The sequence below is a fragment of the Enterobacter cloacae complex sp. 382A5 genome, assembly GCF_050031095.1.
GTDB classification, from domain to species: domain Bacteria; phylum Pseudomonadota; class Gammaproteobacteria; order Enterobacterales; family Enterobacteriaceae; genus Enterobacter; species Enterobacter cloacae.
In genome coordinates, this window is the sequence record NZ_JBLGVK010000001.1 from 2,066,555 (window position 1) to 2,124,225 (window position 57,671).

The 57,671-nt window shown below is 56.1% G+C and carries 52 protein-coding genes and 2 pseudogenes (2 of these 54 running past the window's edge); 35 read left to right on the plus strand and 19 right to left on the minus strand.

Features of this window, described 5'->3' with window-relative positions; genetic code table 11:
* Together uca and atzF are read left to right on the plus strand one after the other, a co-directional pair.
* On the plus strand, positions 1–1,216 hold the 3' end of the coding sequence (gene uca, locus ACQG2G_RS09835; protein ID WP_248078872.1) for an urea carboxylase. It extends 2,387 nt beyond the left edge of the window; only the last 1,216 of its 3,603 coding nucleotides appear in the window; the start codon falls outside the window, past its left edge; the stop codon is at positions 1,214–1,216.
* On the plus strand, positions 1,213–3,012 hold the full coding sequence (atzF, locus tag ACQG2G_RS09840) for an allophanate hydrolase (protein ID WP_061771537.1): 1,800 nt from the start codon (positions 1,213–1,215) through the stop codon (positions 3,010–3,012). The genes uca and atzF overlap by 4 nt, the downstream gene beginning before the upstream one ends.
* Before the next feature lie 14 nt (positions 3,013–3,026).
* On the opposite strand, the gene dmsD is transcribed toward atzF, so the two are convergent.
* From dmsD to ACQG2G_RS09865, 5 genes and pseudogenes are all read right to left on the minus strand, one after another.
* Complete coding sequence (dmsD, locus tag ACQG2G_RS09845) at positions 3,027–3,641, minus strand: Tat proofreading chaperone DmsD (protein ID WP_061771536.1); 615 nt, start codon at positions 3,639–3,641, stop codon at positions 3,027–3,029.
* Between the two features lie 42 nt (positions 3,642–3,683).
* Complete coding sequence (locus tag ACQG2G_RS09850) at positions 3,684–4,538, minus strand: dimethyl sulfoxide reductase anchor subunit family protein (RefSeq protein ID WP_061771535.1); 855 nt, start codon at positions 4,536–4,538, stop codon at positions 3,684–3,686.
* Position 4,539: 1 nt separating this feature from the next.
* Positions 4,540–5,157 carry a DMSO/selenate family reductase complex B subunit gene (locus ACQG2G_RS09855; RefSeq protein ID WP_061771534.1) on the minus strand — a complete coding sequence of 206 codons (618 nt, stop codon included), beginning with the start codon at positions 5,155–5,157 and terminating at the stop codon, positions 4,540–4,542.
* Positions 5,158–5,167: 10 nt separating this feature from the next.
* Positions 5,168–7,605 (minus strand): annotated as a pseudogene (ynfE, locus tag ACQG2G_RS09860) (selenate/tellurate reductase subunit YnfE).
* Between the two features lie 146 nt (positions 7,606–7,751).
* The gene (locus ACQG2G_RS09865; RefSeq protein WP_013096796.1) at positions 7,752–8,045 is read right to left on the minus strand and encodes a DUF1161 domain-containing protein; all 294 of its coding nucleotides are present in this window, start codon (positions 8,043–8,045) and stop codon (positions 7,752–7,754) included.
* Between the two features lie 105 nt (positions 8,046–8,150).
* Here ACQG2G_RS09865 and ACQG2G_RS09870 point away from each other — a divergent pair, with 105 nt between their 5' ends.
* Positions 8,151–8,861 carry a YnfC family lipoprotein gene (locus ACQG2G_RS09870; protein WP_014831730.1) on the plus strand — a complete coding sequence of 237 codons (711 nt, stop codon included), beginning with the start codon at positions 8,151–8,153 and terminating at the stop codon, positions 8,859–8,861.
* Positions 8,862–8,878: 17 nt separating this feature from the next.
* On the opposite strand, the gene speG is transcribed toward ACQG2G_RS09870, so the two are convergent.
* Together speG and ACQG2G_RS09880 are read right to left on the minus strand one after the other, a co-directional pair.
* The gene (gene speG / locus ACQG2G_RS09875) at positions 8,879–9,436 is read right to left on the minus strand and encodes a spermidine N1-acetyltransferase (RefSeq protein ID WP_013096794.1); all 558 of its coding nucleotides are present in this window, start codon (positions 9,434–9,436) and stop codon (positions 8,879–8,881) included.
* The gene (locus ACQG2G_RS09880) at positions 9,436–9,774 is read right to left on the minus strand and encodes a DUF1283 family protein (protein WP_061772164.1); all 339 of its coding nucleotides are present in this window, start codon (positions 9,772–9,774) and stop codon (positions 9,436–9,438) included. The genes speG and ACQG2G_RS09880 overlap by 1 nt, the downstream gene beginning before the upstream one ends.
* A 153-nt stretch (positions 9,775–9,927) precedes the next feature.
* Between ACQG2G_RS09880 and ACQG2G_RS09885 the strand changes: the two genes are divergently transcribed.
* The 7 genes from ACQG2G_RS09885 to ACQG2G_RS09915 all read left to right on the plus strand — a co-directional run bounded on the left by ACQG2G_RS09885 (position 9,928) and on the right by ACQG2G_RS09915 (position 18,730).
* Positions 9,928–10,254, plus strand: coding sequence for a YnfA family protein (locus ACQG2G_RS09885; protein WP_013096792.1), 327 nt, complete (start codon positions 9,928–9,930; stop codon positions 10,252–10,254).
* A gap of 111 nt (positions 10,255–10,365) precedes the next feature.
* Positions 10,366–11,580, plus strand: coding sequence for a starvation-sensing protein RspA (gene rspA / locus ACQG2G_RS09890; protein WP_013096791.1), 1,215 nt, complete (start codon positions 10,366–10,368; stop codon positions 11,578–11,580).
* A gap of 14 nt (positions 11,581–11,594) precedes the next feature.
* The gene (locus ACQG2G_RS09895) at positions 11,595–12,614 is read left to right on the plus strand and encodes a Zn-dependent oxidoreductase (protein ID WP_013096790.1); all 1,020 of its coding nucleotides are present in this window, start codon (positions 11,595–11,597) and stop codon (positions 12,612–12,614) included.
* Positions 12,615–12,687: 73 nt separating this feature from the next.
* Positions 12,688–14,073 carry an MFS transporter gene (locus ACQG2G_RS09900; protein ID WP_038419305.1) on the plus strand — a complete coding sequence of 462 codons (1,386 nt, stop codon included), beginning with the start codon at positions 12,688–12,690 and terminating at the stop codon, positions 14,071–14,073.
* On the plus strand, positions 14,070–15,476 hold the full coding sequence (gene uxaC / locus ACQG2G_RS09905) for a glucuronate isomerase (protein WP_061771615.1): 1,407 nt from the start codon (positions 14,070–14,072) through the stop codon (positions 15,474–15,476). Before ACQG2G_RS09900 ends, uxaC begins: the two co-directional genes overlap by 4 nt.
* 27 nt (positions 15,477–15,503) lie before the next feature.
* Entirely contained in the window at positions 15,504–17,042 is a 1,539-nt protein-coding gene (locus ACQG2G_RS09910; RefSeq protein WP_061771616.1) for an MFS transporter, read from the plus strand.
* A gap of 224 nt (positions 17,043–17,266) precedes the next feature.
* On the plus strand, positions 17,267–18,730 hold the full coding sequence (locus ACQG2G_RS09915) for a mannitol dehydrogenase family protein (protein WP_038419308.1): 1,464 nt from the start codon (positions 17,267–17,269) through the stop codon (positions 18,728–18,730).
* A gap of 42 nt (positions 18,731–18,772) precedes the next feature.
* Here the strand turns inward: ACQG2G_RS09915 and ydfZ are convergent, their stop codons facing one another.
* Positions 18,773–18,976 (minus strand): putative selenium delivery protein YdfZ, encoded by a 204-nt coding sequence (gene ydfZ / locus ACQG2G_RS09920; protein WP_014831738.1) that lies wholly within the window; start codon positions 18,974–18,976, stop codon positions 18,773–18,775.
* 289 nt (positions 18,977–19,265) lie between these two features.
* On the opposite strand from ydfZ, the gene ACQG2G_RS09925 reads away from it, so the two are divergent.
* On the plus strand, positions 19,266–19,697 hold the full coding sequence (locus tag ACQG2G_RS09925) for a universal stress protein (RefSeq protein WP_038419309.1): 432 nt from the start codon (positions 19,266–19,268) through the stop codon (positions 19,695–19,697).
* Between the two features lie 32 nt (positions 19,698–19,729).
* On the opposite strand, the gene ACQG2G_RS09930 is transcribed toward ACQG2G_RS09925, so the two are convergent.
* Positions 19,730–20,416 carry a GntR family transcriptional regulator gene (locus ACQG2G_RS09930; RefSeq protein WP_013096780.1) on the minus strand — a complete coding sequence of 229 codons (687 nt, stop codon included), beginning with the start codon at positions 20,414–20,416 and terminating at the stop codon, positions 19,730–19,732.
* 91 nt (positions 20,417–20,507) lie between these two features.
* Positions 20,508–21,254, minus strand: coding sequence for a bifunctional NADP-dependent 3-hydroxy acid dehydrogenase/3-hydroxypropionate dehydrogenase YdfG (ydfG, locus tag ACQG2G_RS09935; protein ID WP_020688209.1), 747 nt, complete (start codon positions 21,252–21,254; stop codon positions 20,508–20,510).
* Between the two features lie 143 nt (positions 21,255–21,397).
* Here ydfG and dcp point away from each other — a divergent pair, with 143 nt between their 5' ends.
* From dcp to ACQG2G_RS09955, 4 genes and pseudogenes are all read left to right on the plus strand, one after another.
* Positions 21,398–23,437: a peptidyl-dipeptidase Dcp gene (dcp, locus tag ACQG2G_RS09940; protein ID WP_061771617.1), complete on the plus strand. Its 2,040-nt coding sequence runs from the start codon at positions 21,398–21,400 to the stop codon at positions 23,435–23,437.
* A gap of 222 nt (positions 23,438–23,659) precedes the next feature.
* Positions 23,660–23,797 (plus strand): annotated as a pseudogene (locus ACQG2G_RS09945) (aspartate-semialdehyde dehydrogenase); the annotation flags it as partial.
* 210 nt (positions 23,798–24,007) lie between these two features.
* Positions 24,008–26,590, plus strand: a complete 2,583-nt coding sequence (locus ACQG2G_RS09950) for a bifunctional diguanylate cyclase/phosphodiesterase (RefSeq protein ID WP_061771618.1) — start codon at positions 24,008–24,010, stop codon at positions 26,588–26,590.
* 200 nt (positions 26,591–26,790) lie between these two features.
* Positions 26,791–27,999, plus strand: coding sequence for an MFS transporter (locus tag ACQG2G_RS09955; RefSeq protein WP_061771619.1), 1,209 nt, complete (start codon positions 26,791–26,793; stop codon positions 27,997–27,999).
* A 39-nt stretch (positions 28,000–28,038) separates the two neighbouring features.
* On the opposite strand, the gene ACQG2G_RS09960 is transcribed toward ACQG2G_RS09955, so the two are convergent.
* Complete coding sequence (locus ACQG2G_RS09960) at positions 28,039–29,028, minus strand: 2-hydroxyacid dehydrogenase (protein WP_013096773.1); 990 nt, start codon at positions 29,026–29,028, stop codon at positions 28,039–28,041.
* A gap of 495 nt (positions 29,029–29,523) precedes the next feature.
* Here ACQG2G_RS09960 and ACQG2G_RS09965 point away from each other — a divergent pair, with 495 nt between their 5' ends.
* From ACQG2G_RS09965 to ACQG2G_RS09985, 5 genes are all read left to right on the plus strand, one after another.
* Positions 29,524–30,279: a DUF4225 domain-containing protein gene (locus ACQG2G_RS09965; RefSeq protein ID WP_061771620.1), complete on the plus strand. Its 756-nt coding sequence runs from the start codon at positions 29,524–29,526 to the stop codon at positions 30,277–30,279.
* Between the two features lie 2 nt (positions 30,280–30,281).
* Entirely contained in the window at positions 30,282–30,605 is a 324-nt protein-coding gene (locus ACQG2G_RS09970) for a hypothetical protein (RefSeq protein ID WP_061771621.1), read from the plus strand.
* Between the two features lie 215 nt (positions 30,606–30,820).
* On the plus strand, positions 30,821–33,460 hold the full coding sequence (locus ACQG2G_RS09975; protein ID WP_020688202.1) for a YdbH family protein: 2,640 nt from the start codon (positions 30,821–30,823) through the stop codon (positions 33,458–33,460).
* The gene (locus tag ACQG2G_RS09980) at positions 33,457–33,648 is read left to right on the plus strand and encodes a YnbE family lipoprotein (RefSeq protein WP_020688201.1); all 192 of its coding nucleotides are present in this window, start codon (positions 33,457–33,459) and stop codon (positions 33,646–33,648) included. The genes ACQG2G_RS09975 and ACQG2G_RS09980 overlap by 4 nt, the downstream gene beginning before the upstream one ends.
* Before the next feature lie 7 nt (positions 33,649–33,655).
* Positions 33,656–33,973, plus strand: a complete 318-nt coding sequence (locus ACQG2G_RS09985) for a YdbL family protein (protein ID WP_028028066.1) — start codon at positions 33,656–33,658, stop codon at positions 33,971–33,973.
* On the opposite strand, the gene feaR is transcribed toward ACQG2G_RS09985, so the two are convergent.
* Positions 33,974–34,882 carry a transcriptional regulator FeaR gene (gene feaR / locus ACQG2G_RS09990; RefSeq protein WP_029882835.1) on the minus strand — a complete coding sequence of 303 codons (909 nt, stop codon included), beginning with the start codon at positions 34,880–34,882 and terminating at the stop codon, positions 33,974–33,976. It abuts the gene before it with no gap.
* A 241-nt stretch (positions 34,883–35,123) separates the two neighbouring features.
* Between feaR and ACQG2G_RS09995 the strand changes: the two genes are divergently transcribed.
* Positions 35,124–36,623 (plus strand): aldehyde dehydrogenase family protein, encoded by a 1,500-nt coding sequence (locus tag ACQG2G_RS09995; RefSeq protein ID WP_013096768.1) that lies wholly within the window; start codon positions 35,124–35,126, stop codon positions 36,621–36,623.
* Positions 36,624–36,722: 99 nt separating this feature from the next.
* Here ACQG2G_RS09995 and ACQG2G_RS10000 read toward each other — a convergent pair whose 3' ends face one another.
* From ACQG2G_RS10000 to paaZ, 7 genes are all read right to left on the minus strand, one after another.
* Entirely contained in the window at positions 36,723–37,829 is a 1,107-nt protein-coding gene (locus ACQG2G_RS10000) for a GGDEF domain-containing protein (RefSeq protein WP_061772032.1), read from the minus strand.
* A 73-nt stretch (positions 37,830–37,902) separates the two neighbouring features.
* On the minus strand, positions 37,903–39,876 hold the full coding sequence (locus tag ACQG2G_RS10005; RefSeq protein ID WP_061772031.1) for an alkyl/aryl-sulfatase: 1,974 nt from the start codon (positions 39,874–39,876) through the stop codon (positions 37,903–37,905).
* Positions 39,877–40,042: 166 nt separating this feature from the next.
* Complete coding sequence (tynA, locus tag ACQG2G_RS10010) at positions 40,043–42,319, minus strand: primary-amine oxidase (protein ID WP_061772030.1); 2,277 nt, start codon at positions 42,317–42,319, stop codon at positions 40,043–40,045.
* Positions 42,320–42,475: 156 nt separating this feature from the next.
* Complete coding sequence (locus ACQG2G_RS10015; RefSeq protein ID WP_040023180.1) at positions 42,476–42,871, minus strand: hypothetical protein; 396 nt, start codon at positions 42,869–42,871, stop codon at positions 42,476–42,478.
* A complete protein-coding gene (locus ACQG2G_RS10020; RefSeq protein WP_236276674.1) occupies positions 42,849–43,253 on the minus strand; it encodes a polymorphic toxin type 44 domain-containing protein in 405 nt (134 codons plus the stop codon). The genes ACQG2G_RS10015 and ACQG2G_RS10020 overlap by 23 nt, the downstream gene beginning before the upstream one ends.
* A gap of 2 nt (positions 43,254–43,255) precedes the next feature.
* Positions 43,256–43,738: an Hcp family type VI secretion system effector gene (locus ACQG2G_RS10025; protein WP_013096763.1), complete on the minus strand. Its 483-nt coding sequence runs from the start codon at positions 43,736–43,738 to the stop codon at positions 43,256–43,258.
* Between the two features lie 211 nt (positions 43,739–43,949).
* The gene (paaZ, locus tag ACQG2G_RS10030) at positions 43,950–45,989 is read right to left on the minus strand and encodes a phenylacetic acid degradation bifunctional protein PaaZ (RefSeq protein ID WP_311379332.1); all 2,040 of its coding nucleotides are present in this window, start codon (positions 45,987–45,989) and stop codon (positions 43,950–43,952) included.
* A 285-nt stretch (positions 45,990–46,274) separates the two neighbouring features.
* Between paaZ and paaA the strand changes: the two genes are divergently transcribed.
* The 14 genes from paaA to ACQG2G_RS10100 form a co-directional block, all read left to right on the plus strand.
* The gene (gene paaA, locus ACQG2G_RS10035) at positions 46,275–47,204 is read left to right on the plus strand and encodes a 1,2-phenylacetyl-CoA epoxidase subunit PaaA (protein ID WP_013096761.1); all 930 of its coding nucleotides are present in this window, start codon (positions 46,275–46,277) and stop codon (positions 47,202–47,204) included.
* 12 nt (positions 47,205–47,216) lie between these two features.
* On the plus strand, positions 47,217–47,504 hold the full coding sequence (paaB, locus tag ACQG2G_RS10040; protein WP_003857353.1) for a 1,2-phenylacetyl-CoA epoxidase subunit PaaB: 288 nt from the start codon (positions 47,217–47,219) through the stop codon (positions 47,502–47,504).
* An 8-nt stretch (positions 47,505–47,512) separates the two neighbouring features.
* Positions 47,513–48,259 carry a 1,2-phenylacetyl-CoA epoxidase subunit PaaC gene (paaC, locus tag ACQG2G_RS10045; RefSeq protein ID WP_058680408.1) on the plus strand — a complete coding sequence of 249 codons (747 nt, stop codon included), beginning with the start codon at positions 47,513–47,515 and terminating at the stop codon, positions 48,257–48,259.
* Between the two features lie 11 nt (positions 48,260–48,270).
* Positions 48,271–48,768: a 1,2-phenylacetyl-CoA epoxidase subunit PaaD gene (gene paaD, locus ACQG2G_RS10050; protein WP_013096759.1), complete on the plus strand. Its 498-nt coding sequence runs from the start codon at positions 48,271–48,273 to the stop codon at positions 48,766–48,768.
* Positions 48,769–48,775: 7 nt separating this feature from the next.
* A complete protein-coding gene (gene paaE / locus ACQG2G_RS10055) occupies positions 48,776–49,846 on the plus strand; it encodes a 1,2-phenylacetyl-CoA epoxidase subunit PaaE (RefSeq protein ID WP_058682549.1) in 1,071 nt (356 codons plus the stop codon).
* Entirely contained in the window at positions 49,843–50,610 is a 768-nt protein-coding gene (paaF, locus tag ACQG2G_RS10060; protein WP_047023964.1) for a 2,3-dehydroadipyl-CoA hydratase PaaF, read from the plus strand. The genes paaE and paaF overlap by 4 nt, the downstream gene beginning before the upstream one ends.
* The gene (paaG, locus tag ACQG2G_RS10065; RefSeq protein WP_248078879.1) at positions 50,610–51,398 is read left to right on the plus strand and encodes a 2-(1,2-epoxy-1,2-dihydrophenyl)acetyl-CoA isomerase PaaG; all 789 of its coding nucleotides are present in this window, start codon (positions 50,610–50,612) and stop codon (positions 51,396–51,398) included. Before paaF ends, paaG begins: the two co-directional genes overlap by 1 nt.
* Position 51,399: 1 nt before the next feature.
* Positions 51,400–52,824 (plus strand): 3-hydroxyacyl-CoA dehydrogenase PaaH, encoded by a 1,425-nt coding sequence (gene paaH / locus ACQG2G_RS10070; protein WP_061771651.1) that lies wholly within the window; start codon positions 51,400–51,402, stop codon positions 52,822–52,824.
* On the plus strand, positions 52,814–53,236 hold the full coding sequence (paaI, locus tag ACQG2G_RS10075) for a hydroxyphenylacetyl-CoA thioesterase PaaI (RefSeq protein ID WP_013096754.1): 423 nt from the start codon (positions 52,814–52,816) through the stop codon (positions 53,234–53,236). Before paaH ends, paaI begins: the two co-directional genes overlap by 11 nt.
* Positions 53,236–54,441 (plus strand): 3-oxoadipyl-CoA thiolase, encoded by a 1,206-nt coding sequence (gene pcaF / locus ACQG2G_RS10080; protein ID WP_426769211.1) that lies wholly within the window; start codon positions 53,236–53,238, stop codon positions 54,439–54,441. Before paaI ends, pcaF begins: the two co-directional genes overlap by 1 nt.
* 26 nt (positions 54,442–54,467) lie before the next feature.
* Positions 54,468–55,784 (plus strand): phenylacetate--CoA ligase PaaK, encoded by a 1,317-nt coding sequence (paaK, locus tag ACQG2G_RS10085; protein ID WP_061771649.1) that lies wholly within the window; start codon positions 54,468–54,470, stop codon positions 55,782–55,784.
* 136 nt (positions 55,785–55,920) lie between these two features.
* Positions 55,921–56,853, plus strand: a complete 933-nt coding sequence (paaX, locus tag ACQG2G_RS10090) for a phenylacetic acid degradation operon negative regulatory protein PaaX (protein ID WP_029883661.1) — start codon at positions 55,921–55,923, stop codon at positions 56,851–56,853.
* A gap of 9 nt (positions 56,854–56,862) precedes the next feature.
* Positions 56,863–57,459, plus strand: coding sequence for a phenylacetic acid degradation protein PaaY (paaY, locus tag ACQG2G_RS10095; RefSeq protein ID WP_029883660.1), 597 nt, complete (start codon positions 56,863–56,865; stop codon positions 57,457–57,459).
* A 37-nt stretch (positions 57,460–57,496) separates the two neighbouring features.
* Positions 57,497–57,671, plus strand: the start of a protein-coding gene (locus ACQG2G_RS10100; RefSeq protein ID WP_061771648.1) for a GNAT family N-acetyltransferase. 338 nt of this gene lie beyond the right edge of the window; 175 of the gene's 513 nt are visible here — the first part of the coding sequence; it begins with the start codon at positions 57,497–57,499; the stop codon falls past the right edge of the window.

Genomic DNA, 57,671 nt, shown 5'->3' on the forward strand with positions numbered 1-57,671 from the left:
ACGGCTGGTGGCGAGGTTATCCGGCGATACCCATCTGCTGCTGGAGATTGGCGAGCCCGAACTGGATCTGGTGTTGCGTTTTCGTGCCCACGCGCTGATGCAGGCGCTGGAAACGCGCGCCCTGACGGGGATTATCGACCTCACGCCGGGGATCCGCTCGCTTCAGGTTCACTATCAGCCGGAAACGCTGAGTCTGGAAGCGCTGCTGGAGACGGTGGCCGGGCTGTGGCGGGACGTATGCGGGCAGGCGTCGCTGGACGTGCCGTCGCGCGTGGTCTGGCTGCCGCTCTCCTGGGACGATCCCGCTTGCCAGAAGGCCATCGACAAATACATGACCACCGTGCGCCGGGATGCGCCATGGTGTCCGAGCAACCTGGAGTTTATCCGTCGTATCAACGATCTGGCGAATATCGATGAGGTCTATAAAACGGTGTTCGATGCTCGCTATCTGGTAATGGGGCTGGGAGATGTCTACCTGGGCGCGCCGGTCGCGACACCGCTCGATCCACGCCATCGTCTGGTAACCACCAAATACAACCCGGCACGGACCTGGACGGCGGAAAACTCGGTGGGTATTGGCGGGGCCTACCTTTGCGTCTACGGCATGGAGGGGCCGGGCGGGTATCAGTTTGTCGGACGCACGCTGCAGATGTGGAATCGCTATCACGCCGTGGAGGATTTTGACGGCAAGCCCTGGCTACTGCGCTTCTTCGACCAGATCCGCTTTTATCCGGTCTCTGCCGAAGAGTTGCTCACCATCCGCCGGGATTTCCCGCTGGGGCGTTATCCGCTGCGCATCGAACACACCACGCTGAAGCTGGCGGAGTATCAACAATTCCTGGCCGACGAGGCGCCGGAGATTGAGGCATTCCGCGCGCATCAGCAGGCCGCGTTTGACGCCGAGCGTGAGCGCTGGGCCGCCAACGGTCAGGCCCATTTTGACAGCAGCGAGGTGCTGGTAACAGACGCCGAAGACGCGCCGCTGGCACCCGGACAGGCCGGGATTGACAGCCCGGTGTCAGGCAACCTGTGGCAGGTAAACGTTGAAGTCGGTAACACCGTGCGCGAAGGCGATGTGCTGGTGGTATTGGAGTCCATGAAGATGGAGATCCCGCTGGTCGCAACCCAGGACGGGGTGGTCAGCCAGGTGCGCGTGCAGCCGGGTTCATCGGTGCGCGCGGGTCAGTGTGTGGTGGTCCTGGAGAAAACAGCATGAAGCACCTTTTTGATTTACGCCTTGATGTTCTGGCGCAGGCATACCGTTCCGGTCAGCTTAATCCGCGCGCGGTGCTTTTCGCCCTGCGTGAGCGCGCGCTGGCGCTGAACCCGGAATTTAACGCCTTTATTTATCTTCTCATGCCCGACGAGCTGGAGCCGTATCTGGCCGCGCTGGACGGCGTGGATCCGGCATCGTTGCCGCTCTATGGCGTGCCGTTTGCTATTAAGGACAATATCGATCTGGCGGGTATTGAGACCACCGCCGCCTGTCCGGCCTTTGCGTACCGGGCAGAGCAGGATGCGACGATAGTGTCGCAGCTGATCGCGCTGGGGGCGGTCCCGCTGGGGAAAACCAATCTCGACCAGTTCGCGACCGGCTTAAACGGCACGCGCTCACCATTTGGTGCGTGTCGCAACAGTGTGCATCCGGAGTATCCGTCCGGTGGCTCAAGCGCGGGCTCGTCGCTGGCTGTGGCGCTGGGGCTGGCGAGCTTTGCCCTGGGCACCGATACCGCCGGGAGCGGGCGCGTTCCGGCCTCTCTCAATAATCTGGTCGGGCTGAAGGTGACCAAAGGGCTGATCTCGACAGCGGGCGTGGTGCCCGCCTGCCGCACGCTGGACTGCGTAACGTTCTTCACCAGCACGGCAGCGGAGGCCAGCCAACTGCTGGCGCTGACGGCGACGAAAGACGCGCATGATGACTACAGCCGTGCTAACCCGTCCTGGAACGGAGCGCAGGCGTTTGGCGTACCGGCAGCCGGTTTTCGCTTTGGCGTGCCGGACACACTGGAGTTTCTCGGCTGCGCAGAGAGCGAGGCGCTGTATCACACCGCAAAGGAGAGGCTGATCGCCCTTGGCGGCGTGCCGGTGACCATCGACTTTTCGCCGTTCCTGGCGGCAGCAAAACTGCTCTATGACGGCCCGTGGGTGGCCGAGCGCTACCACGTGGCGGGCGCGTTGATTGAGCAACAGCCGGACGCGGTGCTGCCGGTGATCCGCAATGTGCTGCAAAAAGCACCTGCCATGAGTGCGGTAGCGGCGTTTGAAGCGCAGTACCAGCTTCAGGCCTATAAAAGCGAGTGCGATGCCATACTGGCGGGGCTTGAGTGCGTGTTAACTCCCACTTATCCGCGCCCGGTGAGTCTGGCCGAGCTGGCGGAGGAACCGGTCAAACGCAACTCTGAGCTTGGGCTTTACACCAACTTTATGAACCTGCTTGATTACGCTGCCGTGGCGGTCCCGGCAGGGTTTATGGCCAACGGCTTGCCTTCCGGCATAACGCTGTTTGGCCGCGCGTTTACCGACCAGTATCTGCTCAGTCTGGCCGATGCGTTACAACGCCACCAAAAATTACCTCTGTCCGGAGAGCGCGAGATACAAGAGGACGCACCCGCTTCAACCGCAACCGATGACCGGATGTATCTGGTGGTGTGCGGGGCGCATCTGGACGGGCTGGCGCTGAATCATCAACTGCGCCAGCGCGGGGCGACGTATGTAGAAGCCACCACCAGCGCCCCGCATTATCGGCTCTTTGCCCTGGCAGACGGCAAACGACCGGGCATGGTGCGGGCGACGGAACAGGGGGCGGCGATAGCCGTCGAAGTTTGGGCACTTCCGCACAGCGAAGTGGGATCGTTTCTGGCCGGGATCCCTGCACCGCTGGGCCTGGGAAAAATCGAACTCCAGGACGGGCGCTGGCTGACCGGGTTTATCTGCGAGGAGGCTGGATTAGAGGGAGCACAGGAGATAACGCGATTCGGTGGCTGGCGAGCCTGGCTTGCTCAGCATCCGTGAGCAAGCCAGCGCGGTTAACGGTAGAGCGGTTTTTCTGCGACCGGGATCAGTAAGGTAGATTGCCAGTCCGCAAGCGTCAGCTGCGCGAGTTTTCCCAGTGCGGTATAGAACGGGTGCCCGGCGTTTTCGACAAACACGGAGAGAAAACGGGTGCTCCACGGCAGCAGGTGCCACGCCAGAAGCTGGTCGCGTTCCGTCTCGCGTCCGTTCTCAGTGAGCCACGCGGCCAGCAGCAGCAACGTACCAAAATGATCTTCCGGTTCGTTCTGCTGCATCTCAAAGGCAATCTGGTTTTCCCGCATCCACTGACGCAGTGCGAGGGTTGAATCCCCAAACAGCACGGATTCACGATCCAGCCATACGGAACCCCACGGCGGTGCGGGCAGCGCATAGGGGCCAATAAACAGCCGTTGCCAGGCGTCGGTGACGGGCTCATCGGCAGATACCGTAAAGGTGTCGGCGATGGGCCGCAGCGCCGCCTGCGGCAGCGGCCAGTCCGTAACCCAGTCGCCAGCGGTCAGGGCGTTGACCAGCGGCGCAACGTGCTCGCTGTCGGGTGAATAATAAAACAGTGCGCCCAGTACCCGGGCGCTGAACGCGAACGCTTCACGCTGTGAGACATCTTTCATTACAACCTTCCTTGCTCGCGCGGGCGAACCCGCGCGCCTGTGTTAACCGGCAATCGCCATACCTACCGTCATGTGCAGACCATAGAACAGACCGCGGCCAATCAGTTCACCCACGACAACCAGCGCCAGGCCTGCAAAGAGCGCAAGGGTTTTCGGCTCCTGGCGCCGGATGAGCGGGCACAGCCAGCAGCCTAATCCGGCTGCGACCAGTATGATACGGCCAACTTGCCATGCGCCATAGTCCGGCAGCAGGGCGCTGGCCTGTTGTACGGAGCTGTGTAGCGTCGCCAGTTCGTTACTCTGCAACACAATCACCGCCACGCTCAGCAGCAGCGCCAGTACGCTCACCGATGCGGCACACGTGCCTCTGAAGGCGGTGCCAGCAGCGCGAAGCAGCAGGGCGGCAAACAGCGGGCCGCCCAGCGCCATCGTCAGGAAAAAGGCCAGCGTGGTGTAGCCGGTGTACCAGGTCGGAACCGTATCGATCTGATACACGCGGGTCATGGCCCAGACAAACACAATCCCCAGGATCTGGCTCACCACCATCCATACTTTACCCAATGCGGGCGGCATTTTACCGATAACCGACACCAGCCACCAGAAGCCACCGACGGCAAAGAAGACCGAGCCTGCCGCGATCTCGTTGCTGAGCGCCGACGCGCCAACACGGTTCAGGGAGTTAAACGCCCTGAGCGGGGAGCCCAGGTGCATCACCGATGCGATAAAGCCAACGCCCATGACCAGCCATAAAAAGAACATGCTGCGCACGATGCGAGCTCTGACCGCCTCGTCACTCTCCCTCATCCATGCCAGACCGCTGACGAGCAACGCCCCGGCCACGCACTGCCCAAAAACGGTGAAGATCACCAGCGGCCATTCATGCCATCCACTTCCCATCTCACACCTCCTTCGGGTTTGCCAGATAGCCGGAGGTATCTCCCGTCGGGCGGCTGTTGGCGTTAGGTTTAATCACAATGCTTGGCTTGGTGAAGTGCGCGGACGGCAGCGGCGCGACGGCCGCAAGCTGGCCGTGTTTTTTACGCAGCTCGTCAACCGGGCCGAAGTCCAGCGCGCGCAGCGGACAGGACTCCACGCAAATCGGCTTTTTACCCTCTGCGACGCGGTCATGGCAGCCGTCGCACTTGGTCATGTGGCCTTTGGCGGCGTTGTACTGCGGCGCACCGTAAGGACAGGCCATATGGCAGTAGCGGCAGCCAATGCAGACGTCTTCATTCACTACCACAAACCTGTCGTCGCGCTTGTGCATCGCCCCGCTCGGGCACACTTTGGTGCAGGCTGGGTCTTCACAGTGGTTACAGGCAATCGACAGGTAATAGGCAAAGACGTTCTGATGCCAGACGCCGTTATCCTCCTGCCAGTCGCCGCCCGCGTATTCGTAGATCCGGCGGAAGCTGACGTCCGGGGTCAGGTCTTTGTAATCCTTGCAGGCCAGCTCGCAGGTTTTGCACCCGGTGCAACGGCTGGAGTCAATAAAAAATCCATACTGAGTTGTCATCGGTTACTCCTTACGCCTTCTCGATCTGCACCAGATTGGTGTGCTGCGGGTTGCCTTTCGCCAGCGGTGACGGGCGATGGGTGGTCAACGTGTTGATACATGAGCCGTGGTCGATCCGATCGCCGTTCATGTTGGCGTCGTGCCAGGCCCCCTGACCCATCGCGCTGACGCCGGGCATGATGCGCGGGGTGACTTTCGCGGCAATGCGCACTTCGCCGCGGTCGTTAAACACGCGCACCATATCGCCGTTTTGAATACCGCGTTGTGCCGCATCAACCGGATTGAGCCACACCTCCTGACGGCAGGCGGCTTTCAGCACATCCACGTTGCCGTAGCTGGAGTGGGTGCGCGCCTTGAAGTGGAAGCCAAACAGCTGCAGCGGGTATGTTTTACGTTCCGGGGCATCCCAGCCGTCAAACGTTGAGGCGTACACCGGCAGCGGGCTGATGGTTTCATCTTTTTCCAGCTCCCAGGTGGCGGCAATCTCTGCCAGCTTGCTGGAGTAGATTTCAATCTTGCCTGACGGGGTTTTGAGCGGATGGGCATCCGGATCATCGCGGAATTTTTTATACGCCACGAAGTGTCCGTTGGGATCTTTGCGCTTATAAATGCCCATTTTTTTCAGTTCGTCATAGGACGGAAGCTGCGGATCTTTCGCCAGCATTTTGGCGTACAAATACTGCAGCCACTGCGACTGTGTCCGGCCTTCGGTGAATTTCTGATGGATATCCGGCCCGAGACGTTTCGCCACTTCGCTCATGATCCAGTAGATGGGCTTACGCTCAAACTTCGGCGCGGTGACGGGCTGCAGGAAAATCAGATAGCCCATGTTGCCCGCATAATCGTTCGGAATGATGTCTTCCTGCTCGACGGTCATGAGGTCCGGCAGCAGGATGTCGGCGTATTTCGCCGAAGAGGTCATAAAGTTGTCGATCACCACGATGGTTTCGCACTTGCTTTCGTCCTGCAGAATATCGTGGGTTTTGTTGATGTCGGAGTGCTGGTTGATGATGGTATTACCGGCATAGTTCCAGATGAACTTGATCGGCACATCCAGCTTATCCTTGCCACGCACGCCGTCGCGCAGGGCGGTCATTTCCGGGCCGCGGGCGATGGCATCCGTCCAGCTAAAGCAGGAGATCTGCGTTTTTACCGGGTTTTCCGGCAGCGGCATCCGTTCGATGGTGATGGTATAGGTCGATTCGCGCGCGCCGCTGTTACCGCCGTTGATACCCACGTTGCCGGTTAAGATCGGCAGCATGGCGATGGCGCGCGACGTCAGTTCACCGTTGGCCTGGCGCTGCGGTCCCCAGCCCTGGCAGATATAGGCGGGTTTTGCCGAGCCAATCTCGCGCGCCAGCTTGACGATGCGATCCGCCGGAATACCGGTAATGCGCGAGGCCCACTCCGGGGTTTTTGGCGTATTATCGTCGCCCTGGCCGAGAATATACGCTTTGTAGTGCCCATTAGCAGGCGCGCCTTCCGGCAGCGTTTTTTCGTCATAGCCAACGCAGTATTTATCGAGGAACGGCTGGTCAACCAGATTTTCGTTGATTAATACCCATGCAAGTCCGGCTACCAGCGCGGCATCGGTACCCGGACGAATCGGGATCCATTCATCTTCACGTCCGGCAGCGGTGTCGGTATAACGCGGGTCGATGACGATCATCCGCGCATTTGAGCGTTCACGCGCCTGTTCGAGGTAGTAGGTAATTCCGCCGCCGCTCATACGCGTTTCCGCCGGATTATTGCCGAACATCACCACCAGTTTAGTGTTTTCAATGTCGGAGGTGCTGTTACCATCGTTGCTGCCGTAGGTGTACGGCATCGCGCAGGAAATTTGCGCGGTACTGTAGGTGCCATAGTGGCTCAGGAAGCCGCCGTAACAGTTCATCAGGCGCGCCACCAGCGAGGCGTAAGGGGAAGAGCGGGTGATATTGCCGCCGACAATGCCGGAGGAGTAGTTAATGTACACCGCTTCGTTGCCGTATTTTTCCACTACATTTTTCAGGCTGCGGGTCAGGGTATCCAGCGCTTCATCCCAGGAGATGCGCTCAAATTTACCTTCACCGCGTTTGCCCACGCGCTTCATCGGGTAGTTAAGGCGGTCAGGGTGATTAATGCGACGGCGGATGGAGCGTCCGCGAAGACAGGCGCGCACCTGATGATTGCCGTAGATATCCTCCCCGGTATTATCCGTTTCCACCCAGTAAACTTCGTCGTCACGGACATGCAGGCGCAGCGCGCAGCGGCTGCCGCAGTTCACCGAGCAGGCTCCCCAGACCACTTTATCTTCAGCAGGCTGTACGGCGTTTTGCACCGCAGCAGCGGCGATTTCAATCCAAACGGCAACGAGATACCACCGGCGGCAAGCGCCAGAGAACCTATCGCGGTGGACTTAACGAGTGTTCGGCGGCTAATTCCACCGTGATGTTCGACATCGGACATGACTCACCCCATCATTTTAATTGACTATTATTTTCGCCCGTGATTACAACCGGGCTAATGATGGGGTGAGTGTTACTTATTTGGAGGTATTAAATATTAATCCTCATCAATTCAAGGGGGATTGGCGCAAGGAAAGTGGTTAAAAATCACTGCGGTTCGCCTTGCGGACTCTCCTGCGCGCCAGCAGCAGCCCCGCTGCCTGTGCGAGTGTACAAAATTTTGAAGGTATCATTGGCACAATGCCCAACAACCTGCGCATCCGGCCGATCGGCCTGATCGTTGGGTACGATGTTCAGCGTAAAGCCAGATTCCGGCACGCCGTTGTTGATGATTTTCTGCTGAATGTCGCTTTTTACACGTTCGCAGGAATCCGGTGCCGCCAGCGCGGCGGTAGAGGCACTCATTAACAGCAGGGCGGTAATCCAGGGTAACCGTTTCATCTGTAGCTCCTTTTCTCTGTGTGTAGATTAATTTTAGCAGGGTTCGTGTAAACAACTGTATTTGCTAATATGATTGGGAATAATCTCCCTGAATCGGTAAATGATGTGAAGAAATACGCAGCGATAACGCTACTGGCCGCGACACTGGTGGGGTGCGACAACAATTCCGCGCCGCTGTCGTTCACGCCTGAGATGGCGAGTTTTTCGAATGAGTTTGATTTTGACCCGCTGCGCGGCCCGGTCAAAGACTTTACCCAGACGCTGTTTAACGACAAGGGCGAGGTCTCCAAACGGGTGACCGGGACGATGTCGACAGAAGGGTGCTTTGATACGCTTGAGCTGCACGATCTTGAAGCGAATACCGGCGTCGCGCTGGTGCTGGATGCCAACTACTACATCGATGCAGAAACCCAGCAGCGAAAAGTGAAACTGCAGGGCAAATGCCAGCTGGCCGAGCTGCCGTCAGCCGGTGTGACGTGGGATACCGATGACAATGGATTTGTGGTCGCGGCGCACGGTAAAGAGATGGAAGTGAAATATCGCTATGACGCGGACGGCTACCCGCTGGGTAAAACCACCGTTTCCGGGGATCAGCACTTATCCGTACAGTCGACACCCTCGAAGGATCTGCGCAAAAGAATGGATTACTCGGCCGTGAGTTTACTGAATGACAAACCGCTGGGGAATGTGAAGCAGAGCTGCGATTACGACCGGCACAATAACCCGGTTAGCTGCGACCTGACCATCACCGACGACAGCGTGAAACCCGCGGTTGAGCGCAAGTACAGCATAAAAAACACCATTGAATACTACTGAGAGTAAAGCCGCGCAGGTTACTGCGCGGTAGGTTTCAGCAGGCTGGCACCAGACGGTTTGTGTCCGGCCAGATGCTGGTGCTGGAAAATGCACATGCGAATGGTGTTGCGGTATTCCCCGTTGATAAAGAACTCGTGGATTAGCTCGCCTTCCACCATAAAGCCCAGCTTACGGTAGATATGGATCGCTTTTTCGTTCTCTTTATCGACGATGAGATAGAGCTTGTACAGATTAAGAACGTTAAATCCGTAGTCCATCGCCAGCTTCGCCGCCCGTGAGGCCAGGCCTTTACCCTGATGCTCCGGGGAGATAATGATCTGGAATTCCGCCCGGCGATGCACGTGGTTGATCTCCACCAGCTCAACCAGCCCGGCTTTTTCGCCTTCACACTCCACCACAAAGCGGCGTTCGCTTTGATCGTGAATGTGTTTATCGTACAGATCGGACAGCTCGACAAACGCCTCGTACGGCTCTTCAAACCAGTAGCGCATCACGCTGGCGTTGTTGTCGAGCTGGTGGACGAAGCGCAAATCTTCGCGCTCCAGCGGACGCAGTTTAACCTCAAGACCCGGCATTACGGTGCTACCGTGCGACCCGTGCGACGATCCAGGCAGCGCAGGGTGTTTGGCTCCCAGTAGGCATTAACGTTCGCGCTTTGCTGACACTTATCACGTGCGTCAAAGGCGACATCTTCTTTGTCCCACTCTTTCTCAGCACGCTTGTTCACCTTCTGACGAAGGCTGCGGGTGTCATTCCATTGTTCTTTGTCCATTGCGGCATTCTGGCGGCTCTGCGCGCTATCGCCAGACTCAATAATGAGTTTGCTGGTTTCGGCGGTAGCCGTTGCAGCGAAGGCGAGCGTTGACAGCGCCAGTGTGGCGGTCAGACAAAGGCGTTTGCTTAATGTACTCATAGCGTTTCCTTTTTGAATCGGTGCAGATAATCACGTTACCCTGTTCAGATTCTACACCAAACAGAAATGACGGCATACCCGCGGCGCGGGTATGGAAAAGTAAACCGTATCATCAGGTATGATGGTTAAATAAATCCTCACCTGAAATGAAATATGATCAAAACAACGCTGTTATTTTTTGCCACCGCGCTCTGTGAAATTATCGGCTGCTTCCTTCCCTGGCTCTGGCTGAAGAGAGGGGCAACCGTGTTACTGCTGATCCCGGCGGGCATCGCGCTGGCGCTGTTTGTCTGGCTGTTAACGCTCCATCCGGCGGCCAGTGGTCGCGTCTATGCCGCCTACGGCGGGGTTTATGTCTGCACCGCGCTGCTATGGTTACGCGTGGTCGATGGGGTAAAACTCAGCGCCTACGACTGGGCCGGGGCCCTGATTGCCCTGTGCGGCATGCTGATCATCGTGGCGGGCTGGGGGCGCGCCTGAGCGCCCTGATTTTGTGATCGCTCGCGGATATTTTGATCATTATACTTGTATGGTAGTAGCTCAGTTGCGTAAATTTCCTGCATCACAACATGCGATGTAAGGAAAGGAATTATGAAGATTGTCGGGGCTGAAGTATTTGTCACCTGCCCGGGGCGTAACTTTGTCACCCTTAAAATTACGACCGATGAAGGCATCGTCGGTCTTGGCGATGCCACACTAAACGGACGCGAACTCTCCGTCGCCTCTTATCTGAAAGACCACCTCTGCCCGCAACTGATTGGCCGCGATGCGCACCGCATCGAAGATATCTGGCAGTTTTTCTATAAAGGCGCGTACTGGCGTCGCGGTCCGGTCACCATGTCGGCAATTTCCGCCGTGGATATGGCGCTATGGGATATCAAAGCCAAAGCCGCCAATATGCCGCTTTACCAGCTGCTGGGGGGCGCTTCCCGTGAAGGCGTAATGGTCTATTGCCACACCACCGGGCATACCATTGACGACGTGCTGGAAGATTACGCCCGTCATAAAGAGATGGGCTTTAAGGCGATCCGCGTCCAGTGCGGCGTGCCGGGAATGAAAACCACCTACGGCATGTCCAAAGGAAAAGGGCTGGCGTATGAGCCTGCCACCAAAGGGGACTGGCCGGAAGAGCAGCTGTGGTCCACCGAGAAATACCTCGACTTCACGCCGAAGCTGTTCGACGCGGTGCGCAGTAAATTTGGCTTCAACGAACATCTGCTGCACGACATGCACCACCGCCTGACGCCGATTGAAGCGGCGCGTTTCGGTAAGAGCATCGAAGAATTCCGCATGTTCTGGATGGAAGATCCTACGCCTGCTGAAAACCAGGCGTGCTTCCGCCTGATCCGCCAGCACACCGTCACGCCGATTGCTGTGGGTGAAGTCTTTAACAGCATCTGGGATTGCAAACAGCTGATTGAAGAGCAGCTTATCGACTACATTCGCGCCACCATTACCCATGCAGGCGGGATCACCGGCATGCGTCGTATTGCAGACTTTGCCTCGCTCTACCAGGTGCGGACCGGGTCACACGGCCCGTCCGATCTGTCGCCGATTTGCCATGCTGCCGCGCTGCACTTCGACCTGTGGGTGCCAAATTTCGGCGTGCAGGAATATATGGGCTATTCCGAACAGATGCTTGAAGTCTTCCCGCACAACTGGCGCTTCGACAACGGCTATATGCACCCGGGCGACAAGCCGGGTCTGGGTATTGAGTTCGACGAAAAGCTGGCCGCGAAATACCCGTACGATCCGGCCTACCTGCCTGTGGCTCGTCTTGAAGACGGCACGCTGTGGAACTGGTAAACGAGGAGCGAACGATGAAAAGCGTAGTGATCCAACAGCCCAACCAGCTGGTGATTGAAGAGCGTCCACTCCCGCAACCGGGGGCAGGGGAAGTGCGCGTCAGCATTAAACTTGCCGGGATCTGCGGCTCCGACAGCCATATCTATCGCGGACATAACCCCTTCGCGAAATATCCGCGCGTTATCGGGCACGAATTTTTTGGTGTGATTGACGCCACGGGCGAGGGCGTTGACCCCGGACGCCTTGGGCAGCGGGTTTCCGTTGATCCGGTGATCAGCTGCGGGCACTGCTATCCGTGCTCGGTGGGTAAACCGAACGTGTGTACCTCCCTGGTCGTGCTCGGCGTGCATCGCGACGGCGGTTTTGCGGAATACGCCGTGGTACCGGCGAAAAATGCGTGGCCCATCCCGGACGCCATTCCCGATAAACACGCCGTGATGGTCGAGCCCTTTACCATTGCCGCCAACGTCACCGGGCAGGCAAAACCGACGGAACAGGATATCGCCCTGGTGTATGGCGCGGGCCCGATGGGGCTGGTTACCGTGCAGGCGCTGAAAGGTGTCTACAACGTCAGGCAGGTGATTGTCGTCGACCGCATTGATGAACGGCTGGCGATGGCGCAACGCAGCGGCGCGGACTGGGTCCTGAACAACGGTAATCTTGATTTGCATAAGGCGCTGGAAGAAAAAGGCATCAAACCGACGTTAATCATTGATGCCGCCTGTCATCCGTCGATTCTGCAGGAAGCGATAACCCTGGCTTCCCCGGCGGCACGTATCGTGCTGATGGGCTTTTCCAGCGATCCGAGCCAGATTGTTCAGCAGGGGATCACCGGCAAAGAGCTGTCGATATTCTCCTCGCGCCTGAATGCCAACAAATTCCCGGTCGTGATCGACTGGCTGGAAAAGGGGCTGATCGATCCTGAAAAACTGATTACCCACACCTTTGACTACCACCACGTGACAGACGCCATCGAACTGTTTGAGAAAGACCAGCGGCAGTGCTGCAAAGTCTTGCTCACCTTCGACCAATAATAATTTACGCGGTTAAGAGCCTGCGCAGACAGGCTCTGAGTGGTACGCATCTTACCTTGCAGAGATAGCCATTATGACTCAAGCACAACCTCAAAGAACGACTTCAGATCTGGTGAAAGCTGCCGTATCCGGCTGGCTGGGTACCGCGCTGGAGTTTATGGATTTTCAGCTCTACTCGCTGGGGGCCGCGCTGGTCTTCCATGAGATCTTTTTCCCGGAACAGTCCGCGGCCATGGCGCTGATCCTGGCGATGGGGACCTACGGCGCAGGCTATATTGCGCGCATTGTCGGCGCCTTTATCTTCGGCAGAATGGGCGACCGGATCGGTCGTAAAAAGGTGCTGTTTATTACCATCACCATGATGGGGATCTGTACCACCCTGATTGGCGTGTTGCCGACCTACGGCCAGATTGGCATTTTTGCGCCGGTTCTGCTGGTGACGCTGCGCATTATTCAGGGGCTGGGTGCCGGGGCAGAAATCTCCGGTGCGGGAACCATGCTGGCCGAGTATGCGCCAAAGGGCAAACGCGGGATCATCTCCTCGCTGGTGGCGATGGGGACCAACTGCGGAACCCTGAGTGCCACGGCGATCTGGGCGGTGATGTTCTTTGCTCTCGATCGTGAAGAACTGGTGGCATGGGGCTGGCGCGTGCCGTTCCTGGCCAGCGTCGTCGTGATGATCTTTGCCATCTGGCTGCGTATGAACCTGAAAGAGAGCCCGGTCTTCGAAAAAGTGAACGACGCTGAAGCTGCCGTACCGGTGGCGAAGCCGGATACCTCCCTTGGGACGATGGTGAAAAGCAAATCCTTCTGGCTGGCCACCGGGCTGCGTTTTGGTCAGGCGGGTAACTCCGGTCTGATCCAGACGTTCCTTGCCGGGTATCTGGTACAGACGTTGCTGTTTGATAAAGCGATCCCCACCGATGCGCTGATGATAAGTTCAATCCTCGGGTTTATCTCTATCCCGCTGCTGGGCTGGCTGTCGGACAAAGTCGGTCGCCGTCTGCCGTATATCCTCCTCAACGTTTCCGCCATCATTCTGGCGTACCCGATGCTGTCGATTATCGTCGATAAAAGCTATGCGCCGGGCGTCATTATGCTCTCGATTATTGTCATTCATAACTTCGCGGTGCTGGGGTTGTTCGCGCTGGAAAACATCACCATGGCGGAGATGTTTGGCTCGCGTAATCGCTTTACCCGCATGGCTATCTCCAAAGAGGCGGGCGGTCTGGTGGCGGTGGGCTTTGGTCCGGTGCTGGCGGGGATCTTCTGCAACATGACCGGCTCCTGGTGGCCGATTGTCGCGATGCTGATTGCCTATTCCGTGATTGGTCTGGTTTCAGCCATTTTCATGCCGGAAGTGCGCGACCGTGATTTGAGCGCGGCACAAGACGCGGCTGAACCACAGGCGCTGAACAATAAGGCTGGTGAGTCACGCAAATATGGAGCGCTGCTATGAGTTTCATTAATGATAACTTTATGATTAGCAACGCCAGGGGCGTTGCGTTATATCGCGACGTCGCGAAAGAATTGCCGATAATTGACTATCACTGTCATCTGGTTGCGAAAGATATTTTCGAAAATAAACCGCTGGAGAATATTACCGAGCTTTGGCTTGCAGGCGATCACTACAAATGGCGCGCTATGCGCGCCAACGGTATAGATGAAAAATACATTACGGGCAGCGCCACCGCGGAAGAAAAATTTGCGGCGTGGGCTGAAACGGTCGACGCCAGTTATGGCAATCCGCTCTATCACTGGACGCATTTAGAACTGCATCACTATTTTTCCTGTGATGAACCGCTGGGCAGCCATAACTGGCGTGAAATAATGGAGCGCTGTAATCGTTTATTACAACAGCCTGATTTTACGCCCCGCGAACTGATTAAACGCTCAAAGGTGGAGGTCATTTGTACCACAGATGCACCGCTGGATGACCTGCGTTACCATCAGTTATTGCGCGATGACGCAACATTCAACGTCAAGGTATTACCGACATTCCGCCCGGATGACGTTTTTACGTCGGATGCGCATCAGTTCGCCGACTTTACCGATCGATTAGCGGAGCTGACGGGACGGTCCATTCACGCCTTTAGCGATTTTGCTGCTGCGCTCGGCGAGCGTATTGCCTGGTTCCACGACATGGGGTGCCGTATTTCGGATCATGGCCCTGTGGAGATCCATTTTCAGGCTGCGGATGACAGTATCGTGGAATCGATATTTGTCCGTAAACGGCAGGGTGAACATCTCAACGCACGGGATAGCGCGATTCTTGACAGTGCTATTTTTATCATGCTGGCGCGTTATTACCGACAGCATGACTGGGCCATGCAGATCCATTTCGGTGCGATACGCAATAATAATACCCGCATGTACCGTGCCCTGGGCATAAATACCGGGTTTGATTCACTGACGGATCAGGTCAATCTTGCTGCGAATATTAATCAGCTGCTGGATGCCATGGCCCTTGCAGACGCGCTGCCGAAAACCATTCTGTATAACCTCAACCCCAGCTACAACGATATTGTCGCGACGACGATCGCCAATTTTCAGAGTGCAGAACTGGGAGTGAAATCACCGATGCAATTCGGCTCCGGCTGGTGGTTTAACGACACTCGTCGCGGGATGGAAAACCAGCTCAACAGCCTGGCAGATCAGGGGCTGTTAATGAATTTTGTCGGCATGCTGACCGACTCCCGCAGCCTGGTCTCCTATACCCGCCACGATTATTTTCGCCGCATTCTGTGCAATATGATCGGCGGTTGGGTGGAGCGGGGAGAAGTTCCGGATAATAACGATATTCTCACGCGGATGATTAAAAATATTTGCCACGACAACGCTAAGAATTATTTCAAATTTTAAATTCGCTTCATCAAGTGGGGATGAAATATGTCTCGTGCGGCTAAAAAAATTACCATTCCGGTTAGTATCGGCTACGGACTAACGGATATTATGGGTGGCGGTGCATTTACCGTGATCGGCGCCTGGCTGTTATTTTTCTATACGACATTCGTTGGGCTATCGCCGGTTGAGGCAGCCTCCATTGTCGCCATCGCGCGTATTGTCGATGCCATTGTCAGTCTGTTTATGGGAAGTTTCACCGATCATTTTTACAAAAATTATTTTGGTAAAAAATTTGGTCGTCGACGCTTCTTTTTGCTGATCGGCGCGCCGTTAATGCTGGTCTATGCGTTACTGTGGCTTGATGGCATGACCTACGGTTTTTACCTCGCGGTCTATCTGGCGTTTGAAATTATCGCCGCGATGGTATTGATCCCCTGGGAAACGCTGCCATCGGAAATGACAAAAGACTTTAACCAGCGCACCAAACTTTCTACCTGTCGCATGTTCCTTTCTGCGTCCGGCACCTTCCTGGCGACGTTCATTCCGGGGCTGCTGATTGGCTATTTTGGGGAAAACAGCGCCCATGCTTATCTGATTAACGGCGTTATTTTTGCTGTCCTGTTTATGGTGTGCGTCTTTATCTCGTGGAAGGTGACCTGGGAACGCGAGTTAACCCCGGAGATGCTGGCCGAGCTTGAAACACGCACGGCGCCCCGAACGCTGACGCAAAAGCTGGCTGCCTTTGGTCGCCTCTTTAAAGAATATGGTTCAACGCTGAAAATCCGGGCCTTCAGAAAACACCTTGCCATCTACCTGCTGTCGTTTACCGGGAAAGATGTCTACAACACCGTGTTTGTCTTCTTCTGTGTTTACTGCCTGAATGTCTCTTCGTCGCTTGCCGGCACACTGCTGTCGATGAGTATCGTCGGCCTGCCTGTCACGCTGATTGCGGGAGTGGGGATCATTAAATTCGGGCCGTCGAAGCTGTATGTGTTTGCCTACTCGCTGATGATGCTCTGCCTGGGCGGCTTTTTCGCTGTGTATCAAATTCCGGCACTTAATACCGTCGCGACGCTGGTTGTTCTGGCCGGGTTATATCAGGTCGGTCGCTGTGTGCTGGAGTTTACGCCATGGAACGTCTTCCCGTTCATCCCCGATATTGACGAGATGGTTAGCCGCCAGCGTCGCGAGGGGTTGTTCGCGGCGGTGATGACCTTCTCCCGCAAAACGACCGTGGCTATCGCCACCTTTATTGTGGGGCTGCTGTTACAGAATGGCGGCTTTGTGAAGGGCAGCCAGACACAGCCGGAGGAGGCCATTCATACCATCGCAATGCTGATGTTCATCGGGACTGCGGGCTTACTCATCCTGGCGTTGTGGCAGGCATTAACGTTCCATCTGAACAAGCGTACGCACAAGATCTTCGTGGATGAACTGGACCGCCTGAAAGCAAACGGTTCTCCCCAGCTGGTGTCCGCCGAAGCACGCCGTGTGGTGGAAGATTTGACGGGGTATTCCTACGACAGGCTGTGCCGTGAGCCCGCTGGCCGTTCAGGCGCAGAACCGGCGCGTAATCTTGTGTGACCTTGGTATATATCTTTTTGAAAGATGTCACACAACTTAATTTTGATATCACACCAGTTGGCGCAAAGTTAATGTAAATCAATGTTCCGCTTAACATAACCCGTATGGTGGTGGGCAAGGCACCAGGGGGTTACTGCCATTCTGGCTGGTGTAGTCAACATGCGCGGCCGCGCGCCAACGTGCGGTCGCAGAACTCAGCTTCCTTAATTAAACGAGTCTCAACCATGGAAAACCGATTATTACAGGCGAAAGCGACGCTGCCTCAGTACGATCGCGGCAGCCTCCAGGCACGCATTGTTCATTTAGGGTTTGGCGCGTTCCACCGTGCACACCAGGCGGTGTACGCCGATATTCTGGCCGCTGAACACGGCAGCGACTGGGGTTACACAGAAGTGAACCTGATTGGTGGCGAACAGCAGATTGCCGATCTGAACGCGCAGGATAACCTCTATACCGTGGCCGAAATGTCGGCGGACGCGTGGACATCACGGGTCGTCGGTGTGGTCAAAAATGCGCTGCACGCGCAGGTTGACGGGCTGGAGGCCGTACTGGCGGCGATGTGTGAGCCGCAGGTGGCGATTGTGTCGCTCACCATCACCGAAAAAGGCTACTACCACTCACCGGCCACGGGCAAACTGATGCTCGATCACTCATTGATTGCGGCCGACCTGCAAAACCCGCATCAGCCTAAATCTGCGCCGGGTGTGGTGGTTGAAGCGCTGGCGCGACGCAAAGCGGCGGGGCTGCCTGCCTTTAGCGTTATGTCCTGTGATAACATGCCGGAGAACGGCCACGTTATGCGCAATGTCACCTGCGCCTATGCCCGCGCGGTCGACGCGGAGCTGGCCGCGTGGATTGAGGCCAACGTCACCTTCCCGTCAACCATGGTGGATCGTATTGTGCCTGCGGTGACGCCGGAAACGCTGGATAAAATCGAGCAGCTGACCGGCGTACGCGATCCGGCGGGCGTGGCCTGCGAGCCGTTCCGTCAGTGGGTGATTGAAGATAACTTTGTCGCCGGACGTCCGCAGTGGGAAAAGGCGGGGGCGGAGCTGGTGGCCGACGTTATTCCGTTTGAAGAGATGAAGCTGCGGATGCTCAACGGCAGCCATTCTTTCCTGGCCTACCTTGGCTATCTGGCGGGTTATCAGCACATTAACGACTGTATGGAAGATGAACACTACCGTCGTGCCGCCCACGCGCTGATGCTGAAAGAGCAGGCGCCGACGCTGAAAGTAAAAGGGGCTGATTTAGGCCACTATGCCGATCTGCTGATAGCGCGCTACAGCAACCCGGCCCTGCGCCACCGGACCTGGCAAATCGCGATGGACGGCAGCCAGAAACTTCCGCAGCGTATGCTCGACTCCGTGCGCTGGCATCTGGTGCATCAGAAACCTTTCCCACTGCTGGCGCTGGGTGTGGCGGGCTGGATGCGCTATGTCGGCGGGGTGGATGAACAGGGGAACGCCATCGACGTGAGCGATCCTCAGCTGGCGGTGATTCAGGCCGCGGTCAACGGGAGCGCGGAAGGGGAAAGTCGGGTGAAAGCCCTGCTGGGCATTGAAGCCATCTTCGGTAAGGAACTGCCGCACGACACGTGCTTTGTGGAGGCGGTCATGACGGCGTATCAGACCCTTCTGCAAAAGGGCGCGAAAGCCACGGTTGCGCAGTACGCGGCACTGCTGTAATGCAGTCATGCCGCCGTTCGCGGCGGCATGATGTCGCACCGGTTAGTGCATACCCAGGCGAATCAGTTCAATCGGTTCGAACTTACCTTCGCATCCTTCCACTTCCACCGTTTTGCTGCGACGTACCTGCGCGGCATCCAGTCCGTCGCTGTGGATCGCTTTAATTACCCCGGTATGCCCGGTGCCGTTAATCATTACGCGGCTGCCGGTGGTAATTGCATTACGGTTACGGTCGTAAGTCATCATGGTATTTTCTCCTCGCTAACACATCCGTTACGGCGCTATTTCAGGTTGTGCCGTCCACGGGGCACTATAAATACGCCTCTCTGGACATCATTTTTTTGTTTTTGATCAAACTCACACTTTTTTCTTCATTTCGGCAGGGCGATGACGGTTCACGACGGTAATTTACAAAGCGGACAGTTATTTTCTTTAATTGATAATTTCAACCAGTGAGCGTTTAAGTCTGGTTTATATTCCTGATGGCACTCTGGATGCAGTAAATAACGTTTCCTGGAAATAAGGAGTCAGGCTTATGTATAAGAAAATCTTGATGCCTGTTGATGTGTTTGAAATGAATTTAAGCGATAAAGCGGTGCGGCACGCGGCTAACCTGGCGAAGGCTGAAGGTGCATCGATAACTCTGGTCAACATTCTGCCCAACAGCAGCCGCTCGTTACTGCGCGGATTCAATGCAGATATCAGGAAGTTTGAAGAGTATATGACCGCGGAATCCAGCAAAAAGATGAAGGAGTTAACGCGTCTCTTCGATCTCTCCCCGGAGGACATTCATTGTGAGGTGCGTTTCGGCAACGTGCGCGATGAAATTATCAGGATGAGCAAAGAAGGGGAATATGACGTGATTGTTATCGGTTCAAAAAACCCGACTATCACCACGCATCTGCTGGGTTCAAATGCGGAATCTATCCTGCGCTACGCCACTATTCCGGTCCTGGTTGTACGCTAATCTCTCCGCCGCGCCGAAAGGGTGCGGCGAATTTAATCTTCGCTAAACCACTCGCTGTTTTCCTGCCGAATAAGCTGCACGGATTCGCTGATCTCCTGCAGATGGACGGTCATCGCTTTTTCCACACCGTCAGGGTCGCGTTTTTCCAGCGCGCTGAAAATATCATAATGCTGTCGAAGCAACATTTCCGGTGGCGAGACGTGATCAAGACTCATATAACGCACACGGTCAATCGTGGCTTTAATGTTTTCAATGGTATCCCAGGCCAGCTGACAATCGGCAATTTGCGCCAGCTTCTGGTGAAACTCATCATCGAGCTGAAAGAAGTCGTTAAGCTGTTTGCGGTCGATGGCAATACGCTGCTGATGCAGGTTTTGCTCCAGCCAGTAACACTGGTTGTCATTCATCAGCGTGGCCGCACGCCGGGCCACCGCGCACTCAATGGCCTGACGGACAAAACAGCCGTTACGGACCTGAGAAAGCGATATTTTATTCACATAGCTGCCGCGCTGCGGGCGGATCTGAATCAGGCCGTTTTCAGCAAGCTTGATAAACGCCTCACGTACGGGCTGACGGGAAACGTCAAAACGCACGGATACCTCTTTTTCTGAAAGCGGGGTACCAGGCGGGATCAGGCAATGCACAATATCACGTCGTAATATGCGATAGATTTGCTGGTTAACGGGCTGGGTGGGATTGAGTTGCGATTCAGCGGCCATGAGTTGTCATTTCTCAGAGAGTTAGCCTGCACATACTACCATTCTTTTATACCCTGATACAGACCCGGCCCGCAGGCCGGGAAGGGCAGAGTCAGCCACGATGAACGTTAAGTCCGGCAAAGCTCTGGCTGACAGGCATCATCTCTACGGTGTTGATATTGACGTGGTTTGGCAACGTCGCGACCCACCAGACCGCTTCAGTGACATCTTCCGGCGTCAGCGCGTTGGCATTTTCGTAGGTTTTATCTGCTTTCGCGTCATCGCCTTTGAAACGCACGTTGGAGAACTCGGTACCGCCCACCAGGCCCGGCTCGATATCCGTGACGCGAATGGCGGTGCCGTGCAGATCGGTACGCAGGTTCAGGCTGAACTGACGCACGAACGCTTTTGTCGCACCATAGACGTTGCCGCCCGCATACGGCCAGCTTCCGGCGGTCGAGCCGATATTGATAATGTGGCCGCGATTGCGCTCCACCATGCCTGGCAGCACTGCGCGGGTCATATACACCAGCCCTTTGTTGTTGGTGTCGATCATGTTTTCCCAGTCTTCCACGCTGGCTTTGTGCGCGGGCTCCATACCCAGCGCCAGACCGGCGTTGTTGACCAGCACGTCAATGGCACGCCACTGCGCGGGGAGGTTGGCAATCATCTCTTCAATGGCGGCGCGGTTGCGCACATCAAGCTGCGCGGTCAGGATATTGTCACCCAACTCTTCTTTCAGCTCCTGCAGACGCTCCTGACGGCGGCCGGTGGCAATCACCTTGTGGCCGTTGGCGACGAAGCGACGCGTGATGCATTCACCAAAACCTGCCGTTGCCCCGGTAACTAAAATAATCATCTCACTGTTCCTCAACGCTTTTTGTGTTGTACTAACATAGCACGCCCTGAGAGGGTGCGTTAAGGCATCATTTGTATGACCGCATTGCGGTCAATGGCGGCCTGGCCTACTCTGGGAAAGTTAACCGTTATCAGGAGTAAAAGATGTCAACCCGTAACCCTTTTTTTGACATTAGCCTGCTGCCTTATCAGGCCCCGCGTTTTGATGAAATCAACGACAGCCACTATCGCCCGGCATTTGATGAGGCCATACGCCAGAAGCGGGCAGATATTGACGCCATCGTCGCGCAAACGGCAGCACCCGATTTCGATAATACGGTACTGGCGCTGGAGAAAAGCGGTGCCATGCTCGCGCGCGTCAGCAGTATTTTCTTTGCCATGACGTCGGCGCACACCAATGCCCGCTTACAGGAGCTGGAAGAACAGCTCTCAACCGAGCTGGCCGCGCTGGCCAATGATATCTGGCTCAACGACACGTTGTTTTCCCGCGTGGAGAGCGTCTGGCAGGATCGTGAGGCGCTGGATGCTGAGTCCCGCCGACTGGTCGAGGTGACGCACCAGCGCTTCGTGCTGGCCGGGGCGCGACTGAACGACGCTGAAAAAGCTGAACTGAAAGACCTGAACACGCAAGTCGCCTCACTGATCAGCCAGTTCAACCAGCGACTGCTGGCCGCAGATAAGGCGGGCGGGCTGGTGGTGGATTATGTTCATCAGCTTGAGGGGTTAAGCGCAGAGGAGATCGCCACGGCTGCTCAGGCCGCCGCCGATAAAGGGCTGAAGGATCGCTGGCTAATCCCCCTCCTGAACACCACCCAACAACCTGCGCTTTCACTGCTTCGCAATCGACAGACCCGTGAAAACCTGTTCAACGCAGGCTGGCTGCGTACGCAGAAAGGCGATGAAAATGATACCCGCGAGTTGATCCTTCGTCTCACGGCATTGCGTGCGCGCCAGGCGCAGCTTTTGGGCTTTGACGACTTTGCGAGCTGGAGCATCGCCGACCAGATGGCAAAAACGCCGGAGGCCGCACTGACCTTTATGCGTGGAATTGTCCCTGCGGCGCGCACCCGTGCGGTGCAGGAACAGGCCGATATCCAGAAAGTCATTGATGATGAGCAGGGCGGCTTCACCGTGCAGGCCTGGGACTGGGCCTTTTATGCCGAGCGTGTGCGTCAGGCGAAATATGCCCTGGATGAGTCGCAAATTAAGCCGTATTTTGCGCTCAATAACGTACTGCATGATGGCGTATTCTGGACGGCCAGCCAGCTGTTTGGCATCCGCTTCGTCGAGCGCTTCGATATTCCGGTGTATCACCCGGACGTCCGCGTGTGGGAAATTTTCGACCACACCGGAGAAGGCATGGCGCTGTTCTACGGCGATTTCTTCGCCCGCGATTCGAAACAGGGCGGAGCGTGGATGGGGAATTTCGTCGAGCAATCATATGAATTTGCCTCCCGTCCGGTTATCTACAACGTGTGTAACTATCAAAAACCCAGCCACGGAGGCGCCGCGCTGCTCTCCTGGGATGATGTAATAACCCTGTTCCACGAATTTGGTCATACGCTGCACGGCCTGTTTGCCAGTCAGCGCTACGCCACGCTGTCCGGGACCAATACCCCGCGTGATTTTGTTGAGTTCCCGTCGCAAATCAATGAGCACTGGGCCAGCCACCCGCAGGTATTTACCCACTATGCCCGCCATTACGAGACCGGCGAACCGATGCCGGACGCGCTGCGCGAAAGCATGCTCAACGCAACGCATTTCAACAAAGGCTATGACATGACGGAAACGCTCAGCGCCGCGCTGCTAGACATGAACTGGCACGGCATTCGTGAGGCCGTTTCGAGCGTAGAGGAATTTGAAAAAGCAGCGTTGGAAAAAGAGGGGCTGGCTCTGCCCGCCGTACCGCCACGTTATCGCAGCAGCTACTTCGCGCATATCTTCGGCGGCGGCTATGCGGCAGGGTATTACGCCTACCTGTGGACGCAGATGCTGGCGGATGATGGCTATCAATGGTTTGTCGAGCAGGGCGGTTTAACCCGTGAGAACGGGCAAAAATTCCGTGAGGCGATTCTGTCGCGCGGGAACAGCACGGATTTAGCTGAACTGTACCGAAACTGGCGCGGGCACGATCCGAAGATTGAGCCGATGCTGGAGAATCGCGGGCTGAGCGATGAGGGGTGATGTTGGCTAACAACAGAACCGGGCGGAAGCCCTGATGGATCCTCACAAAGAAACGCGTGCACCGATGGCCCCCTCTCCTTTTTAGGGGAGAGGGCTGGGGTGAGGGGGAACATACAGCTCTGGTGGTTCTTCCGTTCACTTTACGTTTCTTGCTACTCTGTAACGCAATGCCCCATGAATATGCCAGGGCGGTTCAAACGTCGCGGGCGAATAATATATTCGGTTGGCGTAGGGCGTTATAAAAAAATGGCGCTAAATAATGAACCTGTTTATTCGGTATTGACCGTTGGGGATCAACTATTATGGGGGGCAGCGGAACCATTACGCCGCATGCTTAATATTTTGCTTAACAGAATATAATGGGTTTAGACCTGTTATTCATTATTAGCTGAAAACAGAACCGGGCGGACAGTCCGGTTTTTTATGCGCGTTAATGCGGAATAATTTGATCTGGGTTAAAAAAATAAACAATGTTAAGCTTCAGGAGGCTTCGCTATAAAAATTTGTGTTTTTTTGCCGATAACTGTGGATAGCACAAAAATGACGTAATAGCAGTTAAGAAGGCGAAGAATGACCATACCTCAGAAGACCCCTGGCTTTACGGATAGCGAGCATTCTAAAGGACTGATAAATAAAACGTTTACCTATATTGTTACCTTGTTGATAGGTATTTTTATCGCAGCGATAGTGTCATTGCTGATCATTAAAAACAATGTTAATAAAATCAGCGATAAACATGACGAGTTTTTGTTAAGGCAAGCATTAGACGCCCGCCAGGAAAACATGCGCAGCCATTTGAAAGATAATGCTGAGTGGGGAGATGCTTACAAACATCTTCATCAAAAAACTGACCTGAACTGGGCATGGGATAAGCAGAATCTGGGCAAGTCTCTGTATGATAACTTTGGCTACGAAGGCGTGTTTGTGCTGTCCCCAGAGGGAACCACCCGTTACAGCGTGCTTGACGGGAAACTGAAGCACGAAGAGCTGGAACGCTGGTTAGATCAATCCACCATAGACCATTTACTCAGTGAGACGGGCAGTAAAAATGGACTGCCGGTCTCCATGCTCACGCTTATCCATTCCGTCCCTGCCATAGTTTCTGCGGCATGGATAACGACGGGAGATGATACCAGCGTGCAGCCGTTGCCCGGTAAGCCATCAACCATGTTGTTTATCGACACCTTAACGGCTAAGAAACTGCTTGCGATTGGGCACGATGCAGGGATCGAAAACGTCCGCGCGGTCTCTTCTGACGCCCTTGCTGAGACAGACAGTCTGACAGCATTAACGTTACGTACCCAGAATGGCCCAGTCCACATTATCTGGGACACAGAAAACCCTGGCCAGGCATTGATCATTTATTTTTTACCCTTGCTCATTCTGTCTGTCCTTCTGACCCTCGCGCTGACGGCGATCCTGATGCGTCATATTTTGCATAAGGCAAAAATTCATGACGAAAATATCTTTCTCCTTGAGCAGGCTCGGTTAAATCTGATTACCAGTGAAAAACGCTTCAGGGATGTCAGTGAAACCACCAGTGACTGGTTCTGGGAAACGGATTTATCGTTAACGATCACCTGGCTATCAGGGCGTTTTACGACTGTCACGGGCTATGACGAGAGTCAGTGGCTGGGACGCAAGCTGGATGCGCTTTTTCCTTCGACAAATGGTTTATTAAATACGTGCGTCAGGCGGCGTGAGTTATCGGGGCGCTTTGAATTTAAGAACTGCCCGTACACTAACGCTCAACGGTCAACTTCGTACTGCACACTTCTGGCAAAATTCTCTGCTCAGCCTGATGGCACGGTGGTTTTACGGGGGGCGGCATCGGATGTTTCTCTGGAAGTGGAAGCCACCAAACGTGTTGAGTTTCTGTCACGCCATGACGAATTAACGGGCCTTCCCAACCGGTATCATATTAAGGAGTTCCTCACAGGACAGTTGGCTAAAGAGGATATCCACAATTCCCCCTTTGCCATGATTTGCCTTGATTTGGACAAGTTTAAACCCGTGAATGATATTTTCGGCCACTCAACGGGCGATGCCCTGCTTGGTGAGGTTGCCTTACGGCTTAAACAATGTGTTCGTCGCGGTGATTTTGTCGCACGACAGGGCGGGGACGAATTTATGCTGCTTCTCGACAACACCCGGCACCTGGACCACATAGAAGAGGTGTGTCATCGCATCGTGCAAGAACTCAACCGCCCGTTCACCATTGATGGCAATGATGTGACCATCGGCGTAAGCATGGGCATTGCTCTGGCTCCCCAAGACAGTACCAGTGCAAACGACCTTTTACGCTATGCTGATATTGCGCTTTATCAGGCTAAACAATCCGGTCGAAACCGATGGGTCTATTATCGTCAGGATATGTCGGAAAAGCTGACCGAGCGCAGAAAGCTGGAATTAGCGCTGAAGACCGCAATTCGGGAAGACCAGCTCTATCTGGTTTATCAGCCGCGTTATAACCTCAGACATTCTCGCATCGACGCCGTAGAAGCCCTGGTTCGCTGGCAGCATCCTGAACGCGGAAACATGATGCCCGATCAGTTTATTCCACTCGCTGAAGAAACGGGGCTCATCATCAACCTCAGCAACTGGGTCATTCGTAAGGCCTGTACAGAGACGCATGAAAAACTGCCGGGGCTTTCGGTTTCAGTCAATATTTCAGCCATTGAATTCCAGGCAAGCGATCTCGCCGAAAGAATAAAAGCTATTCTTGATGAAACCGGGCTTGAGCCTACCCGGCTGGAAATAGAGGTGACTGAAAATGTCACGCTCTCTAATCCAGAGAAAACGTTGCAGACCATGATGGCCCTGAAAAAAATGGGGGTGCGTATTCTGATTGATGATTTCGGTACCGGCTATGCCTCTCTGAGCTATCTGCGGAAGTTCCAGTTTGATGGCTTAAAGCTCGATAAAAGCTTTATTTTTTCTTTAGGGGATTCGACACAGAACCAGTCGGTGGTCGAGAAGATCATCGATCTGGGTAAAGCCTATTCCATGGAGGTCACCGCAGAAGGTGTCGAAACCGTAGAACAATTGTCGTTCCTGAAGAAAAATAAGTGTGACGAAGTCCAGGGATATTTACTCGGCAAACCGGCGGCGATTGCAGATTTAAATCTAAAAACCAACCACGTAATTTATTAAGGGTACATGCTGCTTGCCTGGGCCTGCTGATCCGTTAGGCCGGGTAAGCGCAGCGTTACCCGGCGTGCCTGTAATCAAATCGCGTAGTTTTCGCTCTGACGTCTGGCTGATAAACTCGGCTCAACGTTTTGATTTCCGGGCGAACTTGAGATTCAGGCCGCCGCTAACCGAGCCAGCCATCCCGACAAAAGGCAGGAAGTATGTCTCTTCGTTCACTGCGGGCGTTGTGCCTGACGAGTTTTTTTATCGCTGACGTCCGTGACGGTCTCGGTCCTTTTCTCGGTATCTTCCTGACGCAGCGGCACTGGACGCCGGATGACATCGGCTTACTGATGACCGCCGGAGGTCTGGCAGGACTTCTGGCCACGCTGCCGGCGGGGTTCATCACCGACACCACCAAAAACAAACGTTCCGTTCTGGCGCTGCTCTGTTTACTGATCACCCTGAGTACGCTGCTGCTCTGGTTTAGCCATCAGAGTGGCGTTGTCGCGCTCTCGCAAATTGTCACCGGGATCTGCGCGGCGTTCGTGGGGCCGCTTATCACCGGGATCACTCTGGGGCTGACGGGGCAGAGCGGGTTTAGCGCGCAGATGGGCAAAAATGAGGCGTTCAATCACGGTGGAAATTTCCTCACGGCACTGATCGCCGGGGGCATTGCGTGGTACTGGGGCATTGGGGGCATCTTCCTGCTGATGACCTGTACAACGCTGTTAACGCTCTGTTCGCTGCTGGCGATACGCAATAAGGATATCGACAACGAGGCGGCGCGCGGCCTGAACGTGTCAGAACATCAGCCGGTGCCGGGTTTCGCCGTACTGATGAAAAACAGAGCCCTGTTCGTGACCGGGCTGACGCTGCTGCTGTTCCATCTGGCGAATGCGGCCCTGTTGCCGATGCTCAGCATGCGGGTCGCTGCCGCACCGGCCAGCGTTAATCCCGGCGTGTTTGCTGCGGCGACGGTGATTATTTCGCAGGCGGTGATGATCCCGGTGGCTATCCTGGCCTCCAGGCGAATCGAACGCGATGGGTACTGGCGTTTAATTATGCTGGCGCTGTTAATCATGCCGGTACGCGCGGCGCTGGCTGCGTCTACCGATGCACCGTTTATGATGATCCCGGTACAAATTCTTGATGGTCTTGCCGCCGGGATCCTGGGCGTGGTGGTGCCGTCATTTATCGTGGTGCTTTTGCGTGGGAGCGGGCACGTTAATGCCGGGCAGAGCGTGGTCATGCTGATGCAGGGGGTTGGCGCATCGATGAGCCCTGCCTTAACCGGGACGATCGCCGGACACTACTCTTTTGCGACGGCCTTCAGTGTGCTGAGCGCTATTGCCCTGGCGGCGGTCCTGCTCTGGTGGCGCTTCCCGAACCGGACCTGGCAGACCGATAACGCCCCGGACGGGGCGTAGCGTATGTGCCGGGCGCAACCGCCACCCGGCATGTCTGGCTTAGACTATCTCGTTAGGACACGCTTCGCCGTTTTCCAGCTGCTGTAAGTTCCCCAGCGTGGTTTCGGAAATGCTGATCAGCGCCTCTGCGGTCAGGAACGCCTGGTGCCCGGTAAACAGCACGTTATGGCAGGCTGACAGGCGACGGAACACGTCGTCCTGAATGACGTCGTTAGACTTGTCTTCAAAGAACAGATCGCGTTCGTTCTCATACACGTCCATCCCCAGCGCGCCAATTTTCTGGGTTTTCAGTGCTTCAATTGCCGCCTGAGAGTCAATCAGCCCGCCGCGGCTGGTGTTAATGATCATCACGCCGTCTTTCATCTGCTCAAACGCGGTCTGATTCAACAGGTGGTAGTTTTCCGGTGTGAGCGGGCAGTGCAGGGAGATCACGTCAGACTGGGAGAACAGGGTCGGGAGATCGACATATTCCACGCCCAGCTCCAGCGCGGCGGCGCTTGGATACGGGTCAAACGCCAGCAGGCGCATACCAAAGCCTTTCAGAATACGCAGGGCGGCCACGCCGATTTTACCGGTACCGATCACGCCTGCGGTTTTACCGTACATGGTAAAGCCGGTCAGTCCTTCCAGCGAGAAGTTCGCATCTCGGGTACGCTGATAAGCGCGGTGAATACGACGGTTCAGGGACATCATCATACCCACAGCATGTTCCGCGACCGCTTCCGGGGAGTAGGCCGGAACGCGAACCACCTTCAGCCCCAGCTCTTTCGCCGCATCAAGATCGACGTTATTGAAGCCCGCGCAGCGCAGGGCGATATACTTTACGCCGTGCTTTTTCAGCTCTTCCAGTACCGGACGACTACCGTCATCGTTCACGAAGATGCAGACGCCTTCACAGCCGTGCGCCGTTTTAGCGGTTTTTTCGGTCAGCAGAAAGTCGAAAAATTCAAGATCGAACCCGTAAGCCTCGTTAACATGTTGCAGATACTTTTTGTCGTACTGCTTTGTGCTATATACCGCGAGTTTCATAAGACTTTCTCCAGTGATTTTACATCCACGTTAGCATGATTAAAATAATCTTACAATTTCTAAAATATTATTTAAATCAATAAGTTCTATCAATGATTTTAGAACGATTGGTTCCCTAATTCTATGTTAATCAAGTCAGAAGGCTTGATAGACATTTTTGCTGGCACAGTATGTAAGCGACTCCACTAATCTATTTTAAAGTTCATCTCATACTCAGTGGCATTCAAACCCTTTCTTTTGTGTATGCTATTTAAACTGAGGAGATATAGACTCGGCTGTAAATGCGCGTAACGTGTTATGCGAATATGCTTAGATAATAGTGTTGTGGGAGTTGAAGCGGCAGCTTAAGCTGCAGTCGGCATTAATTTGTATATTTATACTGTAAGGTTTTTATCAATATTTGATGGGTTAAGACGGATTTACTGGTGCCCTTTGAATGTACTTACATCGAATGTAGTATTGTTACCATCGCTTCAACAATGACATGGAGGTCGAATGTACAACCATAACCGGGACAAAAGTAATTTCGAACATAAAACGCACGAGATCGAGACCCTTACGCAGCGTATTGCCACAAAACATTTGCTTTATGGCACTTCGGGAATGTTTTTTGAAACACAACAACTTATCGGCCATGTCAGAAGGGAAATCGATTCACATTGTCTTACATGGTCAGGCGGCATTCAGGTGCTTGATGAACAAATACATCATCTTAAGGAACAGGATGATTTACTTACATTCAATAAGGCCAAGTTATACATTGTCGTAGAAAATAATCGGGCAACGACGACGACCTTGGTTCTCAAACAGATCGGCTTCGTTGCAGGTGGGGCACAAGTTTATGGTGGTGCAAGTTTATGCGTTGGTTCGCTGGGACTTGCTTGTGCTGCATACGGCGCACCGATGATAGCTCATGGGCTGAATAATATGTACGAGAATGGGTACTATCTTCTCTATCGTGAGGATCAGTCCGGAACTCTGCGAGATGCTTATCGGTATGCCGCTGCGAAACTTGGTTATGGAAATAATCAGGCTGATTTGGCCTATGGTGTCGTTGATATTTCCTTATCAGCATATGGTGCAGGCAGGAAAGTTCTGGCACCAAGAGAAAAATCATGGAGTTTGTTTCGTAACATCGAATCTGATTATATTAAAGGATGGCAAGAGGCCTCTAAAACAGCCATGGCGCTGGACTTGACCAGTGGTAGTGTGACAGGTTGGCAGATGTATCAGATAGCAGAAGGGAATTGATTATGTCGCAAGAATTTGAGTTGTCATTAACCCCACCCATTTGGCCTGCCTTATGCTATTTCATTGTATCAATAGTCGTTTTCCTGTTGCTGTATGTGGGGAAGCTGAAGGTGAATGGACTTGGTAAATACCCTCTGTTCATTGTTTATACGTTGTTCGTGATCGGCATGGCCGCAGTACAAATAAACATCTTTGCGAATGGTTATGAGTTTGTGCACGGATTTTTACATATCGATTTTGATCCTTATCGGTATGACTCGGTCTACTGGGGTTCGCTGATTTTCTCGCTCCTGTATTTGCTGGCTCTACCACGTAACCGCTACTAACAGGGTTCACTCACTCTGAAATTTTGTCTCGCCTGATGCGTAACCTCTTGAATCTCATTTGACTTCTTCAGGTTGCGCAAAATGAAAAATTTCCCCCAGCGGGGCAGTGCATCTATCCTTATATCGGGCATTTACTTCAACTCACTTGCTAAACATGCGACAATGTTCGGCACTGTCGGCTTAATTCTCTCGCTAAATCAGGATATTAACTGCCCATGAAGGGTAAATACAAAGCCGCGATTGCGCTCTTATTGCTGTTGATTTTATTGCCGCTGACGCTGCTGATGACGCTCGCCCAGTGGGTACCGACCCTCGCCGGTATCTGGTTGCCTGTCGGTACACGTATCGCCTTTGAGGAAAGCCCCAAACTGACCCGTCACGCGCTGGTGATCCCCAATCTGCGCTATCTGGTTGAGGATTGCGAGATTGCCAGGGTTGAAAACGCCACGCTGTCGCACCCCAGCCGCTGGAATCTGGATATTGGTGCGCTTGAACTTAACACAGTGTGCCTCAGTAAAATTCCCCAGTCAGCCCCCTCAACCGTTGCGCCAAAAACCCTGGCACAATGGCAGTCGGTGCTGCCTAATACCTGGCTCACTATCCGCCGTCTTACCCTGTCTCCCTGGCAACAGTGGGAAGGGGAACTGCATGCCTCACTGACGCCTGCGGTACAGGCGGTGACCTATAACGGCGAGCAGGTCAGTTTCAAAGGGCAGTTACGCGGCCAGACTCTCTCGGTCAGTCAGCTTGATGTACAACTCCCCGGCCAGGTGCCGCCCGTAAAACTGGTGGGTGAGTTTACCCTGCCGCTGGTGCCGGATGGCGTGCCGGTGAAAGGCCATGCGGTCGCGACTTTTAACGTGCCACAGCTCACCTCGCTGGTCGATGCCGATCTGGACTGGGAGGAGAATCAGGGGCAACTGCTGGTGATGGCGCGGGACAACCCCGATCCGCTGCTCGATTTACCGTGGCAGATCACGGCACAACAGCTGAATATCAGCGACGGACGCTGGAACTGGAACCTGTCCGGCATGCCGATGAGCGGCCGCGTGGGTCTCCGGGTGGATAACTGGCAGCAGGGGCTGGAAAAAGCCACCTTTACCGGACGCCTCAATGTTCTGACTCAGGGCGATGCCGGGAAGGGTAACGCCGTGCTGAATCTCGGGCCGGGCAGGCTCAGCCTGGAAAATAGCGACATGCCGCTTCACCTGAGCGGCGAGGCCAAACAGGACGATCTGGTGCTTTACGCCAGACTCCCGGCCAGACTGACCGGCAGCCTGAACGATCCGCAGCTTGCCTTTGAGCCGGGTGCGCTGCTGCGTTCGCGCGGACGCATTATTGATTCGCTGGATATCGACGAAATTCGCTGGCCGCTGGCGGGCGTGAAGCTCACGCAAAAGGGCGTGGATGGTCGTCTGCAGGCGATTCTGCGCGCCCATGAGAACGAGATGGGGGATTTTGAACTCCACCTGGACGGCCAGGCCAACGACTTTTTACCCGATAACGGCCTCTGGCAGTGGCGTTACTGGGGCAAAGGTGGCTTTACGCCAATGAACGCGCGCTGGGATGTGGCCGGAAAAGGCGAATGGCGCGACAAACTCATCGAGCTGACCGCGCTCTCAACCGGCTTTGACAAGCTGCAGTACGGCACCATGGAAGTCAGTAAACCGCGTCTGGTGCTGGATAAACCGGTACGCTGGGTTCGTGACCCTGTCACGCCGACATTTAGCGGTGCGCTGTCGCTCAATGCCGGAGAGACCCGTTTTGCGGGCGGCAGCGTGTTGCCCCCGTCGGTGCTGACCTTCAGCGTTGACGGAACAGACCCGACGATATTCCAGTTCAAAGGCGATCTGCATGCCGAGGCCATCGGCCCGGTGCAGGTCAACGGTCGCTGGGACGGGGAACGCCTTCGCGGTCAGGCCTGGTGGCCAAAACAATCCCTTACCGTGTTCCAGCCACTGATCCCGCCAGACTGGAAAATGACGCTGCGCGACGGTGAGCTTTATGCGCAGGTGGCCTTCTCTGCCGCTGCCGATCAGGGCTTTGAAGCTGGCGGCCACGGTGTACTGAAATCCGGTAGCGCCTGGATGCCAGACAACCAGATCAACGGTGTGGATTTTGTGCTGCCGTTCCGTTTTAGCGAGGGCACCTGGTCGCTGGGTACGCGCGGCCCCGTTACGCTGCGTATTGGCGAAGTGGAAAACCTCGTGACCGCGCGCAACATCACCGCAGACCTGCAGGGTGACTATCCGTGGAGCGAGGAAAACCCGCTGCTGCTGACCAACGTCAAGGTGGAGACCCTCGGCGGGAAAATCACCATGCAGCAGCTCAGAATGCCGCAGCATGACCCGGCGCTGCTGCGCGTGGACAACATCTCCTCCAGCGAGCTGATCAGCGCCATTAATCCGAAGCAGTTTGCCCTGTCTGGCCCGGTAAGCGGGGCGCTACCGTTCTGGCTGGACAATGAAAAATGGATCATTAAAGATGGCTGGCTAACCAACCCGGGGCCGATGACGCTGCGTATTGATAAAGACACCGCTGATGCCATCGTCAACGATAATATGGTTGCAGGGGCAGCGATTAACTGGCTCCGCTATATGGAAATTTCACAGTCCTGGACAAGACTCAATTTAGATAATCTGGGTGAATTAACCATGCAGGCGACCCTCAAAGGCACCAGCCGGGTTGATGGCAAAAGCAGCTCCGTGAATCTTAACTACACCCATGACGAGAACGTCTTTACTCTCTGGCGTAGCCTGCGCTTTGGAGACAATCTACAAACCTGGTTTGAGCAACACGCGGCGCTACCTGGTATCCGCAGTTCGACTGGCAAGGAAAGTGAGGAACAACAATGAAAATGAGGGCTGGTGTACTCACCGTCGCCGTTGCCGCGCTCTTGACCGGCTGTACGCCGCGCATTGAAGTCGCTGCGCCGAAGGAGCCGATCACCATCAATATGAACGTCAAAATCGAACATGAGATCCACATTAAAGTCGATAAAGACGTTGAAACCCTGTTGAAATCGCGCAGCGATCTGTTCTGAGGACGCCATGAAACGATTAGCTCTGATGTTACTGGCGCTGGGCATGAACGTGCAGGCGGCAACCCTGACCTTAAACGAGGCCCGGGCGCAGGGGCGGGTCGGGGAAACCCTGAGCGGGTATCTTGCCCCGGTGAAACAAGACCCTGAAACGCTGGCGCTGGTGAGCCGCATCAACGCGGCGCGTACGGAAAGCTACCAGAAGCTGGCGGACAGCAATAACCTGCCGGTTGATGAAGTGGCGAAGATGGCCGGGCAAAAGCTGGTGGCCCGCGCGCAGCCGGGAGAATACGTGAAGGGCATTAACGGAAAATGGCTGAAGAAGTAATCAGCGAAAGCGCTTGCGGTACTCGCCCGGTGAGACGCCAAAACGCTGCTTAAACGCCGTTGAAAAATGGCTATGGTCGGCAAACCCCCAGCTATAGCCAATTCCCGCCAGCTTTTCCTCGTCGCTGGCGGAGCGCAACACCTGCGCACACAGATCCAGCCGACGATTTTTGATGTACTGCGCTACCACCAGCCCCTTATCGGCAAACATGCGGTACAGGCTGCGCACCGACATGCCGCTCTCTGCGGCAATCCATTCCGGACGCAGGGATTCCGACTGAATATGGTCATCAATCAGCGACAGAACGTTCCTGAACTGGCGCTCCTTACGCGGCTGCACCGCATCGCGCTGCTGAAACGCCGGGCGGAGCAGGCAGATCATCGCTTCCAGCGCGGCTTCGCTCTCCCGGTCACTCAGGTTGGCATTTCCCATGCTCTCCAGCAGCAGGCGATGGCTTAGCTGTACGGTTGGCAACGAGCGGGAGAGCGCGAGGGCGCAGCTTACCTCCTGAAAACGACACTGTTGCTCAATAATCTGACGGGGAACCAGCAGGGAAATCTGACGGGATTTTTGCTGCCAGTTGATGGAGCAGGGACGAGCGGCATCAAGAAGCGTAATGTCGCCGGCGTTCAGCACCGCGCGGCGATCGTCCTGCTCAATCTGCGCGCTGCCTTCAAGCTGGAACACGGTATAAAACCAGGCATCATTGCTCTGGGCGATCTCCTGACGGGAGCGGAACAAATTAACCCCGCCTGCGGTGACGGTACTTAACTTCAGGCTTCGGGCGTAGCTGGTTTCCAGCTCGCCGAAGAATTCCCCCTCTAAAGGACGCGCGTTAAAGCGCCCGCAGACATGGTTAATTTGCGCCAGCCACTGCTGATACCGTTCCTGTTCGCTTACACATGCCATCGTTTATCTCGCTGCGCCATCAATGTTTTCGCATTGTTGCATTTGTGTTGCGTTTTGTCAGAATCATGAGGCTGACTATAGGAAAGAACACTCACCGGTAACAGCGTTATAAGGCGGAATTATCACGAATTGCGGCACCTGTCACAGGTGGCAAAGCGAATGTCACACAGACAAAAGCGGGAATGCGAAAGGCCTCTTAGACTGCAGTAACACCCTGCGAATAATAACGAAGGAGTACCCTATGTCTGAATCACAGGTCGCCATCCAGCCAGGCGTACAGCAGTTTCTGGACCGACATCACGGGCTGTGGATTGAGGGGCGGCAGGCCGCGTCGGAGAGTGAAAAACGGTTGAATATTTATAACCCTGCCACCGGGGAGGTTATCGCCTCTACGGCAGATGCCAGCGTCGATGATGTCGACCGCGCGGTGATGTCCGGCTGGCGAGCCTTTGTCGCCCGCAACTGGGCCGGGAAATTACCGGCAGAGCGCGAGCGCATCCTGCTGCGCTTTGCCGACCTGGTGGAGCAGCACAGCGAGGAGCTGGCCCAGCTTGAAACGCTGGAGCAGGGGAAATCCATCAATATTTCCCGTCTCTTTGAAGTGGGTTGCACCCTGAACTGGATGCGCTATACCGCCGGGCTGACCACCAAAATAACCGGCAAAACCCTCGATCTCTCCATTCCCTTGCCGCAAGGTGCACGCTATCAGGCGTGGACGCGTAAAGAGCCGGTGGGCGTGGTGGCCGGGATTGTGCCGTGGAACTTCCCGCTGATGATCGGCATGTGGAAGGTGATGCCTGCGCTGGCAGCGGGTTGCTCTATCGTCATTAAGCCGTCAGAAACCACGCCGTTGACCATGCTGCGGGTGGCGGAACTGGCGAGCGAAGCCGGTATCCCTGACGGTGTGTTTAACGTGGTGACCGGAAGCGGCGCGGTGTGCGGTGCCGCGCTGACCTCGCATCCGCATATTGCCAAAGTGAGCTTCACCGGCTCCACGGCGACGGGGAAACAGATTGCCCGCGCGGCGGCGGACACGCTGACCGGCGTGACGCTGGAGCTGGGCGGCAAAAACCCGGCCATCGTGCTGAAAGACGCCGATCCGGCGTGGGTGATTGAGGGGCTGATGACCGGCAGCTTCCTTAATCAGGGCCAGGTCTGCGCCGCGAGCTCGCGTATCTATATAGAAGCGCCGCTTTTTGACACGCTGGTCAGCGGGTTTGAGCAGGCGGTGAAATCCCTGAGCGTGGGGCCGGGCATGTCGCCGGAGGCGTTTATCAACCCGCTGGTGTCCCGCGCTCACTGCGACAAGGTGCAGACCTTCCTGGATGAAGCAAAATCGCGCAATGCAGAGCTGATCACCGGTAACCGTGGGCCGGACGGAAAAGGGTATTACATCTCGCCGACGCTGGTGGTCAACCCGGATCCGGGACTCCGGCTGACCCGCGAAGAGGTGTTCGGCCCGGTGGTCAACCTGGTACGCGTAGCCGATGGCGAAGAGGCGCTAACCCTTGCCAACGATACCGAATATGGCCTGACCGCCAGCGTCTGGACGCAGAATATCAGTAAGGCGCTGGAGTATACCGACAGATTGCAGGCGGGTACCGTCTGGGTGAACAGCCATACGCTGATTGACGCCAACCTGCCGTTCGGCGGCATGAAGCAGTCCGGCACCGGACGCGACTTCGGCCCGGACTGGCTGGACGGCTGGTGTGAAACCAAATCGGTGTGCGTGCGCTATTAATAAAAGCAAAAGGCAACCGGGAGGTTGCCTTTTTAGTGTTTGTTCCCTCTCCCGTGGGAGAGGGTCAGGGTGAGGGCATCAGGCCCTGGCGGGCTAGTTTTACAGCGACCACCGATCCCGCCCGGCCTCTTTCGCGCGGTACAGCGCCGCATCGGCGCGGGCGATCAGTTCCGGGCCCGCCAGGCCCGGTGCAATTCCTGCAATCCCCATGCTGACGGTCACATGCTCACTGACTTTGGACGCACCGTGCGGTATCGCCGCCGCGCGCAGGCCGTCCTGAATTCGGCGGGCAACCTGCTGTGCAACGTTCTCCGGACAATTAAACAGGATCACCACAAATTCCTCTCCGCCGTAGCGTGACACCACATCGTCCGGGGTGCGCACGGCCTGCTTCAGCACCTGCGCCACGCGTGTCAGACAGTCGTCACCGGCCTGATGTCCGTAGGTATCGTTGTAAAGCTTGAAATAATCGATATCCAGCATGATCAGCGAGAAGGCTTTATTCTGCTCAACGGCATTCTCCAGCACCACTTCCATCATCCGGCGATTGGCGGTTTTGGTGAGGGGATCCTGGTGTGCCAGCGCATCGAGCCTGGAGATTAACAGCTGGTTTTGCTGATTCCGCCGCCAGGCCTCGTCAAACCAGCTTAACAGGATAAACCGCCCGCAAAGCATAATCAGCGTGAATACGATCCAGATGGTGGTAAAGCGAAAATGAAGGCCATCATTCAACACCCAGCTGGCGACCGGCAGGGTGAGCCAGAGCGGGAGCACAAACGAGAGTAATCCCTCCGGGTAAAAATAGAGCGCCGTCAAACCGGAGAGCAATAAAATCACGCAAAGCGGCCAGACGTGGGGAAGGTGCAGGGCGGTAATGAACCAGTAACTGCACATCGACCAGAAGGCACTGCAGACAAACAGCACTACGCTTATCCCGGCGATGCGGCGCCAGGCCATCAGGATTAATGCAGCGGACAGTATAATAATGCCCAGCATTGAGGCATCGACAATCCGGGTCAAGTGTTGTGAACCGGGGTACAGCACCGCGCTGTTTTCCAGCAGGATGTGGCGCAGCAGGATCATCAGGGCAAAGCTGACGTTAACAAAGGCCAGCCAGGGCAGGTTCATCGCCAGCCCGTGATGCACCATGGCCTGACGTGTAGGCCAGGTGGCTCGTTCGGGGGGGAGGTTTTTTCTTTTTTCCATTGATGATGTTTACCCCGTCCAGGGAGAAAGAGAAATAAAAGCGGGCGGGTAAACCGCCCGTAAATCCGCGACGTTACGGCGTCACAATATTAAACCAGAAATCAAACTTATCCATGTAGCCAAGCATGGCATCAATTTTGGTACTGTCACCGCTGATTTTGACATCGCCACTGTCCTGCGCCTGTTTCAGCGTGATCTCTTTGAGGATGATTTTGTTAAGCGTGTCCCGGTTCAGCGTGAGCGTCGCATCGGCGTCTTTCGCTTCGGCATTGGCCGTGTGATTCAACACGCCGTTTTCCAGCTCAAGCTTATATTTACCGCCATCGCTGCCAAGATCGATATTAAATACCGATTTTGCGTCCCCGGCTTTTTGACCATTAATATGCACGGCCAGATAGTCGAAGAACATTTCCGGCGTCATCGCCCGAACGGTATCAGGGCTTGCCGTGTTTGGCGTTGGGCCTTTCACGACGCCGTTACGCAATTCCTGCGCACCGGTGAGGTAGAAGTTACGCCACGGCCCGGATTCAGCCTGATAGCCGAGCTGCTCCAGCGCATCCGCTTCCAGGTTACGCGCGGCCTGGTTGTTCGGATCGGCAAAGACCACTTTACTGACCACCTGTGCCACCCAGCGGTAGTTACCCTGGTCGTAGTCGGTTTTAGCTTTACTCAGAATGGCGTCAGCGCCCCCCATGTACTCCACGAATTTCTTCGCGGCATCAACAGGAGGAAGCTCATCAAGCGTTGCCGGGTTGCCGTCAAACCAGCCCAGATAGAGGACATAGGTGGCTTTTACGTCGTGACTGACTGAACCATAGTAGCCCCGGTTAGCCCAGGTATGGGCCAGCGAGTCAGGAAGGGTGAAATTCGCGGCGATTTCATCGCGCGTCAGACCTTCGTTCGCCATGCGCAGTGTCTGATCGTTAATGTAACGGTAAAGATCGCGCTGACTCTTCAGCAGCCTGACCACATTATCGTTGCCCCAGGTTGGCCAGTGGTGCTGTGCCATGATGATCTCTGCTTTGTCACCCCAGCGGACAATTGCCTGATTGATATACTTCGACCAGGGCAGCGGCTCACGGATTTTTGCGCCGCGCAGCGAATAGGTATTATGCAGCGTGTGAGTGACATCCTCGGCAGATTCAATGACCTTTTTCTCTTCGATATACCAGAGCATCTCTGAAGGCGCTTCTGAGCCCGGTGCCAGCATAAAATCATAGGTCAGCCCGTCGATAACCTCTTTCTGGCCATCTTTCTCAATGATGTTGGTCGGTGCGATCAGGGTAACGGTACCGGCAGAGGTCGTGGTACCCAGCCCTGCACCCACCTGTCCTTTGGCATCGGGTTTCAGCAGGTTGCCATACATGTAACTGGCGCGACGGCTCATGACGTTGCCCGCCATGATATTTTCAGCCACCGCGGCTTCCATAAACCCGGACGGGGCATAGACTTTCACTTTCCCGGATTTCACGTCAGCTTCATCCACCACGCCGCGAACGCCGCCGTAATGATCCACATGGCTGTGGGTATAAATGATGGCGACCACCGGCTTTTTACCCCGGTTTTTGTAATACAGATCCATGCCGACTTTTGCGGTTTCTGCTGATACCAGCGGATCGACCACGGTAATTCCTTCTTTACCTTCGATAATCGTCATATTCGACAGATCGAGGTTGCGGATCTGATATACCCCGTCGGTCACTTCGAACAGACCACTGATATTAATCAGCTGAGATTGACGCCATAAACTGGGATTAACGGAATCCGGTGCTTTATCACCCTCTTTAATAAAGGCGTACTGTTGCGGATCCCAGATAACATTCCCTTGCTCCCCTTTGATAATCTCCTGCGGCAGTGGGGCAATAAACCCTTTATGTGCATTGGTGAAGTCGGTGTTATCGGAGAAAGGGAGTTGGTTGAAAAGGGCATTATTCGCCTGTTGCGTCGCCGCGGTCGCGTCCTTTGGGGCTTCGGCGGAATAAGAGGGACTGACGGAAACGAGAAGCCCAGCCAGAGCAAGACTTCTGACAATCAAATTCAATTTCATCTAAAACCTCTCAGAGAAAGTACTACGTTACGGTGATTAAACGTCGTGTCCTGGCTGAAAATGTTTGAAAAGATGTCATTAGAATGAGTGGTTAAATAACTATAATCAGGCTGAGAGATTCGGCAAATAAATGAATAAAAAACCGGGCATTACGCCCGGTCGGTGATTATTTCTGTTCGTCTTTTTTTCTGCCAAGCGTTGGCGTTTCGTCAAAGAAGTTCCACGGCTTAAGCAATGTATGCACCCATTCCGTTGGCATGATGGGCCACTCTTCCGCGCGGGCAACGTGCGTGGTTCCGGTGGTCATCCAGACCACATCGTCCTGATTAGTGAGTGACTCATTGTCTTTGCTGTACTGACCCAGCCCCGTATCGTGCGTGGAGCGGTTCGGGAATTTCCCTTCCGGGTACATTTCGTCAGGATGGTAACGCGTCACCCACAGCTGTTTATCCATAAAGCTCAGGCGATGGTAGATCCACTCGTCCGGTGCAAACTTCGCGCCCGTGGCTACCGGGTGCGTGCCGCCCGCGTAAGGGATGATCTGGTACGAGACCGGGTTCCCCATACGGTTCTCTTTGCGGGTGTTGCTCAGCAGGCGAATGGTACCCGGATCGAATTTCTGCGCCGCCTGCTGTTCGCTATCGATATCGTACTGATTGACCTGCATGGTACTGGTACGCGGGCCGCCAGCCGTGTTCGGTTTCACCTGCGGATCCATCGCCACCAGTTTATTGTCGATGCCATCCACATCCATATCGAGACGGAAGTTATAGATGTGCTGGTGGGTGGTACCGACGATGTTGTGATCGATTAAGGTGCCGTATCGGGTGTCGTCTTTGGCAGTGGCGTCATGCATCGTTTTGGCCTGCACGCCTTTCACGGCTTCAATCCCGGTGGCTCCGGCATCAATGCCGATGGTGCCGTTTTCGTGGAATACCCAGTCGAAGATGTAATCGTAGTTGCCAACGGTGCTTACCCAGCGCACCACCAGCTCGCGGCGTTCGGTGCTGACGTTTGGCTTGCCCATCTCCTGATGCTTATATTCAGGTCCGGCGTAGCGCTCGAAAATGGCGATGGCACGTGGGATCTCCATCGGCGTACCGGTGTAATCCGGGATGGTTTCATTGAGCATCACGGCGTTGGACGGCACATCTTTGCCGCGCACCAGCGGGGAGGTCAGGGTGCCCATGCCGTAGTCGCCCGAATCGAGATAGGCTTTAAAGTACCAGCCCACATCCGGATCGCCGTAAGGGACGATCATCCCGCCCAGGGAGCCCTGATACATGACCTGGCGTTTCTTACCGTTGTCGTTGTACGTGACGGTCGAGATCATCGGCCCCACGCGGGAGTCCAGGCTCAGGTGGAAATCCCAGTTCTGCCAGTGCACCATGTCTCCGGTAATGGTGTAGTTCTTGCCTTCCGGTTCGATGATCTCAAGCGGTTTTTTCGGCGTTTCGATGCGGTCACGGCCATCATACGGACGCGGAGTCATGGGCACCGGAACAACCGCGCCTTCTTCAATTTTCTGGATCTTCTTCTGTTCGAGATCAACCACCGCCACCAGATTCTCAATCGGGTGTGCCCAGTAGTTACCGTCGCCCACATCCAGATAGCTCACCACTTTCAGCAGACGGTCTTCCTGCTTCAGGCCGTCTTTGCCGTCAAAATAGCCGACGGTCAGCGGGGTCGTGATCACGTTCTTCGTATCGCTGATGCCGCGTTGTTTCAGCACCTCAGCAAATTCCGGGCTCTCGTTGATGATTTGCTGCACGGTGGCGAAATCATCCAGCAGCACCATGCCGTGCGCATCCTTTACGGCCTCCCAGCGCAGGATTTTCTTATCCTTCAGGTCTACACGACTTTCGATGACGTGTTTGCCGTCCAGCATGGTGATATTCGCCTGACGCGGGGCATCCACCGCTGTGCCGTTCAGCACAAAGTCCCACACTTTGGCTTTCTCGGGCTCGGCCAGGGCAATCTGGGTGAAGCGGGTGTTCGGTTTAAACTCCTTTGAGGCTTTGACGATGGCCACGGCTTGCTTAATCTCATCCGCCGTTAATGCATTAAGCGGATGGGGGCGTTTCTCAACCTGGAACGTCTGGTCGAGGCCGGACTGGAAGACGTCGTTGATAAAGGTGTCCGAGATAAAGGCTTTGTTGTCTTTCATCACCACCGGTACCGACAGCGCAAGGGGTTTGCCATTAACGATGGCGGTGTTAGCGCCTGGCTTAACCTTTACGAACGCACCGTCTTTCGCAATGGTGAACATCTGTGCGTAATCATCCCATTGTACCTCTGCGCCAAAATCTGCCAGCGTTTTGTCCATTGGGACCATATGCGCCTCACTGCCGTGAGCGAAAACGGGAGATTGCCAGGCACAGCAGAGCGCAACGGCCAGAGCCAGTGCCGTTCTACGGGCAGAAAATGAAGAATTGCTTCTCATCGTAGACCTCATCTTGTTGTGTTTATTGTGTTGTGAGTCTTATCCTGACAGGCGCGTGAAAAAAGCGTTTGCCTGCATCTGCCAGGTTATTTGTCAGTCTTGCCAGGTTAGAAAAGTGCGGCGATAAATCACATCCCCGGTAAATAGCGTTGATGATCAGTAAGGTGATCTATCGAGATGTATATGTACGTCGTACCCAACCGTGTTGAACGAGTAAACATTGCCACGAACGTGGAGATAAATTTCACCGTCTTTTACGGTCGCGGTGGCTTTATCATCATTGGTGACCATAACAGGCTTAATGTCCTTAATATGAGACATAAACGCTTCGGGGCTTTTTCTCGCATCATAGAGATAAAAGTGAAACGTATCTTTGGATAATGAACTTGCCTCTACCCGCGTGATATACAAATTTAATTGCTCATTAACCCTCATTTTTCCCTGCAGGTTTTCATACACGGTGAAAAGATCGCGAAAAGGGTACAAGATGAAGCCCAGGAGAATGACAACCATCACCCCGACTCGCCAGTTAAAAACCCGACCGTCGCGCATAATCTATTCCTGCTCTTATCCATAATTGGTCAACCGGGTCATCACCATATGCAAAGGCATCCTGATATTTGGCAAATTCTACCGGATCGCTTGTTCCAGCAAGGATCTGCGCAGCACCTGCACCCCGAAGTAACACACCATCAGGGATGCCCGCTGCCGCGCCCACGACACCGAAATGGAAATTTCCAAAGTTGGCATACTGGGCACGGCCTTGCTTAAAATCCCATGGACCATGGTTTCTCACCATTTGATAAAACCATACGTAAGTCATCAATGAGGCCCCGCCATGAAATCGGGCTATTACCATATGGCTTACAACATCAACCCCTGGTGGTGAAAAAGAAGAGATATCGTACGGCGTGGAATATAAAGGAGTACGCATAATTAACGCTCTGCCCAGCTATCTGCGAAACGCAAATTACCGTCGCAATACGTCCAGGTAATCTTGTCGTAGCGCAGCTCCACAACTTCAAGATGATTGTGTTTTTCTTTCGTTTGATCCTTCGTGTCATGCATTAAGGGCGTAACGGAAACGACGCGAATATTATCGAGATGCATATTGTAATATTCCACTTCCTGTCCGGCATCGTTTATGCGATACCATTTGAATTCCGCCGTTTTTAGTGTTTGCCCAGTCGCAACAGCTTTCATCAGATAAGGGGAAGAGGAATCAATCTCCTTTTGAAAAACGATGGGGGCATGGTTACGTTTACCAGTGATTTTTCCCGTTAAAGCATCTGTTGGCAGCCGGAGGTTATGCGTAAAGCCAGTAACTTCTATGCTCCCTTCACGATCATGAACATCTACCGAGCCGGTGATTTTTGCACCGCCGTCGTCAGTTAAGAAAAGATATACAGGAATTGCCATAGTCTACTCATCATCCATGTAATTTAGTTAGGGGAAAATTCCCGCAAGGGATAATAACCATGCTAAGTATATGGTCAATTTTCTTAATGTTTCTGGATGTAAATTAGCCAGGCTATGCGGACTGGATGATGTGTTACCCAAAGCCATCCAGTCCGTGTTTTCCCCTCTTTTTTAGTGTGATTAACTGATTAAACCCGCACGGGTAACAGCCTTAAAAATCACCCTGCTGGCGAGCCACCAGCGTCAGAATGGAGTAGAGCGCCACCGCCTGCTGGTGCTGATTGAAAATCTCAACCGCCCATTCGACCACGCCGGTGGGTTTTTCATCCGCCGTACGCTGTTTCTTCAGGGTTTTACGTTTGCAGGTCAGGCGCACCTGGATGGTATCGCCCGGTTTCACCGGCTCGATAAAGCGCAGGTTTTCCATGCCGTAGTTGGCAATTACCGGCCCCACACCTGCATCAACAAACAGCCCGGCGGCAGCGGAAATCAGGAAGTAACCGTGTACCACCCGCTCGCCAAAGATCGACTCCGCTGCGCCAATCTTGTCCATGTGAGCATAGAAATGATCCCCGCTCAGGCAGGCAAAGTTAACGATATCGGCTTCCGTCAGGGTTCGGCGCAGCGTCAGCAGGCTGTCGCCCGGCTGCAATTCCTCGAAGTATTTGCGGAACGGATGAACGCGATCTTCATGCACCGTCGCGCCACGTACCCACTGTTTGCCGATGGCGGCCAGCATGGTCGGGCTGCCCTGAATGGCGGTGCGCTGCATATAGTGTTTGACCGCACGCAGGCCACCCAGTTCCTCGCCGCCGCCTGCACGTCCGGGACCGCCGTGCACGAGCTGCGGAAGCGGAGAACCGTGGCCGGTAGACTCTTTTGCTGACTCTTCATTGAGGATCTGAATGCGACCGTGTGCCCGCGCTGCACCAGAAATAAACTGGCGGGCGAGCGCGGGATCCGCCGTGACCAGCGTCCCGGCCAGGCTACCGCCGCCCGCGCGGGCAAGCTGCATCGCATGGTCTGCGTGGCGATATGGCATGAGAGTCGCCACCGGCCCGAACGCTTCGGTGGCGTGCACCGCCGGGGTCTCATCCGGCTGCGGGCAAAAGAGCAGGGTTGGCGGGTAAAACGCTCCGGCGGCCTGCAGGTCGGCTTTTCCGCCCAGGCGAACCTGGCAGCCTGCGGCCACAAGCTGATCCACCTTCTCCTGCACGTCCGCACGCTGTTCGCTATTGACCAAGGAACCCATTTTCACGCCTTCCTGCGCCGGGTCGCCCACCACCACCTTTTCCAGCCGGGCGATCAGCGCCTGACTTACCGCGTCAATCTGGTGTTGCGGCACGATAATGCGGCGGATGGCGGTACATTTCTGTCCGGCCTTGGCGGTCATCTCACGTACCACTTCACGAATGAACAGGGCGAATTCGGGCTGTTCCGGCGTCACGTCTTCCCCCAGTACGCAGCAGTTCAGGGAGTCGGCTTCCATGGTGAACGGGATCGCGTTTGCCACAATATTCGGGTGAACACGCAGGTTCTGGCCGGTGCTGGCGGAGCCGGTAAACGTCACCACATCCTGGCTGTCGAGATGGTCCAGCAGATCGCCCGCGCCGCCGCAGATCAGGCTGATGGCGCCGTCCGGCACCAGACCGCTCTCCACGATCGCTTTCACCATCGCCTGCGTCACCTGCGCGGTGGCGGTAGCGGGTTTGATGATCGCCGGCATCCCGGCAAGCCACGTGGGGGCGAGTTTTTCCAGCATTCCCCAGCAGGGGAAGTTGAAGGCGTTAATATGCACCGCCACGCCCGATTTTGACGTCAGCACATGGCGCGCCGCAAAGCCGCCTTCTTTCGACAGCGGGATCAGTTCGTCCTCGGGCCACAGCGTGTCGTCCGGTAATTCACGGCTCCCCAGACTGGCATAGGTGAACAGCGTGCCAATCCCACCTTCAATATCTACCCAGCTGTCGCCCTTTGTCGCGCCGGTCTGGGCTGAAAGAGCATAAAACGTCTCTTTCAGGCTGAGCAGGTGCTTCGCCACCGCTTTCAGCATCGCCGCGCGTTCGATAAAGGTCATGGCGTGGAGCGCTTCACCGCCATGGGTAATGGCATAGCGACGTGCCGCCGCCATGTCCAGCCCTTCGCTGGTCACGCTCCAGAGCGCTTCACCGCTGATGGCGTGATGAATAGTACGTTCGCGGCCCCGGCCAGACTGCCAGACACCGGACAAGAAACTGGCTAACTGCTGCATCTCTTATCTCCACATGTTTCGTTATTTCACTATTAATAGTTTGATCATGAATCATAAAAATCAAGCTGAGTTTTAATGAATTGTTAACAATGTGATCTCAGGGGAAGGTGTGCGGCGGTTGCAGCCCTTATCTGGCGGCCTTTGTGCAAAAGCCCTGCGAGCGACATCACAAAATCGGGAAACATTTCTTGGGGGTATATTTAACCTTTGTGTAACTTTTAAAAAAACAAAGTGATTCACAATTACGCTTTAAGTTGCAAACTAACGAATCATAAAGGTGATGACGTGACGCAAGAACAACGCTTTGAGCAGCGCATAGCGCAGGAGACGGCGATTGAGCCTCAGGACTGGATGCCGGAAGCCTATCGCAAGACGTTGATCCGCCAGATTGGTCAGCACGCCCACTCTGAAATTGTCGGCATGCTGCCGGAAGGGAACTGGATCACCCGCGCCCCGACGCTACGCCGCAAAGCGATCCTGCTGGCGAAAGTGCAGGACGAAGCCGGACACGGGCTCTATCTCTACAGCGCGGCTGAAACGCTGGGCTGCGCGCGGGAAGACATCTACCAGAAAATGCTCGACGGCAAGATGAAATACTCCTCCATCTTTAACTATCCGACGCTGAGTTGGGCCGATATCGGTGTAATCGGCTGGCTGGTGGACGGTGCCGCTATCGTCAATCAGGTGGCGCTGTGCCGGACCTCTTACGGGCCGTACGCCCGCGCGATGGTGAAAATCTGTAAAGAAGAGAGCTTCCACCAGCGTCAGGGGTTTGAAGCCTGCATGGCGCTGGCGCAGGGGAGCGACGCCCAGCGGCAGATGCTGCAGGATGCCATCAACCGTTTCTGGTGGCCCGCCCTGATGATGTTCGGACCAAACGACGACAACTCGCCGAACAGCGCCCGCAGTCTCGCCTGGAAAATTAAACGCTTTGGCAATGACGAACTGCGTCAGCGCTTCGTCGACAACACCATCCCGCAGGTGGAGATGCTGGGGATGACGGTACCCGATCCCGACCTGCGCTTTGACGAGGAAACCGGCCACTACCGCTTCGGTGAGATTGACTGGCAGGAGTTTGACGAGGTGATCAACGGACGCGGGATTTGCAACCACGAACGCCTGGCCGCCAAGCGCAAAGCCTGGGAAGAGGGGGCGTGGGTGCGTGAAGCCGCACTGGCGCATGCAGAAAAACAACGCGCCCGTCAGGCCGCATAAGAGGAAATCACGATGAGCAATGTCTACTGGCCGCTGTACGAAGTGTTCGTACGCAGCAAACAAGGGTTATCCCACCGCCATGTTGGCAGTCTGCATGCCGCTGACGATCGCATGGCGCTGGAAAACGCGCGGGACGCCTATACTCGCCGCAGCGAAGGTTGCTCGATCTGGGTGGTGAAGGCGAGCGAGATCGTTGCCTCTCAGCCGGAAGAGAGCGGCGAGTTCTTCGACCCGGCGGAAAGCAAGGTCTATCGCCACCCGACGTTTTACACCATCCCTGATGGCATCGAGCATATGTGAGGTCAGGGATGAAAACAGTATCTGCATACGCCCTGCGTCTGGGCGACAACGGTCTGGTGCTCTCGCAGCGCCTCGGAGCCTGGTGCGGACACGCGCCGGAGCTGGAAATCGACCTTGCGCTCGCCAACATCGGTCTCGATCTGCTGGGGCAGGCGCGCAACTTCCTCGCCTGCGCGGCAGAGCGGGAAGGTCAGGGCGATGAAGACACCCTGGCCTTCGGCCGCGATGAGCGTCAGTTTCATAATTTACTGTTGGCAGAACAGCCGAACGGCAACTTCGCCGACACGATCGCCCGCCAGTACCTGATGGACGCGTGGAATGTTGCCCTCTACGAACGGCTGATCCACAGCAGCGACAGTCAGCTTGCCGCTATCGCCGCCAAGGCGATTAAAGAGGCGCGTTATCACCTGCGCTTTAGCCGCGGCTGGCTGGTGCGCCTGGGAGACGGCACCGAAATCTCGTCGCAAAAAATGCAGCAGGCCATCGACAACCTGTGGCGCTTTACGGCCGAGTTGTTCGAGGCGGATGACGTTGAACTTGAGCTGATTGAGTCCGGCGTTGCGGTTGATCCGCGCACCCTGCGCCAGCCGTGGGAAAACGAAGTGTTTGCCGGACTGCAGGAAGCCACCCTGCGCGTACCCGATGAGACGGCCTATCGCACCGGCGGAAAACGCGGGCTGCATACCGAGCATCTGGGCCCGATGCTGGCAGAGATGCAGTATCTCCAGCGCGCGTATCCCGGTCAGCAGTGGTAAAGGAGAACGCCATGCAACGTCTTGTCGACATCGCCCCCCCACAGGTTCCGCACATCTGGTCCCTGTTAAGCCAGATCCCGGACCCGGAAGTACCGGTGCTCACCATCACCGATTTAGGCATGGTGCGCAGCGTCACCGCGCAGGGCGAAGGCTGGGTGATTGGCTTTACGCCAACCTATTCAGGCTGCCCGGCGACGGAACACCTGCTTGGCGCCATCCGCGACACCCTGACGGCGCACGGTTATACGCCGGTGCACATTGTGCTGCAGCTGGAACCCGCCTGGACGACCGACTGGATGACCGCCGATGCGCGTGAACGTCTGCGCGCGTATGGCATCAGCCCACCCGTGGGGCACAGCTGTCATGCCCACGTTCCCGCTGAGGTGAGCTGCCCGCGCTGCGCCAGCACCGACACCTCGCTTATCAGTGAGTTTGGTTCTACGGCCTGTAAGGCGCTGTATCGCTGTAATACCTGCCGCGAACCCTTCGACTATTTCAAATGTATTTGAGGTTGTCATGACAACGTTTCATTCATTAACAGTGGCAAAAGTAGAACCCGAAACCCGCGATGCGGTGACCATCACCTTCGCGGTTCCGCAGGCGTTGCAGGAGGCTTACCGCTTTCGTCCCGGCCAACACCTGACCCTGAAAACCAGACTGGGTGCAGACGAACTGCGCCGCTGTTACTCCATCTGCCGGAGTAGCGCGCCGGGGGAGATCAGCGTCGCGGTTAAAGCTATTGAAGGCGGGCGTTTCTCCCGTTACGCCCGGGATGAGATCAAACCGGGCATGACGCTGGAGGTGATGGTTCCCCAGGGGCATTTTGGCTATCAGCCGCAGCCTGAACGGGAAGGTCACTATCTGGCGATTGCCGCGGGCTCCGGCATCACCCCGATGCTGGCGATTTTATCCGCCACGCTGGCCGCCGAACCGAACAGCCACTTCACCCTGATCTACGGCAACCGCAGCAGCCAGAGCATGATGTTCCGTCAGGCGCTGGCAGACCTGAAGGATAAATACCCGCAGCGGTTGCAGCTGGTTGCCATCTTCAGCCAGGAGCGGCTGGACAGCGACCTGCTTAACGGCCGTATCGACGGTGAAAAGCTGCAGGCGCTGGCAAAAACGCTGATCAACTTCCGCCAGTACGACGAGGCCTTTATCTGCGGCCCGGCCGCGATGATGGACGAGGCTGAAGCGACCTTAAAAGCGCTGGGAATGGCCGAAAAATCCATTCACCTAGAGCGGTTTAATACGCCGGGCACGGCCGTTAAGCGCGCGGTGAGCGTGCAGGCGGAAGGCCAGAAGGTGATCGTGCGCCAGGACGGACGTGACCGCGAGATCGTCCTGACGGCGGACGATGAGAGCATTCTTGATGCCGCCCTGCGTCAGGGGGCGGATCTGCCGTATGCCTGTAAGGGAGGCGTCTGCGCCACCTGTAAATGCAAAGTGCTGCGCGGCAAGGTGGACATGGCGACCAACTACAGCCTGGAGCCGGACGAACTGGCCGCCGGGTATGTGCTGAGCTGTCAGGCACTGCCGCTAACCGCCGACGTGGTCGTCGACTTTGACGCTAAGGGGATGGCATGAGCGAACTTCTGGTCACCCGTTATGACCGCGTGTTGCAACTCACGCTCAACCGACCGGCGGCACGCAACGCCCTTAACAATGCGCTGCTGACACAGCTTGCAGAACAGCTGGAGGCGGCGGCCAGCGATAACACCCTCTCTGCCTGTGTAATTTACGGCAGCGAGCGCTGCTTTGCGGCCGGGGCCGATCTCAACGAAATGGCAGAAAAAGATCTGCCTGCCACCCTGAACGATAGTCGTCCTCAGCTGTGGAAGCGGATAGACGCCTTCAATAAGCCGCTGATTGCCGCCGTGAACGGTTTTGCACTCGGGGCTGGCTGCGAGCTGGCCCTGCTGTGCGACGTAGTGATTGCCGGTGACAACGCCCGCTTCGGACTGCCGGAAATTACGCTTGGGATCATGCCCGGTGCGGGCGGCACGCAGCGCCTGATCCGCTGCGTGGGCAAATCGCTCGCCAGCAGAATGGTACTGACCGGGGAAAGCATTACGGCGCAGCAGGCCCAGCGTGCCGGTCTGGTCAGCGACGTTTTCCCGGCCTCGCTGACGCTGGAATATGCCCTGAAACAGGCAGCGCTGATGGCGCGCCACTCGCCGCTGGCGCTACAGGCGGCTAAACAGGCGCTGCGCCAGTCACAGGAGGTGCCACTGCAGGCGGGTCTGGCCCAGGAGCGTCAACTGTTCACGCTGCTCTCGGCCACGGAAGACAGGCGAGAAGGCATCGACGCCTTCTTACAGAAACGTACTCCCGACTTTAAAGGACGCTAATTGTGGAATTTATTCTCAGTCATGTAGAGCAAGGCGTAATGACCCTGACGCTGAACCGTCCGGAGCGTCTGAACAGCTTTAACGATGTGATGCACCAGCAGCTTGCAGAATGCCTGCAGCAGGCCGAGCGCGATGAGACGATCCGCTGTCTGCTGATCACCGGCGCAGGGCGCGGCTTCTGTGCCGGGCAGGATCTGAACGACCGTAACGTCGACCCGAACGGTCCTGCGCCGGATCTGGGGATGTCCGTCGAGACCTTTTATAACCCGCTGGTGCGTCGTCTGGCTGCGCTGCCAAAACCGGTGATTTGCGCGGTCAACGGCGTGGCGGCAGGAGCAGGGGCCACGCTGGCGCTGGGGTGCGACATGGTGATTGCCGCGCGCTCCGCCACCTTTGTAATGGCCTTCAGCAAGCTGGGGTTAGTCCCGGACTGCGGCGGAACCTGGTTCCTGCCGCGCGTGGCCGGACGTGCCCGCGCCATGGGGCTGGTGCTGCTTGGCGACAAACTGAGCGCCGAACAGGCGCACGACTGGGGAATGATCTGGCAGGTGGTGGATGACGACCAGCTCTCCAGCACGGCGCAGCAGCTGGCGCTGCACTTTGCCTCGCAGCCCACCTTTGGGCTGGGGCTGATCAAACAGGCGATTAACGCCGCGGAAACCAATACCCTGGACGCACAGCTTGACCTGGAGCGCGATTATCAACGGCTGGCCGGACGCAGCGACGATTACCGCGAAGGCGTGAGCGCCTTTCTGGCGAAGCGCGTGCCGAATTTTACGGGGAAGTAAGATGCTGAACATTCGTACTGTCGCCGTCATTGGAAGCGGGACAATGGGCGCCGGAATAGCCGAAGTCGCGGCAAGCCATGGGCATCAGGTGATGATGTACGACATCGCCTCAGACGCCATTTCCCGCGCCATCGACGGCATTCGCCAGCGCCTGGCCTCCCGGGTGACGCGGGGCAAACTCACTGAGGAGGCCTGTGGGCAGATCCTCGCCCGGCTGACCCCGGTCACGGATATCAGTGTGCTAACCGCGGCGGACCTGGTGATAGAAGCCGCCTCCGAGCGCCTTGAGCTGAAAAAAGCGCTGTTTGCCGAACTGGCGGAGATCTGCCCGCCGCAGACCCTGCTTACCAGCAACACATCTTCTATCTCGATCACAGCGATTGCGGCGGATATCCGTCATCCAGAGCGAGTGGCAGGCATGCATTTCTTTAACCCGGCACCGGTGATGAAGCTGGTGGAGGTGGTTAGCGGGCTGGCGACCTCGCCGGAAGTGGCCGACGCGCTGTGCGAGCTGGCGCTGAACTGGGGGAAACAGCCGGTGCGCTGCCAGTCGACGCCGGGCTTCATCGTAAATCGCGTGGCGCGTCCCTTCTATTCCGAAGCCTGGCGCGCGCTGGAAGAACAGGTTGCAGCTCCTGAAGTGATTGATGCGGCCCTGCGCGAGGGCGGTGGTTTCCCGATGGGGCCGCTGGAACTGACCGATCTGATTGGGCAGGACGTGAACTTCGCCGTGACCTGTTCGGTGTTTAACGCGTTCTGGCAGGAGCGGCGTTTTCTGCCTTCACTGGTGCAGCAGGAGCTGGTACTGGCGGGGCGGCTGGGCAAAAAAAGCGGGAAGGGCGTTTACGACTGGCGCGGCGAATCGCCACCGGTGCCATGGCTTGAAACGATCAACGACAGCTTTAGCCCTATGCGGGTTGAACGAAAACGTGACGGTGTCACGGAAATCGATGAGGTGTTGCTGATTGAAACGCAGGGCGAAACCGCTCAGGCGCTGGCGCTGCGCCTCAACTGCCCGGTGGTGGTGGTTGATCGTATTGAGCGCGACGTGGCGGTGATTGCGTCGGCAGCCAGCAACCCGCATACCGCGACGCAAAAAGTCATCCGCTACCTGCAACAGCAGGGAAAGCGGGTGGTGCAGATTGCCGATTACCCTGGCCTGCTGGTCTGGCGCACGGTGGCGATGATTGCCAACGAAGCGCTGGATGCGCTGCAGAAAGGGGTCGCCAGCGAAAAAGATATCGATACCGCCATGCGTCTGGGCGTGAACTACCCGTCCGGGCCGATTGCCTGGGGCGAGCGGCTGGGCTGGCAACGTCTGTTAACGCTGCTGGAAAACCTGCAGCGTCATTACGGCGAAGAACGTTATCGCCCCTGTTCACTGCTGCGCCAGCGTGCGCTTCTGGAGAGTAGCTATGAGTCATAACGCCTGGCATAACGCCCGCACCATGTACGAACAGGATGCCTGCGCGCAGGCAATGGGGATGGACATTATCGACATGGACGAAGGTTACGCAGTGGTGACCATGACCATCACCCCGCAGATGCTTAACGGCCATAAAACCTGCCACGGCGGACAGCTCTTCTCGCTGGCCGACACCGCGTTTGCCTACGCCTGCAACAGCCAGGGGCTGGCGGCGGTGGCCTCTGGCTGCACAATCGATTTCCTTCGACCGGGTTTTGTCGGAGACAAGCTGACCGCCACCGCGCGGGTTAAGCATCAGGGCAAACTGACCGGCGTATATGACATCGAAATTCAGAACCAACAACAGAAAACCGTCGCTCTCTTTCGCGGAAAATCCCACCGCATCGGCGGCAATGTGACAGGAGAAGCCTGATGCGTGACGCATTTATTTGTGATGGGGTGCGAACCCCGGTGGGGCGGTACGGCGGGGCGTTATCCGCCGTACGCGCGGACGATCTGGGCGCTATACCGCTGCGTGCCTTGCTGGAGCGCTATCCGCAGCTCGACCCGGAGCGGATTGATGATGTGATCTTCGGCTGCGCCAACCAGGCGGGGGAAGACAACCGCAACGTGGCGCGTATGGCGTCGCTGCTGGCCGGGCTGCCGCAGACCGTCTCCGGCACGACGATCAACCGCCTGTGCGGCTCGGGGCTGGATGCGGTTGGCTTTGCTGCACGCGTCATAAAATCCGGTGATGGCGATCTGCTGATTGCCGGTGGCGTGGAGTCGATGTCCCGCGCGCCGTTTGTGATGGCGAAAGCCACCGCGGCGTTTCAGCGCCAGGCGGAGATCTTCGATACCACCCTTGGCTGGCGATTTGTGAATCCGCTCATGCATCAGACGTTCGGAACTGACAGCATGCCGGAAACGGCAGAGAATGTAGCTGAATTGTTAAATATCAGCCGTGCCGATCAGGATGCGTTCGCGCTGCGCAGCCAGCAACGTACCGCCCGGGCGCAGCAAAACGGCATTCTGGCGCAGGAGATCGTGCCGGTGCTGGTGCCGGGGAAAAAAGGGACCGTTACGGAGGTCTCTGTTGATGAGCACCCGCGCGCCGACACCACGCTGGCGCAACTTGCCGCCCTGAAAGCGCCGTTTCGCAAAAATGGTGTCGTTACCGCAGGTAACGCCTCTGGTGTGAACGATGGCGCCGCTGCACTGATTATCGCCAGCGAGCAGATGGCGCTTTCACAGGGGCTTGTGCCGCGCACGCGGATTGTGGCCATGGCCACCGCAGGCGTGGAGCCACGTCTGATGGGGCTAGGGCCGGTGCCCGCCACCCGCAAAGTGCTGGAGCGAGCGGGGCTCAGCATCAACGAGATGGATGTGATTGAGCTGAACGAAGCCTTCGCCTCGCAGGCGCTGGGCGTGCTGCGTCAGCTGGGGTTGCCGGACGATGCCGCACACGTCAATCCGAACGGAGGGGCCATTGCGTTAGGCCATCCGCTGGGAATGAGCGGTGCCAGGCTGGCGCTGGCCGCGAGCAATGAATTGCATCGACGCCACGGGCGCTACGCGCTGTGTACGATGTGCATCGGTGTGGGTCAGGGCATTGCCATGATCCTTGAGCGTGTTTGAGCGAACAATAATGTGAGTACCCTGCGATGATAAATACAACAAAGCTTGATCCGATCGAAACCGCGTCCATTGACGAATTACAGGCGTTGCAGACCCAACGTCTGAAATGGACGCTGAACCACGCCTATAACAACGTGCCGATGTACAAACGTAAGTTTGATGCCGCGGGCGTTCACCCTGACGATTTCCGCGAACTGGCCGATATTCGCAAGTTCCCGTGCACCACCAAGCAGGATCTGCGCGATAACTATCCGTTCGATACCTTCGCCGTACCGATGGAGCAGGTGGTGCGTATTCACGCCTCCTCCGGCACAACCGGGAAACCGACCGTCGTGGGCTATACCCAGGGCGACATTGACAACTGGGCCAATCTGGTGGCCCGCTCCCTGCGTGCCGCCGGGGGCAGCGCGAAGGACAAAATCCATGTGGCCTATGGTTATGGTCTGTTTACCGGCGGGCTGGGCGCTCACTACGGTGCCGAGAGTTTAGGGGCCACGGTGATCCCGATGTCCGGCGGCCAGACCGAGAAGCAGGCGCAGCTGATCCGCGATTTTAAGCCGGATATGATCATGGTGACGCCCTCCTACTGCCTCAACCTGATTGAAGAGCTGGAGCGACAGATGGGCGGCGATGCCAGCGCCTGCTCCCTGCGCGTGGGCGTGTTCGGTGCCGAGCCGTGGACCCAGGCGATGCGTCATGAGATCGAAAAACGGTTAGGCATTACCGCGCTGGATATCTACGGCCTCTCGGAAGTGATGGGGCCGGGCGTGGCGATGGAGTGTATCGAAACCGCCGACGGCCCGACCATCTGGGAAGATCATTTCTACCCGGAGATCGTCAACCCGAACGACGGCACCCCGCTTAATGACGGCGAGCAGGGCGAACTGCTGTTCACCACGCTGACCAAAGAGGCGCTGCCGGTGATCCGCTATCGCACCCGGGACCTGACCCGTCTGCTGCCGGGGACCGCCCGCACCATGCGCCGCATGGACAGGATCAGCGGTCGCAGCGACGACATGCTCATCATCCGCGGAGTCAACGTCTTCCCGTCGCAGCTGGAAGAGGAGATTGTGAAGTTTGAGCATCTCTCTCCGCATTACCAGCTGGAGGTGAACCGTCGGGGGCATCTTGATTCACTTTCTGTAAAAGTGGAGCTGAAAGAGAGCAGTCTTTCGCTGACTCACGAACAGCGTTGTCAGGTCTGCCATCAGCTGCGTCATCGTATTAAATCGATGGTCGGGATTTCCACGGACGTCATGATCGTTAACTGCGGCAGCATCCCGCGCTCGGAGGGGAAAGCCTGCCGGGTGTTTGACCTGCGTAAAGTGGCGGCCAACGGTTGAATTATCCTCATTCTACGTTCCCTCTCCCACAGGGAGAGGGTGTATTGAGTTCCCTCTCCCTGTGGGAGAGGGTTAGGGTGAGGGTCTATCCAGGATTCGTATGCTATGATTCATCCAGGACAAAAACACCAACAGAATGAATCACATGAAACTCGACGCCTTTATCCAGCATGCGGTCAGTTCGGTTCCCATCAGCGGGACGTCGCTAATCTCTTCATTATACGGTGATGCGCTTTCCCATCGCGGCGGCGAGATTTGGCTTGGCAGCCTGGCCGCGTTACTCGAAGGGATGGGCTTTGGCGAGCGCTTCGTGCGAACCGCGCTGTTTCGCCTCAATAAAGAGGGCTGGCTGGATGTCTCCCGCATCGGGCGTCGCAGCTATTACCGCCTGAGCGACAAAGGGCTGCGTTTAACCCGCCGGGCGGAGAATAAGATCTACCGCGCGGAGCTGCCCGCCTGGGATGGCAAATGGCTGCTGCTGCTCTCCGAAGGTCTCGATAAAACCACGCTTGCCGATGTGAAAAAACAGCTAATCTGGCAAGGGTTTGGCACGCTGGCGCCCAGCCTGATGGCTTCGCCCTCGCAGCATCTGGCGGATGTGCAGTCGCTGCTTCATGACGCGGGCGTGGCGGAAAATGTCATCTTCTTCGAAGCCCATTCACCGCTGGCACTTTCCCGCGCGGCGCTGCGTTCCCGCGTTGAGGAGTGCTGGCAGCTGACCGAACAGAACGCGATGTACGAGACGTTTATTCAGTCGTTCCGTCCGCTGCTGCCGCTGCTGAAAGAGGCTACGCCGGAAGAGCTTACGCCGGAGCGTTGCTTCCACATCCAGCTGTTACTGATCCACTTTTATCGTCGTGTGGTGCTGAAAGACCCGCTGCTACCAGAGGAGCTACTGCCTGCGCACTGGGCGGGTCAAAGCGCACGACAGCTTTGCATCAACATTTATCAGCGTGTGGCACCGGGAGCGCTGGCGTTTGTCAGCGAGAAAGGCGAAACCTCGGTGGGTGAACTGCCCGTGCCCGGCACGCTTTATTATCAACGCTTTGGTGGTCTTGCGACCGCATAAGGAGTGAGGATGCCTGTTTATCAAATTGACGGTCTGACGCCGGTGGTGCCAGACGAGAGCTATGTCCACCCGACAGCGGTGCTCATTGGCGATGTGATCCTGGGCAAAGGTGTGTATGTCGGCCCCAATGCCAGCCTGCGCGGTGATTTTGGCCGTATCGTGGTGAAAGATGGTGCGAACATTCAGGATAACTGCGTAATGCATGGCTTCCCGGAGCAGGATACGGTGGTGGAAGAGGACGGCCATATCGGCCACAGCGCCATTCTGCATGGCTGTATTATCCGCCGCAACGCCCTGGTAGGGATGAACGCGGTGGTGATGGATGGCGCGGTGATTGGCGAAAACAGCATCGTCGGCGCGGCGGCGTTCGTGAAGGCGAAAGCCGAGATGCCCGCTAACCATTTGATTATCGGCAGTCCGGCGAAAGCGATTCGTGAGCTGAGCGAACAGGAACTGGCCTGGAAGCAGCAGGGCACGCGCGAGTATCAGGTGCTGGTGGAGCGCTGTAAGCTGACGATGCATCAGGTGGAGCCGCTGCGCGAAGAAGAGCCGGGACGCAAACGACTGACGTTTGATGAGAATTTACGGCCGAAATCGGCGGTGTAGCGGGGGGAATGTATATTACCGGGCAAGGGAGCATCCTGTGACGTTTCTTTTACGACAAGCAACATCAGCAGATTCAATATTACTCAGTGAACTGGGCTATCGCATCTATCCCGCGCACTTTAAGCATCTGTGGAAGTCGGAATCAGAGCTAAACGATTTTCTGAAGTCCGAATATTCTGTTGCGGCGATAGAACAGAGTCTGAGAGACAGCG

Bases quoted from the DNA above. Each gene is read 5' to 3' on its own strand.
- ACQG2G_RS10000 (WP_061772032.1), bottom strand. From the start codon at position 37,829: ATGGAAAAAAGAAAAAACCTCCCCCCCGAACGAGCCACCTGGCCTACA.
- atzF (WP_061771537.1), top strand. From the start codon at position 1,213: ATGAAGCACCTTTTTGATTTACGCCTTGATGTTCTGGCGCAGGCATAC.
- paaE (WP_058682549.1), top strand. From the start codon at position 48,776: ATGACAACGTTTCATTCATTAACAGTGGCAAAAGTAGAACCCGAAACC.
- ACQG2G_RS09910 (WP_061771616.1), top strand. From the start codon at position 15,504: ATGTCTCGTGCGGCTAAAAAAATTACCATTCCGGTTAGTATCGGCTAC.
- ACQG2G_RS09925 (WP_038419309.1), top strand. From the start codon at position 19,266: ATGTATAAGAAAATCTTGATGCCTGTTGATGTGTTTGAAATGAATTTA.
- ACQG2G_RS09995 (WP_013096768.1), top strand. From the start codon at position 35,124: ATGTCTGAATCACAGGTCGCCATCCAGCCAGGCGTACAGCAGTTTCTG.
- ydfZ (WP_014831738.1), bottom strand. From the start codon at position 18,976: ATGATGACTTACGACCGTAACCGTAATGCAATTACCACCGGCAGCCGC.
- ACQG2G_RS09950 (WP_061771618.1), top strand. From the start codon at position 24,008: ATGACCATACCTCAGAAGACCCCTGGCTTTACGGATAGCGAGCATTCT.
- ACQG2G_RS09865 (WP_013096796.1), bottom strand. From the start codon at position 8,045: ATGAAACGGTTACCCTGGATTACCGCCCTGCTGTTAATGAGTGCCTCT.
- paaY (WP_029883660.1), top strand. From the start codon at position 56,863: ATGCCTGTTTATCAAATTGACGGTCTGACGCCGGTGGTGCCAGACGAG.
- uxaC (WP_061771615.1), top strand. From the start codon at position 14,070: ATGAGTTTCATTAATGATAACTTTATGATTAGCAACGCCAGGGGCGTT.
- ACQG2G_RS09960 (WP_013096773.1), bottom strand. From the start codon at position 29,028: ATGAAACTCGCGGTATATAGCACAAAGCAGTACGACAAAAAGTATCTG.
- ACQG2G_RS09850 (WP_061771535.1), bottom strand. From the start codon at position 4,538: ATGGGAAGTGGATGGCATGAATGGCCGCTGGTGATCTTCACCGTTTTT.
- pcaF (WP_426769211.1), top strand. From the start codon at position 53,236: ATGCGTGACGCATTTATTTGTGATGGGGTGCGAACCCCGGTGGGGCGG.
- ydfG (WP_020688209.1), bottom strand. From the start codon at position 21,254: ATGATTATTTTAGTTACCGGGGCAACGGCAGGTTTTGGTGAATGCATC.
- ACQG2G_RS09900 (WP_038419305.1), top strand. From the start codon at position 12,688: ATGACTCAAGCACAACCTCAAAGAACGACTTCAGATCTGGTGAAAGCT.
- paaX (WP_029883661.1), top strand. From the start codon at position 55,921: ATGAATCACATGAAACTCGACGCCTTTATCCAGCATGCGGTCAGTTCG.
- ACQG2G_RS09885 (WP_013096792.1), top strand. From the start codon at position 9,928: ATGATCAAAACAACGCTGTTATTTTTTGCCACCGCGCTCTGTGAAATT.
- paaZ (WP_311379332.1), bottom strand. From the start codon at position 45,989: ATGCAGCAGTTAGCCAGTTTCTTGTCCGGTGTCTGGCAGTCTGGCCGG.
- ACQG2G_RS09915 (WP_038419308.1), top strand. From the start codon at position 17,267: ATGGAAAACCGATTATTACAGGCGAAAGCGACGCTGCCTCAGTACGAT.
- feaR (WP_029882835.1), bottom strand. From the start codon at position 34,882: ATGGCATGTGTAAGCGAACAGGAACGGTATCAGCAGTGGCTGGCGCAA.
- ACQG2G_RS10005 (WP_061772031.1), bottom strand. From the start codon at position 39,876: ATGAAATTGAATTTGATTGTCAGAAGTCTTGCTCTGGCTGGGCTTCTC.
- ACQG2G_RS09955 (WP_061771619.1), top strand. From the start codon at position 26,791: ATGTCTCTTCGTTCACTGCGGGCGTTGTGCCTGACGAGTTTTTTTATC.
- ACQG2G_RS09985 (WP_028028066.1), top strand. From the start codon at position 33,656: ATGAAACGATTAGCTCTGATGTTACTGGCGCTGGGCATGAACGTGCAG.
- paaH (WP_061771651.1), top strand. From the start codon at position 51,400: ATGCTGAACATTCGTACTGTCGCCGTCATTGGAAGCGGGACAATGGGC.
- paaK (WP_061771649.1), top strand. From the start codon at position 54,468: ATGATAAATACAACAAAGCTTGATCCGATCGAAACCGCGTCCATTGAC.
- ACQG2G_RS10020 (WP_236276674.1), bottom strand. From the start codon at position 43,253: ATGCGTACTCCTTTATATTCCACGCCGTACGATATCTCTTCTTTTTCA.
- ACQG2G_RS09880 (WP_061772164.1), bottom strand. From the start codon at position 9,774: ATGAGTACATTAAGCAAACGCCTTTGTCTGACCGCCACACTGGCGCTG.
- dcp (WP_061771617.1), top strand. From the start codon at position 21,398: ATGTCAACCCGTAACCCTTTTTTTGACATTAGCCTGCTGCCTTATCAG.
- ACQG2G_RS09965 (WP_061771620.1), top strand. From the start codon at position 29,524: ATGTACAACCATAACCGGGACAAAAGTAATTTCGAACATAAAACGCAC.
- rspA (WP_013096791.1), top strand. From the start codon at position 10,366: ATGAAGATTGTCGGGGCTGAAGTATTTGTCACCTGCCCGGGGCGTAAC.
- speG (WP_013096794.1), bottom strand. From the start codon at position 9,436: ATGCCGGGTCTTGAGGTTAAACTGCGTCCGCTGGAGCGCGAAGATTTG.
- ACQG2G_RS09970 (WP_061771621.1), top strand. From the start codon at position 30,282: ATGTCGCAAGAATTTGAGTTGTCATTAACCCCACCCATTTGGCCTGCC.
- ACQG2G_RS09895 (WP_013096790.1), top strand. From the start codon at position 11,595: ATGAAAAGCGTAGTGATCCAACAGCCCAACCAGCTGGTGATTGAAGAG.
- ACQG2G_RS09980 (WP_020688201.1), top strand. From the start codon at position 33,457: ATGAAAATGAGGGCTGGTGTACTCACCGTCGCCGTTGCCGCGCTCTTG.
- tynA (WP_061772030.1), bottom strand. From the start codon at position 42,319: ATGAGAAGCAATTCTTCATTTTCTGCCCGTAGAACGGCACTGGCTCTG.
- paaF (WP_047023964.1), top strand. From the start codon at position 49,843: ATGAGCGAACTTCTGGTCACCCGTTATGACCGCGTGTTGCAACTCACG.
- ACQG2G_RS09930 (WP_013096780.1), bottom strand. From the start codon at position 20,416: ATGGCCGCTGAATCGCAACTCAATCCCACCCAGCCCGTTAACCAGCAA.
- dmsD (WP_061771536.1), bottom strand. From the start codon at position 3,641: ATGAAAGATGTCTCACAGCGTGAAGCGTTCGCGTTCAGCGCCCGGGTA.
- ACQG2G_RS10025 (WP_013096763.1), bottom strand. From the start codon at position 43,738: ATGGCAATTCCTGTATATCTTTTCTTAACTGACGACGGCGGTGCAAAA.
- paaB (WP_003857353.1), top strand. From the start codon at position 47,217: ATGAGCAATGTCTACTGGCCGCTGTACGAAGTGTTCGTACGCAGCAAA.
- ACQG2G_RS09855 (WP_061771534.1), bottom strand. From the start codon at position 5,157: ATGACAACTCAGTATGGATTTTTTATTGACTCCAGCCGTTGCACCGGG.
- paaI (WP_013096754.1), top strand. From the start codon at position 52,814: ATGAGTCATAACGCCTGGCATAACGCCCGCACCATGTACGAACAGGAT.
- paaD (WP_013096759.1), top strand. From the start codon at position 48,271: ATGCAACGTCTTGTCGACATCGCCCCCCCACAGGTTCCGCACATCTGG.
- paaC (WP_058680408.1), top strand. From the start codon at position 47,513: ATGAAAACAGTATCTGCATACGCCCTGCGTCTGGGCGACAACGGTCTG.
- ACQG2G_RS10015 (WP_040023180.1), bottom strand. From the start codon at position 42,871: ATGCGCGACGGTCGGGTTTTTAACTGGCGAGTCGGGGTGATGGTTGTC.
- ACQG2G_RS09975 (WP_020688202.1), top strand. From the start codon at position 30,821: ATGAAGGGTAAATACAAAGCCGCGATTGCGCTCTTATTGCTGTTGATT.